Genomic DNA, 56,635 nt, shown 5'->3' with positions numbered 1-56,635 from the left:
TGCGGGTGCCGCAACTGGCCAATACATTTCGCAGAAACGCTGATGCTGGCCGGGCTCACACCGTCCATCGGGACCGACGGCGATGCCCTCGACATGCCCTGGCCGAAACCACCAGCGGGCTCTACAACACCATGAGCGTGCGCGAGGGTTCCCCGTTCCGCACCGGGCGATCCACACCCTGGCCGACCTGGAGAACATCACCTCCGCGGGGGTGCCCTGGTACAACGAGCACAGGCTCAGGCGCCGTCCACCCGCAGAAGCCGACGCCAGCCACTACGCTCACCGACAGGTCGGAATGCACACCGATCACCGGTAACGAGGTGTGCATGAAACCGGGGATGCTTCACGGGTCGATGCGGATGCGGATGCATCGCGTCGTCCGTGGACGCCTCGCACCCCAGCGGGCGAACTTCCACGGCGATCCGCTCCTGCCCGTGGAGGCCGAGGGGGTAGGCGAGGACTTCGTTCAGGTAAGGAACCCGTCCCACTTGGGCTCATACGACCACACCCCGGGATCGTCGGGCACCTTGGTGGCCGCCTTGGCCAACTTCGGCTTGACGGGGGCTGCACGGGGAGATCCACGCTTTCCATACTCACGTAGACCGCCGTTGCCGGGCAATGTCATCGCCGAGGTCATCGCAGGGGTCGTCGCCGGACGACAATGAGGCAATGCAGCTGCCCATCATGCCGCCGGTCTCACCGATGCTGGCCAAGTCGGTTTCCGAGATACCTCCCGACGCCTCGTATGAGCCGAAGTGGGACGGGTTCCGATCCATCTGCTTCCGGGATGGCGACGAGGTTCAGCTGGGCAGCCGCAACGAGCGACCTCTCACTCGCTACTTCCCCGAGCTGGTGTCGGCAGCGGCGGCCGAGTTGCCGGACCGCTGCGTGATCGACGGGGAGATCGTCATCACGGGCGAACACGGCTTGGACTTCGAGACGCTGCAGCTGCGCCTTCACCCCGCCCCTTCGCGGGTGCGCATGCTCGCCGAGCAGACGCCGGCCTCGTTCATCGCCTTCGATCTGCTCGCCCTCGATGACGAGGACTACACCGGGCGACCGTTCACCGAGCGCAGGGCCGCGCTCGTCGAGGCGTTGTCGGGTTCTGGCCCCACCTTCCACGTCACCCCGGCGACCACCGACTTGGCGATTGCCACGCGATGGTTCGACGAGTTCGAGGGCGCCGGCCTCGACGGCGTGATCGCGAAGCCCCTGATGGTCACCTATCAGCCGGACAAGCGCGTCATGTACAAGATCAAGCACCAACGGACCGCCGACTGCGTCGTCGCCGGCTACCGCGTGCACAAGTCCGGCGACGATGCGATCGGCTCGCTTCTGCTCGGGCTGTACCGCGACGATGGCGCCCTCGCGTCGGTCGGCGTGATCGGCGCCTTCCCGATGGCGAAACGGCGCCAGTTGTTCGCCGAATTGCAGCCGTTGGTAACCACTTTCGACGAGCATCCGTGGAACTGGACGGCGCATGCAGCGGAAAGAAGCACGCCCCGGAAGAACGAGGGCTCGCGCTGGAACGCAGGCAAGGACCTCTCCTTCGTGCCGCTGCGCCCCGAACGCGTGGTCGAGGCCCGCTACGACCACATGGAGGGCGAAAGGTTCCGTCACACCGCCCAATTCAACCGGTGGCGACCCGACCGCGACCCACGCACGTGCACCTACGCCCAGCTCGAGCAGCCGCTGACCTTCAACCTTCGTGACATCGTCCCGGGACTCGGCCGGCGCTGACTCAGGCTTCTGCTCTGCCGGGTAGTCACTGCAGCCGATCCAGTGCCAGGTAGAGGAGAGTCGTATGAAGCGCTGGAAAGACGGACCTCTCCACCCCGCGTCGAGGACCAGCCCCCGCCACGTCCAAACCACTAGGCGTGAGCAAGTCCCTCTCAGAGGGACCGCCAGGTCGCGTCGGCCGCGTAGAGGTGAACCAGCCCCGACGCCACGGCGAACCGCGGACCGTGCAGTCCGTCGATGTTCGCCCGCCCCACCACCACGGACGTGGAGCGCAAGGCCTCCGCGACGGTGCGCAGCAGTTCATCGTCGAGCGCCCCTCCCCCGGCCAGCACCAGCGCTGGCGGGGTGTCCTCGAAGGCCCGCATGCACCGGACGATGTTGGCCGCGACCGTCTCCTGCTTGATCGCGAGCCGCAGACTGCGCCATTCCTCGGCGGCCAGCTTGTTCGAGAACGGCACGAGCCCGGCGCTTCCGCGGGTGCACAACCGACCGATCGCGTCGGCGGGAGCCGGGCTGTCCAGGAACAGTCGGCGGCCGTCCTCCTCGTGCGCGACGTGCGGACCCTCCACCCGTAGGGCGGGCGTCCGCTTGACGCGCTCCGCCAGTGCGCGGGGGATGCCGAGCACCCTGGCCACCGCCGTCGTGATCGCCTCTCCCGCACCGGCTGCGGTCACCGCCCGGTCCACCCCGATCAGGTCGATGGTGCCTCCGCCGATGTCACAGACGACGGTGCCCGGCGGCAGCCCCGGCGTCGTGCGGGCACCGACCGCCGCGGCGTCGGGCTCGGTGGCGATGGTGCGGGTCGGGCGGCCGGTCAGGTCCTGCAGGGTCGTCGCCGCATCGGCGACGAGGTCCGCGGCCAGCAACGCGACGACGGTGCCGCGAGCATCGGCGACGCCGCGCCGCAGCCACGCCCCGTTGTCGATTGACGACAGGTCGGTGAAGAACGCGTCGTCTACGGCGATGCCGTCCTGAGCCGTTCGAACCGACTGCAGACGTACCTCCACGACGGTGCCCGGCGGTGCGAGCCGCAGCACGCTGTGCGCCTGGGCGGGCGAATACCGCACCACGCGTCCGTCGACCCTGCAGTCGACGTAGTCGTCGTCGACCGAAGGCGGATCGGGTGGCCCGGTGCGGCGGGTCACGGCGATGGCCGGAGAGTCCGCCAACTCGCGCGTGAACTCGGCCACGTGCTGGATCTCGTCGTGCCCCAGTTCGAGGGCGACGCAGAGTGCGATCGGATCGGCCATCGCGCGGTAGGCGCGGCCCTCGGCGACGACCTCCACCGCGATCAACGCCCCCGGTGCGACACCGTCGAGGGCGACCTCGTCGACGACCGGCACGTCGACCGAGATCCGGTTGCGGATCAGCACGGCATCGTCCTGCGCGGCGATCACCCCGACGACGTCCCAACCGCGCTCCACTGCCGCCGCGATCTCCACGGCCGCCACTTCGAAGTCGGTCGTCGCGTCGACGGAAACCACTGCCGGGCCGTCGATTACGTCGCCGTGCAGGCTGCTCAGCGGGCGGTGCCTGCCCACCCCGAAGCCGGTCCCCGCCGGTGTGCTGGCGTCGACCGCACGCAGGCTTCGCACCGGCGAGGATGGCGAGGACGGCGGTGGCAGCGGTGCGGTCGCGGTGTCCACCGGCCGCAGCGCAGCCAGGAGCAGTTCGTCGGCCGCGACGCCCGCCTCGACTTCGAGCTTGTGCAACAACGCCGCCGCGCCCTGCAACGACTCCGTGGAACCCTTGCGTCCACGCGTCGGCCCCTCACCGTGAGCGACCTGTTCCACCGCCTCCGCACCGACGCGCGCCAGGACGATCTCCGTGGTGTGGTTGCCGACGTCCACCCCGGCTACCACGACCGTCACCGCAACAGACCCCGCCTGGAGTAGACGACGCCGGCCTGACGCACCAGTTCGGCACAGCGGGAGGCCCCCCGGGTCTCGAGCGATACGCGCAATGCCTCCAACTCCTGGGCCGTGGAGCGGTGTGGACGCAGCGCCTCGTACAGCTGCATCACTTCCTCGTCGTCGATCGTCGCGAGTTCCGCTGCGCGCAAGAAGTTCTCGGCCAGTTGCGGGTTGCCGCCCTCTTCGGCGACGACGGCCTGGTGAGCCAGCGTCGCCGGATTCATCCGAAGATCGGACAGGCTCAGATTGCCGTCGACGGCGGCCTCGACCGTGAACTTCTCGTCGGACATCAGCGCTGCACCTTCACCGTCATGGGCGCCTGACCCGGTTCGCACGCCTCGCGCTCGAGGGCGACCAGCGCGACGGCGCGGGCGTGGTAGCGGGCGGAGATCGACTCGTCGGTGCCGCCGGTGAAGATGGGCACGGGGGCCATCCCCTTGGCGTGCCTGGCGGCGTTCCTGCCCAGCTCGCGGTACATAGAAGCGGTCAACAGGGGCGCGACGCTGAACAGCTCCAAGTTCGCCAGCGGCGCCAGATCGCGGCGGTGGATGAGGGCGGTCCCCTTGCCCTGCAACCCGATTCCGATCCCCGACCCCGACAGGCGGGCGGCGGTCAGACCGATCAGGCCGACGTCGATTGTTGAACGGATCCGCACCAGGCGCGGCACGCAGCCCTCCTCCTCGAGTCCGGCCGAGATCTGCCGCAGCACTTCGCCGATCGTGAGGCCGCACAGCGACAGCCAGACCGTCCGGCCCAGCGCAGGCGAGAGCCCGATGCACACTTCGCGGGGATCGCCGCCTTGGCGCGCGGTCTCGACGTCGGCGAACCCGACGTGGTCGCGATGCTCGGCCTGGTCGGCTGTCAGTTCAGCAGCCGTCCGCGCCTGCCGGATGGCGTCGATCTCTGCGCGACGCTCCGCCGTCAGTGCGTAGCCGCTGCCCGGGCCCGCGTAGTCGTTCGGGTCGGTGATCTTGGACAGCACCCGCATGTCCGCGTCGAAGATCGCCGACGTCTGAAGTTGGTCTCCGCGCAGGCGTTCCCGGGTCAGGTGCATGATGGCTTCGGCTTCCTCGTCGTAGCCGGTGCGCTTGAGCGAGGCGATCACGTCGAAGACGGTCAGCTGTTTGGCCTCGATCGCCGAGGCCGCCTCGGCGACGGCCTTCGGGTCGCCGGGCGTCAGGTCGCGAGATCCGTTGGCCACCACCACGGCATCGACCCGGTCGTCGTCGAAGTCGGCGAGCCCGAGATCGCGGTACACCGCTTGCACGGCCGTCGCGGCGCGGCGCCGGACCCGCGCCAGGTGCTCCACGGGGACCGTCCGCAGACCGCCGTCGACACCCCAGTCCCGTTGCAGCACGAGGAAGTCATCCATGTCGTCGGAGTTGAAGTTCGACAGCGCAAAGGCATTGTCGTAGCGCGGAATCGAGCCGAAACCCGAGAAGATGAAGTCCGCTCCGGCCAGCAGCACGGGCAGGGTGTGCGCGCTGCGACGGATGTCGGATTCGGAGATCAGGTTGTCGTTGCCGGCGCAGGATTCGAGATCGCGCAGCATGACCATCAGATTCTCGGCGAGCAGTTCCTTCATGCCGTCGGGCACCGAGGCGACCACGCCGACGCCGTCGATGCCACCGTTCTGCACGCCCTGGGATCCCAGCGCCCGCGCCAGCGAGACGCACCGCGACTCCAGGTACAGGATGGAGCACTTCTCGGCAGCCCCCATCAGTACCTCCGCACCGCCCCCGCTGGTCACTCGCATCTTGAGACCCCTGGACGCGTACGCGGAGGTCAGGATCGCCTTGGAGAACGGGGTGTCGTCACCGTCGACGAACACCTGCTCGGTGCCGTAGAGGGAGATCGTCTCGGCGTAACTGGTCAGCCCGCGCAGACCCAGCCGCAGTTCCAACGCCTCTTCGATGGAGCACTGGGCCATGGCCCCGGGGATGCCGACCTGGCTGCCGATCAGCAGTGCGACGGCGTTGGAAGGCGCATCGCCCAGCACCGGCACCGTCGTCTCGACCTCACGGAATCCGTAGGCGACGGCACTGGCCGCATCGGCCGCGATCAACAGCGGGTCGTCGAGCTGGTTGGTCACGTGCGCCTGATTGCTCGGCGTCCTCCTGGCCCGCATCCTGGTCATCGCCATCTGCATCTCGACGGGTGAGAGCGCCGCGACTACGCGCGCCAGTTTGGCGGGCGTGATGCCACCGATCAGGCGCACCACCTCCGCGCGGGGCACGTTGAAGTCGACGGTCATGCGAGCCAGGACCTGGTCATCCAGCGCCATGGCTTCCTCGGCGACGTCGAGATCCAGTCCGTAGCGTGCGATGAACTCGTCGATCACGTCGAAGTCGTCGGCCACCTTGCCGTCGAGTTCGACGACGACCTTGCCGTCCGGGCCGTCCCGCACCACGAGCGACGGCTCGGGATCGAAGGGGCTATGCATGGCGACCAATCCGAGATCCGGGTTGGCGACGCTGAAGCCGTCGAGGTTCACCGCTTTCGCGTCGAGGATTCGCATCCGCCCCTGGTCGAGATCCCCGTCACGCGCGTGGACGTCATCCATCGGGATCCATTGGCCGGTTCCTCCTCGTGCTGGAGTCCTCATCCTCTCATCGTCGCGCGCGGAGGCAACACCAATTTGGAACCATTGACACAAATGGTCGGCCCATTTACGGTGACCTGGACGGCCAGGCCATCCGAGTAGAGGGGCGGCATGCACGACTACGGCACGTTCTCGTTCGAGTCCAAGGCGCAGGTACTGGAACAGGCGAAGAAGTACTGGAACCCGAACAAGACGCAGTTCTGGACGGACGCAGGCGTCGACCTCGTCGTCGATCGCAGGGACGGATACTTCCTGTGGGACATGGGCGGTCGGCGACTGATCGACATGCACCTCAACGGCGGCACCTACAACCTCGGCCACCGCAATCCCGAGATCATGGCTGCCCTGATCGACGGCATGCAGTACTTCGACATCGGCAACCACCACTTCCCGTCGGTCGCCCGCACCGCCTTGGCGCAGCGGTTGGTCGACTCGGCGGCCGCGTCGATCACCAAGGTGGCCTTCGGATCCGGCGGCGGTGAGGCGATCGACATCGCGCTCAAGAGCGCCAGGCACGCCACCCAGCGTCGCAAGATCGTCTCGATCATCAAGGCGTACCACGGCCACACCGGCCTGGCCGTCGCCACCGGTGATGACCGGTTCTCCAAGCTGTTCCTCTCCGACCGGCCCGACGAGTTCGTGCAGGTGCCGTTCGGCGACGTCGACGCCATGGAACGGGCGCTGTCCGGCGGCGACGTCGCCGCCGTGATCATGGAGACCATCCCGGCCACCTACGGATTCCCGCTTCCCCCAACGGGTTACCTCGAAGCGGTCAAGGAACTCACCGAACGCTACGACGCGCTCTACATCGCCGACGAGGTGCAGACGGGCTTGATGCGCACCGGCGAGATGTGGGGCATCACCAAGCACGGCATCGAGCCCGACATCATGGTCGCGGGCAAGGGCCTGTCGGGCGGCATGTACCCGATCACCGCGGCCATGCTCGGCGACCGGGCCGCGCAATGGCTCGACGAGGACGGCTTCGCCCACATCTCGACCTTCGGCGGTGCTGAGCTCGGCTGCGTGGCCGCCATCAAGACGTTGGAGATCACCAGCCGCCCGGAGGTCCGATCCTCGGTGCACGCGATCACCGAGGTCTTCGCCGAGGGGCTCGCCCGGATCAAGGCCGACCACTCGGACTGGTTCGTCGGCATCCGGCAGAACGGCGTGGTGATCGGCCTCGAGTTCAACCACCCCGAGGGCGCCAAGTTCGTGATGCGCGAGCTCTACGAGAACGGCGTCTGGGCCATCTTCTCCACGCTGGATCCCCGTGTCCTGCAGTTCAAACCGGGATTGCTCCTGAGTCGCGAGCTGTGTGACGACGTGTTGGAACGCTTGAACGTGGCGGTTGGCAAGGCGGCCGCGGCAGCGCAGCGGAGGTGACGATGGGGGATTCAGAAGGCACCTTCGTCGCGGACGACGTCGAGGTCGCCAAGAGCGCTCTCGCGGAATACGACCTGCCTCCCGATTCGACGCTGCGTCTGCTGAATCTCTCCGAGAACGCCACCTACGCAGTGCAGGACGCCATGACCGGCGGGCAGTCGATCCTGCGCGTGCACCGCAAGGGCTACCACCGCCCACACGAGATCGAGTCTGAACTCGACTGGCTCGATGCTCTGCGGCGCGGCCGCGAGGTCACCGTTCCCACCGTGCTTCCGGCACGTGACGGGCGGCGCGTGGTGACGGTCGACCAACGTGGAACCCCGCGCCACGTCGTGCACTTCGAGATGGTCGCAGGCACCGAGCCCGACGAGGCGACACTGACCGTCGAGGACTTCCACACACTGGGCCGGATCACGGCGTCCCTGCACGACCACTCGCGGGAATGGGTCCGCCCGCCTGGCTTCGGTCGGTTCTCCTGGGACTGGCAACACAGCCTCGGCGACCAGCCCCGCTGGGGCCGCTGGCAGGACGCGACCGGCGTCGGCGCCCCGGAGTCCGTGGTGCTGGATCGGGCCGTGGCACTCCTGGAGCGACGGCTGCACGAGTACGGGTCGGGACCCGAGGTCTTCGGTCTCGTCCACGCCGATCTGCGGCTGGCCAACCTCCTCGTCGATGGGGACGACATCACCGTCATCGACTTCGACGACTGCGGCTTCGGTTGGTACTTCTACGATTTCGGCACGGCGGTGTCCTTCTTCGAAGACGACCCGGCCGTGCCCGAGTGGCAGAATGCCTGGGTCACGGGTTACCGCACGCGTCGGCCGCTGCCCGCGGCCGACGAGGCGATGTTGCCGTCGTTCGTGCTCCTGCGCAGGCTGCTGTTGCTGGCGTGGATGGGCTCCCACAGCCATTCCAAGGAATCGCAGGCGATGTCGATTACGTACGCCAAGGGCAGCTGCGAACTCGCGGAACGCTATCTGAGCTTCGACGGCCGACGGCTGGCCTGAGTCCCCGACTGAAAGGCATCACGACATGTTCAACTCACTGCAGGGCCGCTCCGCCGTCGTGACCGGCGGAAGCAAGGGCATCGGCCGGGGCATCGCCGAGACGTTCGCAGCCGCGGGGGTCGACGTCGTCATCACCGGCCGCAACCAGGCCGACGTCGACACTGCCGTCGCCGAACTGGCGGGCAAGCCCGGCACCGTGACCGGAGTGGCCGCCGACGTGACGAGCCCCGACGACTGCCGGCGCGTGGTCGCCGAGGCGGTGAAAAGGCATGGTGCGCTTGACATCGTGTGCGCCAACGCGGGCATCTTCCCGTCGGGCCGGCTAGAGGATCTCACGCCCGAGGACATCGAGGAGGTGATCGGCGTGAACTTCAAGGGCACGGTGTACATCGTCCAGGCCGCACTATCGGCGCTGACCGACAGCGGTCACGGCCGGGTCGTCATCACGTCGTCGATCACGGGGCCGATCACCGGCTATCCAGGGTGGTCGCATTACGGCGCCAGCAAGGCCGCGCAACTCGGGTTCATGCGCACCGCAGCAATGGAGTTGGCGCCCAAGAACATCACGATCAACGCCGTGCTGCCCGGCAACATCATCACCGAGGGTCTGATCGACATGGGCCAGGAGTACATGGACCAGATGGTCGCAGCCGTACCCGCCGGGCGACTCGGCACCGTGGCGGACATCGGCAACGCCGCACTCTTCTTCGCCACCGACGAGGCCGGTTACATCACGGGCCAGTCCCTCGTCGTGGACGGTGGCCAGATTCTGCCCGAGTCCCAGGCGGCGATCGCCGAGCAGTAGTCCGGGCGCCACGAGGATTGGTTCAACCACATCGCGGAGAGGAGCGATGCGTTGCCGAAGACAACGGAGGAACTGCGGCGGCGGATCGTCGCCGACATCAACGCAGGTGTGCCGGGTGCCAAGCTCGGCAGCGAACGCGATCTCGCCGAGCGCTACTCCACCAGCCGCTCCAGCCTGCGTCAGATGCTCGCGGCGTTGGAGGAGGCCGGCCTGGTTCATCGAGCCATCGGCCGCGCGGGCGGCATCTTCATCAGCCACGCCCAGGTGCAGCGCAGCCTGTCCGACGTCGTCGGAGTACCCGCCTTCCTCGCCAACCAGGGATACGTCGCCGGGACCCGCGTGCTGTCGACGAAGATCACCCCGCCGGACCGCATCACGCAGAAGGCCTTGAAGATCGGCGCCGGAGACTTCGTCGTCGAGATCCAGCGCGTCCGCCTCGCGGACGGGTCGCCGATCTCCCTGGAGCTGGCGCAGTTTCCCGCCGAGGCATTCCCGGGACTGCTCGAGAAGCAGCTCGGCGGATCGATCTACGAAATCCTCGAGAACGACTACTGCCTCGTCACGTCCCGGGCGGACGAGCGGATCGAAGCCGTCAACGCCACGCCGGACGAAGCCTCGCTGTTGGCCATCAAGCCGCGCTCGGCGCTGCTGCTCATCACCCGCATCGCCTACGACCAGCAAGACGCGCCGTACGAATTCTCCCGCGACCTGTTCCGCGGTGATCGCACGCGGTTGGCCGTCACCGTTGCGGGGCGGGGCATCGGGGTGCAGTCGCCGGCGGCCATCGCGACGGTGGCCCTGCAGAGCCAGGACGTACGGGCCAAGGCGAGCTGACGCCTGCAGAATCTGATTACGCGCATATTTGGCGACCGCGGCTATTACCGTTCAATCCGAATCATTCCGGGGGACGAGAGGTCAGGTCAACCATGGACGTCTTCGGCGATTTCGACGTGCCGTTCGACCGGTCGAATGATCCCAAGCGCGAGCCAGGGCCGATCAGCCTACGGCGCTACCAGTACACGCCGGCCTTTGCCGGCATCGCGACGTTCCTCGGTGTTCCGCTGTGCCTGAATCAGGAGGACCTTCGTGCGGGCAAGGTCGACGTAGCCGTCGTCGGTGCACCCGTGGACATGTCTCTCGGACACCGAGGTGCCGCCTATGGACCTCGAGCGCTGAGGGCCGATGAGAGACTTCTGCCGAACATGCCGGAGATGTTGACCAACGCCACCACCCGGACGAAGCCATTTGAAACGTTGACGGTGGTGGACTATGGAGATGCCGCGGTCGACGGGATGAGCATCGAAAAGTCGATGGAGCCGATTCGCACGCTGGTCCGCGAGATCGCCGAGGTTGGTGCCATCCCGATCGTGCTTGGCGGGGACCATTCGATCCTCTGGCCAGACGCCGCGGCGCTCGCCGACGTGTATGGAGCCGGCAAGATCGGGGTGATCCATTTCGATGCTCACCCTGACTGTGCTGACGGAACTCTCGGGCACCTGGTGTCGCACGGGACTCCGGTTCGTCGGCTGATCGAGGACGAACACGTTCCTGCCAGGAACTTCATCCAGATCGGCTTGCGCAGTGCCGTTTCGCCCGACGATGAACTCTTCGCATGGATGCGCGACAACGGATTGCGGACGCACTACATGGCAGAGATCGACCGACGTGGATTCAACGCGGTCCTGGAGGACGCCATCGCCGAAGCGCTCGACGGACCGGAGTACCTGTTCCTGTCGCTGGACATCGACGTCCTCGATCCGGCCTTCGCCCCAGGCACCGGTACACCAGAACCGCCGGGTTTGACCAACCGCGAGTTGCTTCCCGCCCTGCGCAGGATCTGTCACGAAACTCCGGTCGTCGGAATGGAGGTGGTGGAAGTAGCCCCTCACCTCGATCCGGGATACACCACGACGATGAACGCCCGCCGGGCGATCTTCGAGTGCCTCACCGGCTTCGCGATGCGCCGTGCCGGAATACCCGGTCCGGACTACGTCCACCCGGATGTCGCTGGAAGACCTTGACCTCAAGTGTGGTTGATGTTTGACCATGGGTTGCACCTACCAAGGAGGAACCCATGCGACCCATTCGCACCGATCTGTGGGAAGCGCGCGTCGACCGCCCCTACCCCGGCCTGACCACCCACGCCTACCTCTGGACGGGTGGACCCGAAGGCAACGTGCTGTTCTACGGGACGCAGACCGACGCCGACTTTGACGCCATCGAAGGTCTGGGAGGCGTTGCCCACCAATATCTCTCGCACCGCGACGAGGCAGGGCCCATGCTGAGTCGCATCCAGGATCGCTTCGGCGCGCGACTGCATGCCCCCGCCGCCGAATTGCTCGAGATCGGTCAGCACGCGCATGTCCACGTACCGCTGGCGAGCAGGCACGTCGATACCAACGGCATCGAGGTGATCCCCACGCCGGGCCACTCCCCCGGCAGCACCAGCTATCTTGTGCCCGGCGCCAACGGGCAGTGCTACCTGTTCACCGGCGACACGATAATGCTTGGCGCCGATGGCGATTGGGTGGCAGGCCACATCCCGCCAATCAGCGAGGCCGGTCCCCTCGCGGACAGCCTGCGTCTCCTGGGCACGCTGCGACCCGACCTGGTGATCTCCAGCGCCTTTCCAGGCGAAACCGCCGTCCACGTGCCCGGCGGCGGCCATTGGGCAGAGTGTGTGCAGCAGGCATGCTCGCGATTGGCCGAGGTCGCCTAGATTACGGCCATGAGACCCGCAGGCCGGTTCGCGCCAAGTCCTTCGGCCGACCTGCACATCGGCAACGTACGCACGGCTTTACTGGCGTGGCTCTTCGCCAAGTCGACGGACCGCCGCTTCCTGATCCGCGTCGAGGACCTCGACGACCGCACGTTCGACGACGTGGCCGAACGTCAACTCCGCGACCTGGCCGCGGTTGGCCTCGAGTGGGACGAGCCACCGGAGTATCAGACGGCCCACGAGTCGCGTTACGACGCGGTGATCGACGACCTTGTCAGTCGCGGGCTCACCTACGAATGTCATTGCAGCAGAAAGGACATCCAGCAGGCGCCACGGGCACCTCATGCCCCCGAGGGCGCATACCCCGGTACGTGTCGCGACCTCACCGACGCCGAGCGCGCCGCCCGACGAACCTCGGGCCGAGCTCCCGCGTTGCGGCTGAGATCGGACGTCGACGAGTTCACCGTCACCGACGCGCTGCAGGGCAGCTACACCGGCGTCGTCGACGACCTGGTGCTGCGCCGCGGCGACGGTGTGCCCGCCTACAACCTCGCGGTCGTCGTCGACGATGCGGCGAACGGCGTCGACCAGGTGGTCCGAGGCGACGACCTGCTGTCGTCGTCGCCGCGGCAGGCCTATCTGGGATCGTTGCTGGGATACCCGCAACCGGTCTATGCGCACGTTCCGCTCGTCCTCAACGCGCAGGGCGAGCGCCTGGCCAAACGCGATGGCGCCGTCACCCTCGACCAGATCGGGGTGCCGCGAGCGCTGGAGCAGATCGCCGCGTCGCTGGGCTTCCGGACCGCTTCTCTTTACGGGATGCTCGCCGAGTTCGATCCGGTGCTGCTGCCGCAAGAACCCTGGGTTTATCAGCCGGGGTGAGCAGAACCCTTCGATCTTGTCGGTGCTTGCTAGGTTCCGGCCCTGACTTATTCTTACGGCGGGGCCTACTCGCGCTGGTGGTGCCCTTGTCCGCGAGCGTGCGTGTCTGCGGCCGACACGCCGGTCGACGATCGTAGTTCGCGCACGCTCGCGGTCTACGCGAGCAGCAGTTCGACTGCCCTGGAGGCACTTTGGACGGCGCTCTCCATGGTGGCCGACCAGTCGGTGGCGGTCCAGTCACCTGCCAGCACGAGGGAGGGCACCGAAGTGCGTTGTGGAGGACGGAGGGAATCCATGCCGACGACCTGGGAGAAGGTGGCCTTCGGCATCTTGACCACCTGCGCCTCGACCACTCTGGCGTCGGCGGCGGCCGGGTAGTAACGACGAAGCAGCGCCATCTGTTCGGTGACGATGTCGTCACCCGTCATGTGAATCTGCGCGTAAGCGCCGCTCGTGGTCAGGCAGTAGAGCCATCCGCGGTCGGTGCTTCTGCCATGCATGATCTGCCGGTCGAAGACCTCGTCGATGACGCCCGTCCCGCCGATCAGCCCCTCGAAGGCCGACTCGGTGCCGAGCGGACGATCCAGGTACAGATTGGTGCTGACGATTGGCGTATAGCCCAATTTGTCGGCTGCAGAATAGATTTCGCCGTGCTCCGGCAGCTCGTCGAGTAGTCCGCCGATGTTGGAGTTGGGCACGGCGCATACGACGGCATCGGCAGGCACAGTCGTCCCGTCGTTGAGAAGCACGCCGGTGACCGCGCCGTCGCAGATCTGAATCCGTTGTGCCACTGCCCGGTACCGCACTCGGACACCGCGTTCGGAGAAGACTCTGATCGCCCCCGAGACGAAGAGGGTGTCGAGGTCGACGGTGGGGTAGCCGATCGTGACGGGCGTCCGGTGTTTCATGCCCATCCGGACTCCGGTGGCCATCACACTGGCGAACACCTTGGCAGACCCCTGCGTCACCGGCTCGGCCGCGATGCCCAGGGCGAGCCAGTCCCACAATGCTTCTCGCGCGTGGGCGGGCATGTCGACTCGTTCAAGCCACTGCTCGGTGGTGAGGTCGGCCAGATCGGCGGGCTGGTAAAGGGCTTGCCAGCCCAGCCGCAGGGTCGCGCGGGCAGCCCGGAGCCGATCGACCAGGCTGGCGTCGGGATGGACGCCGAACAGCGTCCGCAGTGCGCCAAGTCCGGTCGTCTGAACGGACACGTTGCGGCCGTCGGGCCAGCGAAGCGTCGAAGTCTTCGGAAACGCGACGAACTGACGCGTACCGACGCTGGTGAGATAACGGAAGAGGTGCTCGTAGCCGCTGGCGATGACGTGCTGCCCGTTGTCCGGCAGATCGTCGACCTGCTCGGCCCGCATCGCGTGGGTACGCCCGCCGAGTTGACCTCGCCGCTCGAGGAGGGTGACGTCCTTGCCCGCCTCGGCCAGCCACACCGCGGAGGCCAGGCCGGCCAACCCGCCGCCGATGACCACGTATCGTCGCCCGTCGTCGCCCATTCGCCCAACCTACGCTCCGCGGAGGCCCTCACCCGATATCGCCGAACGTGGATTACCGCCACGCTGATCGGCGGAAAAGCCTGGCGGTAATCCCGTTTCGCGGCCAAGCTGAGGGGATGTCACAGCCAAGAACGGTCGAAGCCGACGTCGTCGTGGTGGGTGCGGGCCTCTCGGGGATGATCGCCGCCCGAAAGCTGCTCGAAGCCGGACTGGTGCCGCTGATCCTGGAGGCGGACGAGCGCGTCGGCGGACGCATTCTCACCGAGGAGGTGTTGGCGGGGGTGACGGTCGACATCGGGGCACAGTGGATCGGCGACACGCACGAGCGGATGTTCCGACTGGCCGCCGAGCTCGGGGTGGAGACTTTTCCCCAGTATGACGAGGGCGAGACGTCGTACGACCTCGACGGCTCCGGCGTCGCGCGCGAGAACGCGTTTCAGGCTCGCTTCGAGAGCGAGCTGGCGGAACTCGAGAGTGTGCTGCGGCGTCTGGACGAGCTGGCCGCGGACGTGCCCGTCGAAGCGCCGTGGCTGGCTCCCCGGGCTGACGAATGGGATGTCATCAGCGCGGGCACTTGGTATGACGCGCAGGGACTTTCGCCCATCGCCCGGACGCTCCTCGAGATCTGCACCGTCGGCATCCTCGCGGTTCCGACCGTTGAGGTGTCGTTCCTGCACCTGTTGTTCACCATCCAGACCTGCGGAGTGACGTCCGAGATCTTCGCGGAGTCCGAGGGCGGTGCCCAGACCACGCGCTTCGTCGGCGGCGCCAGCGAGATCCCGCGCCGACTCGCTGCCCTGATCACCGACCACATCGTGCTCGAGGCCCCGGTGCAGCTCATCGAACACACCGCGGACAGCGTCGCGGTGCACTGCCGAGGCGGTCTGGTGGCTCGCGGCCGCAGAGTCATCGTTGCCATCTCACCCACCCTCGCCGGACGCATCATGTACGACCCGCCACTGTCCGGCATTCGGGATCAGCTCACGCAGCGGTTGCCCAACGGCTCGGCCATGAAGGCGTTCTTCGTCTACGGCGAACCCTTCTGGCGCGCCGACGGTTTCAACGGTCAACTCATCTCCGACGTCGGCCCGGCCCGGATGTCCAACGACTCGTGCATTCCCGGCGACGATCACGGCGTGATCCTGATGTTCCTGGAAGGCGATCAGGCGCGCACGTTCGGGCGGCTTCCCGAGGACGAGCGCCGGACGGCTCTGACGGCAGAGCTGGTGCGCCACTTCGGCGCCAAAGCCGCGAAACCCGAGTTCTACGTCGACGGGGAGTGGTCGGATCGGCAGTGGACCCGCGGCTGTTACAACGCCAACCACGGCCCTCACGTGTGGACCACCTACGGTCCTGCACTGGCGGCGCCGATCGGCGTGATCCATTGGGCGTCAACTGATACGGCCACCCACTGGAGTGCGTACATGGAGGGTGCCGTCGAGGCGGGCGAGCGGGCGGCGCAGGCGATCATCGCCGAATTATCCTGATCTCCTCGCGATTTCGGCGCGCTTCCGTTCGGTATGCGACAGTTTCCGCGCCGAAATCGCGAAGGGAGGGACCGCTCTTCGCCGGGTGAGCGGCCCGTCGATGCGCGCTCCGCGGCCGCCAGCAGCTCGTCCCGGAACTGCGGGTGTGCGATCGCCGCAAGCGCCTCTCCGCGCCCGTGGACGGTCTCGCCTTCTAGTTCGGCGACGCCGTACTCCGTGACGATCACGTCGACCTGGTGCCGCGGCGTGGTGATCACCGCGCCGGGGCCGAACCACGCCACGATCCGCGACTGAAGTTCGCCGTCCTTGGAGAACGTCGAGGGCAGACAGATCAGCGAGCGGTCGGACAGTTCGAGCGCGGCGCCTGCCACGAAGTCCTCGGCACCTCCGATACCGCTGAACTGGTCGCCGGCGATCGTGTCGGCGACGACCTGGCCGTGGATGTCGATCGCGAGCGCGCCGTTGATCGAGATCATGTCGTTGTTGGCGCCTATCACCTCCGGCGAGTTGACGACCTCCACCGGCAGGAACGCGACGTCGGTGTTGCCGTCCAACCAGCCATAGAGTTCCGTCGACCCGAATGCGAACGTCGTCACGCTCACGCCGTCGTACTGACCCTTGAAGCCGTTGATGATCTTGCCGGCGTCATGCAGCTTCATGCAGCCGTCGGTGAACATCTCACTGTGCAACCCGTAGTCGCCGCCGTCGCCCTCGGCCAGGAGCACCGCAATCTGGTTGGGGATGGAACCGATGCCCGTCTGCAGCGTCGCGCCCGACGGGATCAAGCCGGCGGCGTGGCGGGCGATCGCCTGGTCGACGTCGGTGGGCGCCGCGTCGCCTCCCGGCAGCGCGAGCGGTGCGTCGGTCGAGTGCACCAGGACGTCGATCTGGTCCACGTGCAGCGCGTGGCGATAGTCAGCACCATGTCCGAATGTTCTTGGGTACGAGTCCGATACCTCGACGACGAGCAGCCGACCGGGGTCGGCGCCCGCGCGGCGCAACTCGCTAACCGTGCCACCCGCATGCAGAGACAGGGAGCACCAGCCGTCGGCGTCGGGCGGGGTCGCGACAGTCGTCATCACCCGCGGCGCCTGTCGTTCGAGCAGCGGCCCGAAGAAGCCCGACAGGTAGTGGACGCCGGGCCGCGAGAAGAGTTCGGTGCCGACCGCGAGCAGTGCGCCGTACACCCGCAGCTCCGCCCAGTCCTCGCGCTCGCCGAGCGCACGCAGGAACGCCGGCGGTTGGCCGGGGCCGAGCGGCATGCCTAGCGCGTCTTCGGGTTCGAGACGGGCGGCGGCCTGCTCGGCGGTGAGCTCCTGTGGCATGGGCGCGACCCTATCCCGCCACGCGATTTCGGCGCGCTAACTGTCGCCCAGCGAACGTTAGCGCGCCGAAATCGCTACAGGGTGACGGGTAGTGAGGCCATCCCGCGCAGCGTCAGGTTCGGCTTGTACACGGGCTCGCCGGCCAGCGTCGCGTTCGGGAAGCGTGCGGTCACCGCCGAGAGGGCGACCCTCGCCTCCAACCGGGCAAGGGGTGCACCCAGACAGAAGTGCACGCCATGGCCGAACGCCAGGTGCCGGATCGCGTTGCGCGGCAGCCAGAAGCAGCATCATGGTGTCCCCCTTTGGCACGACGACGTCACCGATCGTCATCTCCTCGGCGGCCGTGCGTCCGGCCAGCTGCACCGGCGGGTCGTACCGCAGCGTCTCCTCGATGATCGTCGACGCACGCTCGGGATCACCGCCGAGGGCGGCCCAGTACTGCGGCTGGCGCAGCATCGCCAGGATCGCATTTGCGATCAGGTTGACGGTGGTCTCGTGCCCCGCGATCAGCAACAGGTTGCAGGTGGCGACGATCTCCTCGGTGGTCAACTGATCGCCGTCTTCCTCGGCCGCGATCAGGGCTGAGATCAGGTCCTCGCGGGGGGCGGCCCGCCGCTCCTCGACGAGTCCCGCGAGATACCCGCGCAGCCAACGCCCCGCCTCCATGCGCGCGCGGAAGCTGTCGGGAACGTCACCGGTGATCGTGATGAACGGGTCGAGTCCCTGCGCGAGCAGTGCCGAGGCCCTGCTGAACTCCGGCTCGTCCTCGATCGGCACGCCGAGCATCCGGCAGATCACGGCGACGGGCAGTGGATACGCGAGGTCGGCGATGACGTCGAACTGACCGGCCTCTGCCACCTCGTCGAGTAGCGAATCGACCATGGCGGTGATGTCGGCCTCGAGCGCCTTGACCCGCCTGGGTGCGAACGCCTGCTGTGCCAGCTTCCGCAGCCGGGTGTGGTCGTGCGGGTCGAGGAACAGGAACCCGGGCTGTCCGAACGGCCGCGGCTCGGCCCCCTTCGCGATCTCGCGCTGGGCGACGTTGGACTTCAACCGATCACTCGCCGACGACGGATGCCGCAGCACGTCTCCGCAATCCTAGGACGACGAGAAGACGACGAGGTTGGCCTCGGGCAACAGCATCGGCCCGCGTTCCAGGATCTGCCGGTAGACGGGATAGGGTTCGGCGCGGTTCGACGGGTCGAGCAGCTGCACCAACAACCCTTGCGATTCCGCTGTGGTGGTCATGCACTTATTGTGCACGCGTTGAAGAAGATGTCACTGAAGACTGTCTAAGAGCTGTAGTAACGCCCAAGCACGTGCTCACGGAGTTCGTCGAATTCGCCCGCAATGATGGCGGCCCGGATCTCATCCACCAGACGGATCACGAACCGCTCGTTGTGAATCGTGCACAGCGTCGAGGACAACATCTCCTTCGCCTTGAAGAGGTGGTGGATGTAGGCGCGCGTGTAGTTGGCGCACGTGTAGCAGTCGCATTCGGCGTCGATGGGCGTGAAGTCGCGCCTGTAGCGCGCACCGGTGATGTTGTAGCGGCCCGTCGCCGAATACACCGCGGCGTTGCGGGCCACCCGTGAGGGCGATACGCAGTCGAACGTGTCCGCACCGGCGGCGACGGCGGCGAACAGGTCGTCGGGCTCGCTGATGCCGAGCAGGTGGCGGGGCTTGTCGTCGGGCAGCTCGTCGGTGCACCAGCCGACGATGGTCGCCAGATTCTGTTTCTCGAGCGCACCGCCGATGCCGTAGCCGTCGAAGCCGCGGCCGTGGGCGTCCACGATCTCGGTCAGCCCGCGAGACGCCTGCCGTCGGAGGTCCTCATACTGTGCGCCCTGCACGACGCCGAACAGCGCCTGCGGTGGCTTGTCGGCCCGTTCCACGCTGAGCCGACGGTGTTCGGCGAGGCATCGCACCGCCCAGTCGTGGGTGCGCCGCACCGAACTCTCCTGGTAGCCACGGGTGTTCATGAGGGTGGTGAGCTCGTCGAACGCGAAGATGACGTCCGCACCGAGCTGATGCTGGATACCGATCGCCACCTCGGGAGTGAAGCGGTGGGTGGAGCCGTCCGTGTGCGACCGGAATGTCACGCCGTCGTCGTCGACGTGGGCCAACCGCTCCTTGCCTTCGGCGATCACGTCGTCGGCCTGGACGCGCCCGGCGTCCATCGACAACACCTTCTTGAATCCGACGCCGAGGGAGAGCACCTGAAAGCCGCCGCTGTCGGTGAACGTCGGGCCGGGCCAGTTCATGAAGGCACCGAGCCCGCCCGCCCCGTCGACGACGTCGGGTCCGGGTTGCAGGTACAGGTGATAGGCGTTGGCCAGAACTGCCTGCGCACCAACGTCCTTCATGGACTCGGGCAGCACGGCCTTGACGGTCGCCGCCGTGCCGACCGCAATGAACGCGGGTGTGTGGATGTCGCCGTGTGGGGTGTGGATGACGCCGGCTCGCCCGGATCGTCCCGGCAGTTCAGCCTCGACCTCGAAGAATTCCTGGGACGGGGTGCTCACCGCTGTAGATTCTCACATCATGCGTGCGCTGCTGACCGGCGGCACGTTCAGAGGAAGCCCGCGATCGCCGCGGCGAGCTCTTCGCCTGCGTCCTCTTGAAGGAAGTGCCCGGCGTCGTGGATCACGGGGTGCTCGATCCCCTGCGCACCCCGCATCTGACTGATGAAGATCGGCCTCATCGCACCCGTGATCGGATCACCGTCACTGAAGGCCACCAACATCGGGGTCGTACTGTCGCACAACGTCTTCCACGCGGCGCGGTTGGCTGCGCTCGCGGGGTCGTCCGGCGATGTCGGCACCAGACCCGGCATCGCGCGCGGGCCCGCACAGTACGAATCGTCGGGGAACGGTGCGTCGTATGCGGCGCGCACCGCGTCACTCATCGGTCGCTTGCAGCCAGACTGGACGAACCGCCCGACCTCGATCTCGGGCATCCCCTGGATCGCCTTGCGGAACTTCCACCAGATGTCGGGCATCGGCAGGTCACCCGTCGGCAGACCCGTGTTGGCGACGACGATCCGCGCGAACCGGTCGGGATGCTCGGCCGCGAGGCGCAACCCGATCAGACCGCCCCAGTCCTGACCGACGAGGGTGACGCGCCGCAAGTCGAGTTCGTCGAAGGCGACGGCGCGCATCCACTCGACGTGTCGCGCGTAGGTATGGTCACCGATGCCCGTGGGCTTGTCCGAGCGGCCGAAGCCGACCAGATCGGGACAGATCACGCGGTGACCGGCAGCGGCCAGGATGGGGATCATCCGCCGGTACAGGTACGACCAGGTCGGTTCGCCGTGAAGCAGCAACACCGGATCGGCCTCGGCGGGACCGTCTTCCACCCACCCGACCCGAAGGTGTCCGCCGTCCCCGTCGTCGACGTCGCAATAGCGGGGCGAGTACGGAAAATCCGGCAAGTCAGCAAATCGATCTTCCGGGGTGCGCAAGGACTCCATGATCGTGAATCTACCGCCGGGCGCTTGCTCAGTTCGCGCGATCGTCCCCCTCCCCAAAACTGCGGGTGCCGGCCACGCGATTGCCAGCAGATCCGGAGGAAGTATTTCGCGAAATCCCATGTCCGCTGGTAGGCGGCACCCCATACTGCCTTGGACGATCCGCTGATCTTGACGGGTCGCACGGACAGAAGGAGAACAGTGGTGAAGCAGAGTTTGCTGGTTGCCGTAGGTGGCACCGCGATCGTCGTCGCCGGTCTGGCGGGCTGTTCGTCGGGAGACAAGTCTTCGTCGGGATCATCCCCGTCGAGTGCCGCGGCGAGCACGGGCACCACCGTGACCATCGACGGTCAGCCCAAGGACGTCGGCGGCTCCGTCGTGTGCGCGACCGTCGGCGGGAACGTGAACGTCGCCATCGGCGAGGCCATGACCGGAATCGCCGCCGTCATCAGCGATGGCGACTCGCCCACCGTCACCTCCGTCGCCCTCGGCAACGTCAACGGCATCACCCTCGCGGTCGGCGGCGGCCAGGGCGACGCCACGGCCACGAAGGACGGCAAGTCCTACAAGATCACCGGTAACGCCGTGGGTGTCGACATGGCCAACCCGATGCAGCCGGCCAAGAAGCCCTTCGAACTGGATTTCACCTGCCCGTAGTTCGCGGCGCACCAGTCAAGGGTATCGAGCGGACGGCGGCGTTCCGCAAGGGACGCCGCCGTTGGCCACTGAGGTGTCGTTTGATCGACCGACACCCGGGGACGATGCAACCAGCAAACTTCGTCGCCGTCGGACGTGGGCTATCGATTCCGCCTTGGAACACCCCCGCGGCGTAACGACCGAGTTGCCAGCACGCTGTTCGGGGGTTGGCCGTGGCAAAGCATCGGATGCCGAAGAAGCTCTGGACGCGCGGGGCAGGCATTGCCGCGGCGGCCTAGTGTCGCCACATGAGCGGGGCGTGCCTCAGGAGGGCGACCGACGGAGACGTCGACGGGATCAACCGACTGATCCTGGCGGCCTTCGGCAAGTACGTCGACAGGATCGGTAGACCGCCTTCACCGATGACCGCCGACTACGCCGAACTGCTTCAGACGTCACGGGTTTGGGTCGTCGAGGACGGACGCGAGGTGGTCGGCTTCCTCGTCACACAGGCCGAAGCCGATCATCTGCTGGTCGACAGCATCGCCGTCGCGCCCACCGCGCAGGGCGGCGGCCACGGGGGTGCCCTCCTCGAACGGGCCGAACGAGACGCACGCGAACTGGGCCTGCCCGAGATCCGACTGTGCACCAACGAGGCGATGATGGAGAACCTCGAGTTCTATCCCCGGCGCGGCTTTCACGAGACGGGCCGCGGCGTTCAGGACGGGTATCACCGGGTGTTCTTCACCAAGGTGCTGAGCGCCGGCGCCTCCGACCCTCCCGCGGGACGCGCAGAACCCCGGCCACGTTGATAACAGAGCATCTGCTCTGCTACTTTTCCGATGTGCCCCGCCCCCGAGTCCACGACCGCGACACGGTTCTGAATGCCGCGGAGTCGCTCGCGGTTCAGACGGGTCCGGCGGGCGTCACCACCCGCGCGGTCGCAGCCGCGGCGGGTGTCTCGAACGGGGCTATCTACCACAGCTTTCGATCACGGGGCGATCTCGTCGCGCAGACGTGGCTGCGCGCCGCCCGCGCCTTCCTCGACGTACAGGGTGACCTGGTGGACTCCGCGCTCGCCGAATCGGACGCCGACCCGATCGAAGCCGTCGTCGCGGCGGCTGACGCCCCCGCAGTCTTCTACGCACGTCATCCGCAGTCATCGCGACTGCTGTTGCGCGTCAACCGAGATCAGCTACTCGGCGACGACCTGCCCGATGACGTCGCCGCCGATCTGGCCGCACTGGATCGGGCGCTGATCCGATTGATGATGCGCTTGTCGCTGCATCTGTGGGACCGCAAGGACACTGCCGCCGTCGCCGCGATCACGCTGTGCATCGTCGACCTTCCTACGGCGATCATGTTGTCCCGCAACAGAATCGGCAATGCATGGGCACGGGATCACCTGGAGTCGGCGGTACGTGCCGTGCTCGCCGACGGCCCCCCGCCTCGAATGTCGACGATCATCAAGGAGTGAGCCCATGTCCATCACCGTGACCTACACCGACCAGATCGCCGTACTCAACCTGGGGGACGACGAGAACCGCTTCTCACTCGCCTTCCTCGACGAGATCAACGGCCACCTCGACGACATCGCATCCTCCGGAGCCGGCGGACTCGTCACCACCGGCACCGGGAAGTTCTACTCCAACGGCCTGGACCTCGATTGGCTCGTGGCGCACGGTGATCAGATGCAGTCCTACGTAGGTCGCGTCCACGCACTGTTCGCTCGGGTCCTGACGCTCTCCATGCCGACCGCGGCCGGGCTCAACGGTCACGCCTTCGGCGCGGGAGCCATGCTCGCGATGGCCCACGACTATCGCGTCATGCGTGTCGACCGAGGCTTCTTCTGCTTCCCCGAAGTCGACATCCGCATTCCGTTCACCCCAGGCATGGCCGCACTCATCCAGGCCAAGCTCACCCCTGCGACTGCCGTCGCGTCCATGACCACCGGACGCCGCTTCGGCGGGGCCGACGCGCTGCGGCTCGCCATCGTCGACGCCACCGCAGCCGAGGATGCCGTCACCGATTCGGCGGTCGGAATGCTCGCGCCCCTCGGTGGCAAGGACGCAAACACGCTCGGCGCCATCAAGAACACGATGTACGGCCCTGCGATCGCCGCACTAACCACGGGCCGCGAGTGACCACGGTGGCCAATCGCATCCAGTCGCTTCTCGGGGTGAGGTATCCCGTCGTGCAGGCGCCGATGACCTACATTGCGCGAGCCGAACTCGCGGCCGCGGTATCCAATGGCGGCGGTCTCGGCATGATCGAGACTCTGACCGAGCAGGGTCGCACCGACCTGCACCGGGTCCGCGAACTCACGGACCGACCCGTCGCCGCGAACCTGATGATCCAAGGCTGGAAGAAGGACCCGTCGATCGTCGACGTCTTGGCCGCCGCCGAGGTGCGCCACGTCTTCACCTCCGCGGGTGATCCAGCGTTGTTCACCGACCGCCTGCACGACGCGGGGATGACGGTCGTCCACGTGGTCGGTTCGCTCAAGGGAGCCATGAAGGCCGTGGACGCCGGTGTCGACGCCCTGGTGGTCGAGGGTGTCGAAGGCGGCGGGTTCAAGTCGGCACTCGGCGCATCGACGATGGTGCTGTTGCCGTTGATCGCCGAGCGGGCCGACCTCCCGATCCTCGCCGCGGGCGGGATCTGCGACGCGCGGTCGGCGGCGGCGGCATTGGTGCTTGGTGCCGAGGGCATCCAGATGGGTACGCGAACGCTCGCCAGCCGGGAGGCCGGCGTACACGCGAACTTCAAGGACGCCATCGTGGCCGCGTCCGACGACGGCACGGTGATGTTGGACCTTCCCGGTAATCCCACGATGCGGGTGCTGCGGACGGGGTTGGCGGCGAAGCTGGCCACGGAGGACCCCGCCGCGCCGCTCCTGAAGGGGATCACCGAGCTCTACTTCGATGGCGACATGGACGCCAGCGTGGCCAACACCGGTCAGGTGTCGTCGCGGATCACCGAACTGCTGCCGGTGTCGGAGATCCTGCGGCGCACGTGGTCGGAGATCGGAATGGCCTTGGACGCAGGCAGATCGAGGGCGACCTGACGTGCGTCAAATCGCGGGGTAGTCGCGCCGCAGCAAGTCGTAGAACGCGAACGCGGGCACACCGAGTGCGGCGGACAGTTCAGAGGCGTACTCGCGGGCGATGGCCAGGCCGTCGGCCTTCTCGTCGAACGTGCCCGTGAGGTCCACCGCGATACGGCAGCCGAAGGTGTCGGTCACCGCTCCGCAGTCGACCTTGGCCTCGACCACACCGCTGGGCAAGGGAAGAGCGTCTACCGTCGCCCGGACGTCCTCGGCCCGGGCTCCCATATCGACGTAGACCGACACGAATGCATCCATTTAAACCAATCATCCCGGCGCACACGGTGATCCGCCAACTGCTCAATCTCTTGGTTGCCTCGTGTTCACGTGTTGGTCACGCGTTCACAGCATCGTCGGTCGCCCGAAGCTCGTATGGACACCGGGCGAGTAGAGCGCGCGAAGCCGTTTGCCCGTCGGCACGACGCCGCTGGCCGCCACCAGTTCGTCCTCCAGCACGAGGACGTCCGCCCCGCGGAAGGGGAACGGTACGTGCTGATTGGGCACCCACCACGTCCGTCTGCCCTTGCGGGTGTGCGCCCCCCACCGGGCGGTCAGCCAGATCTCCAAGGGCGTGGGTTCGACGGCAGCACCGACCTCGATGCTCACCCGGCTCCGCAGGCCGCGCCGGGGCAGGCGTCGCACACTGTCGTAGGTGATGCGTGAGCCGTCCCGCGTCAACCGCATCTTCGCCCACGTGTACGGCGTTCCCAGCGCGATACGGGTCGCGGGCACGACGGCCAGCCTCGCCGTCTCCAGCGAGCGGAAGAGGACGCCGTGACGACCCACGTCGTCGGTCGAATAGAGCCGGACGTTGGTCTCGAGGAAGTGCCCGAGGTAGGGAATCGCGCGCGGAACGCCCAGCGCCAACTCGCTCATGGCGAAGGGAATCAGGCCGACGTACGTCTGCCCGTCGGCGAACACGTCGGGCCGGGTTCCCTCCGGGTACATGTGTGCCACGGCACCGGGGTCCACCGGCCAGTGCACGAAGGTCAGGTCGGACCAATACTGCCGCGTGAACACGGGCCGCGGCAGATTCGGTGCAGTGACGAGAAAACCGTCTGGCAACGCACCGGGCATGTCGTCATGGTGTCACGCCGGATGACCGCCGTGAACTAGTGCGTCAGGCCCCGCCCCTACCCGGGTTCCGGGGAAGCAAGTTCGTGTCGGTTGCGACAACGTTACACATCACGGGAACGCGCCAATGCAAGAGATGAAACGGCCGAAGCGGGTCCGTTTCAGTGCCCGCGCGCGTGGGAAACAACAAGCGGTGACGATTACAGCACCCTTCTCTGGCGAAGTCGCCGTCGTGGCGCCCGGTGTGTACCACCCACAATACGATTCACGGCTGCTGATCGATGCGCTGGAGCAGAACGTCGCGGTCGAGGGGCGGACCGTGCTCGACCTGTGCACGGGGACTGGAGTGGTGGCGATTGCGGCGGCCCGGCTCGGCGCCCGCTGTGTCACGGCGTGGGACATCTGCCCACAGGCCGTGCAGTGCAGTCGGACGAACGTCGAAGCCGCCGGCGTGTCGGTCGACGTCGTGCACGGTTCGTGGGCTCTGGCCATGGGGCGCGGTCGGTTCGACGTCGTCTTGGCCAATCCGCCGTACGTCCCCGCCAGTTCGGAGCACCCGGCAGTCGAAGGCCCGGCGCGGGCCTGGGATGCGGGTTCTGACGGCCGCCTCGTCGTCGACCCCCTTTGCGCCGCAGCACCCGACCTGCTGAACGACGGGGGAACCCTGCTGTTCGTCCAGTCCGAATTGACCGGCGTCGAACAGTCGCTGACCGCGCTGTCGTCGGCTGGTCTTCGAGCGAGCGTGGTCGCTCGCCAACGGATTCCATTTGGGCCGGTTCTCGCGTCACGCGCGGATTGGCTGGAGCGCACCGGCCGGTCGCCGGTCGGGTGCCGCGAGGAAGAACTGACGGTGATCCGTGCCGACGAGCGATGAACCGACGACGGCTGCCGGAGACGCCCGCATCGTGCGGGTGACGGCGGCCGGCCCGATGATGGTGCAGGGTCCGGTACGGATAGAGACAGCTGATGGCGGGGTCGTCGAGTCCGACCGGTTCATGGTGGCAATCTGCACGTGCCGACGAAGCAAGACCTATCCCCTGTGCGACACCAGTCACCGCAAGCGCCGTCGCACCGACGGACGGTCAGACCCATCGTCGACGTCAAATACTTGAGACCTGCCCCACATCTCTGTGTCACAACGATTACCCATCGGCACGACGGGTACGCCACAGGTCAGGTGCAGCCGGCGCCGAGAAGTCAATCAACGCCGAAGGGGTTAACCACTCGTGACGACAACCAACAAGAACACCCTGATCGCACAGCTTCGTGCCGTGCTCGATCTGACCAATACCGAGATCCAGGTCGCCGAGACCCGTGTCACGCAGGCCCGGACCGACGCAGTGCGCAGGGAACTCTCCGAGAACGCGGCCAACGGCCGTGACCGCGCCGAGTCGATCGAAGCCGCGATCCGCAACCTCGGCGGCACACCCGACGTGATCGGCCCGTTCTTCGGTCGCGCCGCCGCCGCCGTCAAGGCGCTGACCGAACAGGCCCAGCCGTTCGACGAGGCACTGCTCGGCGACCTCGCACTCGAGCATCAACTCCTCGATCGCGCACGGTATGTGAAGGCCCTTGCGGTCGCCGCAAAGGAGTCAGACGTCGAGGCGCTGGCCACGCGCCTGATGACCGCGCATGCGGCGACGGTCGACTGGCTGACCACCGTTCTCGCCGAGGACGCGCTCGGCGGCCCGGCCGCCCTGCGGCGCACCCCTCTCCAGGCGGCGGCCGGTACCGCAATCCAGCTGATCAACGTGCCCGTGAACTGGTCCGTCCGGAGCCTGAACAAGGCGGTCGAGACCGTGCGCGCCACTCCCATTGCCTTCAGCGAGATGGTCAACCGTGGTCGGCGGGTCAGTGACGTCGCGGCGAAGACCGTCTCGGCGTCGCGAGATGCCGCGCTGGAGACCGCGGAGAAGGTCATCCGTGACGGCGGAGCCGGGCACGCCGCGGACCTGCTGCACAACGTGCGGTCCGCCACCGGTGTCCTGGACCAGGGCGAGCTGCCCATCGACGGCTTCGACGAACTCAACGTGACGGAGGCCGTGAACGCGATCAAGGCTCTGACCGGTCCGGCCGACGTTCGCACGATCCTCGCCTACGAGGAGGCGCACAAGGGGCGTCAGGGCGTCATCTCCGCCGCACAGACCCGCGTCGCGCACATTGCGCAGGAAGTGGTCGGGATCAGCTAGACCGGATCACCTACGCACGCAACCGAATACCCCGTGGCCCGTTGGCCGCGGGGTATTCGGTTCAGACGGCTCGACGTCACCAATGCCGGCGAAGAAGCCGACGCAGAAGAAACCGGCATCGAAGAAGATCGCCAAGATGCGCAACGCCCAGAAGACGCCGTCGCCCGCCGATCACGATGCTGCGGCCGCCCAAGGGTGCACCGAACGTGTTGATCGTGCTGCTCGACGACGTCGGATAAGGCGCGTCGTCAGCATTCGGCGGACCGTGCCACACCCCAACCGCGGAGCGACTGGCCGCGGGCGGCCTGAAGCTCAACCGATTCCATACGACCGCGCTGTGCGCGCCCACCCGGCAGGCACTGCTGACCGGGCGCAACCATCATTCCGTCGGCATGGGGGCGATCACCGAGATGGCCACCGCGGCTCCTGGCAACTCAAGCATCCGACCGAGGGACAAGGCACCGGTCGCCGAAACCCTCAAACTCAACGGCTATTCGACCGCCCAGTTCGGCAAGTGCCACCAGGTGCCGTTCTGGGAGATCTCCCCCGTCGGCCCGTTCACCCAGTGGCCGACCGGCTCCGGTTTCGAACACTTCTACGGGTTCATCGGCGGCGAGGCCAACCAGTACTACCCCGGACTGTACGACGGCACCACAGCCGTCGAGCCGCCGAAGACTCCCGAGCAGGGCTACACGCTCACCGAGGATCTGGCGGACCGGGCCATCACCTGGGTGCGCCAGCAGAAGGCACTGATGCCCGACAAGCCGTTCTTCATGTACTTCGCCCCCGGCGCCACCCACGCACCGCACCACGTGCCGAAGGAGTGGTCAGACAAGTACCAGGGCAAGTTCGACGACGGTTGGGATGTTTTGCGCGAGAATACCGTTGCGCGGCAACGCAAGATCGGCGTGATCCCCAAGGATGCCGAGCTGACCGCCCGGCACGACGAGATTCCCGCCTGGCACGACATGTCCGACGAACTCAAGCCGGTGTTGGCGCGCCAGATGGAGCTCTACGCTGGGTTCCTCGAACAGACCGACCTCGAGGTCGGCAGGGTGATCGATGCGATCGACGACCTCGGCATCCTCGGTGACACGTTGGTCTACCACGGCAGAGGACCGGTTCAACATCGCGATGGCGCATCAATGAGAGTCGTTGCCACGTCCCACACCGCACGTCGTCTCGTCCTGCCCGCGCTCGCCCTCGCGGCGACGTGCGTGTCCGGTCCGGGCGCAATCGCACAGCTTCGACCCGAAAGCTAGCTGCGCAGCCCGGACGCGTCGCGGTACTCCACGACCAATTGATCGGTGGCGCGTCGCTCGAGGGCGCAGTCGGCGCCGCGTGAGGTGCCCGGAACGCGGAACGCCAGGCGAGAATGGCTACGCCACAAGCGATACCGACGTCGGCGACGTTGAAGACGGGCCACTCCCCGATTGCCAAGAAGTCCACCACATAGCCCTGCAACGGCGCAGGAGCACGGAACACGCGCTCACCGAGGTTTCCCAGCGCACCCCCAGAACGAGACCAATGCCGACGGCCATGAAGCGGGAGTCGGAGCGTCGACCACACCAGGACAGCACGCCGATGACCGCCACGACGATGCCGGTGAACACCCACGTGTAATCCTCACCGATCGACAGCGCGGCGCCCGCGTTGCGTTCGACCGCCAACGTCACGTTGTCGCCCAGGACGGAGATCGTCCGATCAGCCGGGATGAGACTGACGGCGAGCGCCTTGGTCAGCAGATCGACCGCGAACACCGTTGCCGCGGTGGCGAACTGCGCGACCAGCGGAACGACGCGCACGGTCGCCTATTTGCCGGATCAGCCCGCGGGTGGCGGCGGAGGCGGCGGCAGAATGAGTCCGGGAGGCGGCGTCGGACCGTCCGCCGGGTCGGGCAGGAATTGGACCAGTCCCGGCGGGATGACCGTGCCGGGCGGTGGCGCGGTACCCGGCAGCGGCTCGCCGAGCTGCTGCTGTGGCGCCTGGCCCAGCCCGCCGTAGGTCCTTCCGGCCCGCTGCATGTCAATCCAGCGGCCGAACCACTCCCGCCTGGTGACGTCTGCGTTCTCGTCGCCGGGGGCGACGTCGAACTGTTGCCCCTGGCCTGGTGCCGAGGGCACGTCGTTCAGCTGAATCCCGTACGCGTTGTTGAACACGTTGAGGTTCGGGGGCGCCCCATAGCCTCCCCCTGGCGCAGCGGGCGCCGGGTTCACACCAAGAATGGTGTCGCGGTCCAAGCCGGCGACCGGGGGCGCACCCAAGGTCCCCGGGACGGGCGCCGCGTTGCTCTGCGCCAGTACGTCGAGCCCGTTCGGACCGAGTGGGCCCAATCCGGGCACCGTCGGGCCCGGAGGTGGAGGATTCCCGGGTACCAGCGCGGGATCGGGGGGAGGGTCGTCGGCAGCGGCGGTCGCCGGGAAGGCGACCGCCGCGCCGAGGGCGAGCAAGCCACACGCTGCGGTGGCGATGCGGTGTCGGTCAATCATTGCAAGGTGCCCCGTATTTCCGTGTGGTTGCCCGGTTGTACTGCTTGTACTGCGGACCGACGTCAGACCGACTTGGTGATGCCGTAGTAGGCGACGATGTCATCGGTGTCGGTCGTCGAGCTCGTCAGCGTCGAGTAGGACCGCAGGAACGACTGACCGACGCAACCGTCTACCTTGATGTGGGTGTCCTTCAGGGTCACGCGCACCGGGGCGGCCTTGAACGACTTCTTGTTGACCGTGACGGTCGAGACCGTGCCCGGCTTCGGGTGGATCTCGATGGTGCCGGACAGCGGGAAGCTGACACCCGTGGGGACTATCCCGCCGGTGAGCGACGAGCCCGACGTACTGATGCCGGCCTGCCCGATGAGTCGAACCTGGCCGAGTTCGATCCCGCAACCGATCTGGTAACCCGCCTCGAGCGTGCCACCGGAGAGCGTGGTCTTGCCCGTGCCGGTCACCGTCCCGGTGAACGTGCCGCCCACCAGGTATTCGCGCGACGACAGTGCGGTAGTCAGCGGCGCCACCGGAAGCTGGGTCTCGTTGGAGGCCACGACGGTCAGCGTCCAACCGTCGGGGGTGGTCACGAGACCGGGTTCGGCCGAGCCGACGATCCCGTTGTCCGGCGGCGGACCGGCGTCGCCGACCGGTACGACGGCGGGGTCGGGTGGAGGCGGGTCGGCCAGTGCGACGGGCGCGACGCCCATCGAGGACAGCGCGCAAGCCGTAGCCAGCAGGGCGAAACGATTCAACATTGCAAAGCCTTTCAAGTTTGGAGTGGGCGGCTGGCTGCTAGACGGACTTGGTGACGCCGAGATAGGTGATGATGTCGTCGGTGTTGTCGGTCGAGCTCGTCAGCGTGGCGTAGGAGCGGATGAACGACTGTCCTGCGCACTGGTCGGTCTTGACGCGCACACCGGTCAGGGTGATGCGAGTCGTCGTTCCCTTGAAGGACTTCTTGTCGAGCGCCACCGTCGTGACGGTGCCTGGCTTCAGGTACACCTTGCCCTGGAGACTGACGCCGAAGCCTGCGGTCACGTTGCCGGTGAACGGGATTCCGATGCCGGGCGTGATGCTCGCGCCTGGGTTGATCTCGACCTCGTCCGAGATGATGCCGCAGCCGATCTGCTCGCCAGCTTCCATCGAGCCGCCGGTCAGCTTCGTCTTGCCCCCGCCGGTGATCGTTCCGGTGAACGTGCCCGAGATCAGATACTCGCGCGAGGAGATGGCGGTGGTCAGCGGAGCCACCGGAAGCTGCGTCTCGTTGCTTCCGACGACTGTCAGCTTCCAGCCGTCCGGGGTGTCCAGGACTCCAGGAGCCGCGGAGGGAACCGCACCGGTGTCAGGCGGAGGGACGGGCGCGCCCACCGGCTGAACTGCCGGGTCGGGAGGCGGCGGGTCGGCCAGCGCCACGGGCGCCGTCCCGACCGGGATTGCAATGCAAACAGCTGCCAGCGTCGCAAAACGGTTCAACATGAGTGAATCGGCGCCTCTCGTGGTCCAAATCTCAAGCAGATAACGGATCTGTCGCGACGAAGCATCCGATGGCAGGGTTGCCGTCAGCTGAACGGACGGCCAACACCTCGCGCCTCATTACCGTCCAATGAGCGAGGCGTGAGAATTCCCTAAGTTATTGGCGTGCAGAACCGTTGGCGTTCCCGGCAACCTCGCAGCTCGACGAGCTCCGATGGACGGTCCTTGGATGCCACGCATTAGTCTTCCGTTCATCATTTGGACAACTGGCTGGCCGACGGTGGCTTCTGATTGGTGCCGACGGTCGGTCGTGGACGAGCAGTCCACCGCTAACTCATGAGGTGCCGAAGTCGCCAGGTTCGACTGCGAGACCGACTAACTTGGAGGAAATCTTGAGGTCATCCCGCGTTCTGGGCCGAGCGCTCGCCACACCAATGATCGCCTGCGGTATCAGCCTGGCGTTTATTCCGATGGCCTTGGCCGACGAAGACGTGCCAACCGATCCTGCCGTTCAGGTCAACGCCGTCCCGATGTCCGACAGCGCCCAGCCAGCCGCGATCGTGGCGTGTGGGAACTTCGCCCAGGCGCTGGATGGTGCGTCGACCTATTACGGCGAGTTCTCCGACTCGTTCGAGGGCTCGGACTACAACGACCCGGCCGTGCAGAGCAGCAACGAGGTCGGTCGGACCGCCTTGCGCCAGGCCGCCGGCGTGGCGATGGACGCCGCGAATACGCCCGGGCTGGAACCGAGCGTCGCCGATCCGATGCGGGCGTGGTCGGCGGACGCCACCAAGCTCCTGCTCAAGATGGCCCTTCGCATCTCCGGCGAAAGCCTGAACACGACGGCCACCGAGATGAACAACGACGCCACCAACGCTCAGCAGGCCTGCGCGGCGGCCGGCACGCATGCCTGACGCGTGGTGAAGCGTTGGGCCGCAGGAGCTTTCGCGCTTGGCATGGCAATGACGGCAGTGATGGCGTTGACGGGTTGCTCGGGGAAGGACACCGAGCCGTCGCCACCTCCGGAGTTGGTTCCCGCCAACGCGCTCGACGGAGTTCTATTGAGCGCCAGCGAGATCGAGTCCGTCATGGGAACCAGCGGGATGACGGCCCACCCACGCGTCGAGACGATGGGCGATCACCGCAATCTTCTTCCCAACCTCAACTGCCTGGGGATCTGGCAGGTCAACGAAGCCGGGGTCTACGGCGCCGACGGCTGGATCGCGCTTCGCCAAGAGCTGTTGCGCTCACCGGACACGGACAACTGGCACACCCTCGTCGTGCAATCCGTCGTCAACTATCCCTCGACCGAAGCGGCCCGCGACTTCTTCACGCAGTCCTCGGACCGTTGGTCCAAATGCACGAATCACAACGTCAACATCACCCTCAACGACAAGCCACTGCCCAAGTGGCGCAGCGGTGACCTGACCAAGACCGACACCCAGCTGGCGATACCGTTCACCCGGGGCAGTGCCAACGGCGTCGACTCCTGCCAGCGCGTGTTGGCGGTCGACAACAACGTCATCATCGACGTCCAAGCATGCACGCGGGACGTCTCGACGGTGACGAAGGCGGCCGCGGTGGCCGACGCGATCGAGTCCAAGCTGCCGCGGTAGCGCTAGCCGATGCCGACACCGAAGTTGAAGCCGCCGTCGTCCCCGTTCGGACAGACGACGTCGACGTAGACGGTGACGAACGTGCCGTCGGTGGGCGCCATGTTGCCGGGATTGTTGACCCCCGTGACCCAGCATTGCGACAGCGGTTTGGTGTCGAACCCATTGACCCAGTTGATCTGGACGTTGTAACCCTGGGCCTGCAGGTCGTCGATTATCGCGCTGGCCGCGCGGCCGTTGCCGGACGATGACGGGTCGGCTGCGGCCAGTGGCACGCAGCCGAGCACTGCGATCGCCCATGGAGCGGCGACCAATGCGACGTACCGCGACATGCCCCGACGCTACGCCAACCGAGGTACGCAGCGATACGTGCTGGTCATCTGCGCGCCGACTTCCCGGAACGCCTGCCGACGTCGAACGTATCGTTGCGCCCAGGTCTCTCGGTCATCTCGAGCACAGAGGTACCCCCCCGACACGGAAGGCAAGCAATGGCGAACCGCCAAACCACCACCCACACAGAACTTTTCGACCTGACCGGCAAGTACGCGTTGGTCACCGGCGGAACCAGGGGCATCGGCACGATGGTGGCCCGCGGCCTGCTGCAGGCAGGCGCCCGCGTGGTCATCAGCTCACGCAAGGCCGATGCGTGCGCTCAGGCACGGGAGCAGTTGGCCGAGTTCGGCGACGTCCGGGCCATTCCCGCCGACCTGTCCAGGCACGACGAATGCCTGCGCCTCGCCGACCTCGTCACCGCCGACTCCGATGGACTCCACGTCCTGGTCAACAACGCGGGTGCGACGTGGGGCGAGCCGCTGGAGACGTTCCCGGACTCCGCGTGGGACAAGGTGATCGACCTCAACCTCAAGTCGCCGTTCTGGCTCGTTCAGGCGCTGCTGCCCGCGCTTCGCGAGGCGGGCACGGCCGACGACCCCGCCCGGGTCATCAATATCGGCAGCATCGACGCCATCCACGTCAGCCAACTGCCCGTGTACTCGTACGCCAGCAGCAAGGCGGCGCTGCATCAGTTGACCCGCATGCTTGCGCGTGAACTGGGGCCCCAACACATCACCGTGAACGCGGTGGCGCCCGGACCGTTCCCGTCGAAGATGATGGCGGCGACACTCGATGCCTTCGGTGACGCGATCGCGGCTTCCGCACCGCTGCGCCGCATCGGACGTGACGACGACATGGCCGGAATCGCCGTGTTCCTCGCCAGCCGGGCGGGCTCTTATCTGACGGGAACGGTCATCCCGGTCGACGGCGGCATCGCGACGACCGCGTCGGGGACCTAGGCCCGCGGGCTCAGGCCTGGCTCGCCGCCTCTTCGGTGACGCGTGGCTTCTGCTGCCAGGGCCATCGTCCAGTGATCTCGAGTTCGAGGGAGAAGCTGAGGAACGTCCGGATCGCGACGATGCCCGCAAGGATGGCGACGCTCCGCGCGTTCGGGGTGACCGCCACGGTGCGGATGATGTCGGCGGCGACCAGGAATTCGAGGCCGAGCAGAATCGACCGACCGAGCTGCTCGCGGAGGATTCGGTACGTGTCAGTCGACTTTCGCAACAGTCGACCAACGGCGGTCCCGCCGGCCACGATGGTACCGATCGCGATGATCGCCACGCCCACGCCGTCGATGACCGTGCCGACGAGCTCAACGCTCTCGATGAAGCCCACGACAGGAGGCTAGCCGTCAAGACGTCCCGGTGGCCGGATTCGGCATCAAGACTCCCAGCGAGAGTGCCAGCATGGGACCGGTGAGCACCACCGAGCAGCGTGATGGCGTCGATCTGACCAACCTCGATCAGCCGCTGACGCCGGAAGCCGGTGCCACGAAGCGTAATCTGATCGACTATCTCGACGCGGTCGCCGATCGCATGCTGCCCGGGCTCGCCGGGCGGCCACTCACAGTGCTGCGGGTGCTGCGTGGCCGGGCGCCGTTCATGCAGAAGAACGTCCCGAAGTACACGCCGGACTGGGTGCGCACCGTGTCCATTTGGGCGGAGGCCTCCAAACGCGACGTGCACTACGCACTCTGCGACGATCGGCGAACCCTGCTGTGGCTCGCCAACCAGCGCGCCGTCGAGTACCACCCGACGCTTGGCCTGGCCGAGAACATCTACCGACCAACACATTTGATCCTCGACCTGGATCCGCCCGGCATCGACGACTTCGCGGCGGTGGTGGCGGTCGCACATCTGGTTCGCCGTGCACTGGCGGACACCGGCTTGGCGGGGGCGGTGAAGACCAGTGGCGCCAAGGGAATTCACGTCTTCGTCCCCATCGACGACGCCGCACCGGTCGACGACGTCGCCGCGGCGACCCGCGCACTGGCTGCGCGAGCCGAGGCCTTGGACCCGGATCTGGCGACCACGGCCTTCATCACCGACGACCGCGACGGCAAGGTCTTCGTCGACTCGACGCGGGCCGGTGGTGCGACTGTCGCCGCCGCATACAGTCCGCGACTGCGGCCGGGCACACCGGTGTCCTTCCCACTCGACTGGTCCGATCTCGATCGGGTGGTCCCTGCGGACTTCACGGTGCACACAGGCCTCGACGCCCTCGACGGTCGCGATCCGTGGGCAGACTCGATGCCCGCGCCCCAGCGGCTACCGTCCGACTTGATCGAACAGGGCCGCGCCATTCCCGTCGCGCGGGTCGCCGCGATGCACGAGGGCAAGCGCCGCGCCCGCGCCAGGCGTCAGTCGGCGACGTAGTACAGCCGCTTGTTGACGAACTCGTCCATGCCGAGCGGACCGAGCTCGCGTCCGAAGCCACTGCGCTTGACGCCACCGAACGGGACCTCGGCGTTCTCGTTCGCGGGTGCGTTGACGTTGGACATGCCCGACTCGAGACGCTGAGCGATCTTCTCGGCGCGCTGCGTGTCGGTGCTGAACACCGCACCACCCAGTCCGTAGTCGGAGTCGTTGGCCAGTGTCAGCGCCTCCTCGTCGCTTCCGACCGAGTACACCACCGCCACGGGGCCGAACAGCTCTTCGCGGTAGGCCCGCATCTCCGGGGTGATGCCGGTCAGCACCGCGGGCGAGTAATACGCCGCGGGCCCGTTCCCGAGCACACCGCCGGCATGCAGCGTCGCGCCCTTGGAGACGGCGTCCTGAACCTGCTCGTTCAGTATCTCGGCAGCCTTGCGTGATGACAGCGGAGCAAAGGTGCCCTCCTGCGCCTCGGCCGGATCGCCCGCCTTGAGATCCTTTGCCCGCTCGACGAGCCGCTCGACGAAACCGTCGAATATGTCGCTGGTGACGATCATCCGCTTGTTCGAGTTGCAGGCTTGGCCGGTGTTGCCAATCCGGGTGTCCCACGCCAGATCCGCTGATGCCTTGACGTCGTCGGTGTCCAACACCACGTACGCGTCGGACCCACCGAGTTCGAGTACGCACTTCTTCAGGTTCCGACCCGCGATCGATGCCACCACCGACCCGGCCCGCTCCGAGCCGGTCAGCGAGACGCCGACGATGCGACGGTCGCTGATGATCTCTTCGATCTGCCCGTACGACGCGAAGATATTGAGGTAGACACCCGCCGGCACACCCGCTTCGTCCATGAGCTCCTGGACGGCGAGCGCTGACTTCGGCACCGACTCGGCATGCTTGAGAATGATGGTGTTGCCCAGCACCAGGTTTGGGGCCGCGAATCGTGCGATCTGGTAGAACGGGTAATTCCACGGCATGATCCCCAGCAACGGTCCGATGGGCAGCTTCTGCACGTAGGCCTTACCCTCGGCGAACGTCTTGATCTCCTGATCGGCCGCCAGACCCGGACCCTCCGTCGCGAAGTAGCCGAAGATGTCGCCGCAGAAGTCGGCTTCGCCCTCGGCCTCGGGCAGCGGCTTGCCCATCTCCTCGGTGGCGATGGCGCCGAGCCGCGCAGCGTGCTCCTTGAAGAGTTCCCCCACTCGGGCGACGATCCGCGCCCGTTCGGAGATCGGCACGTCGCGCCACGACCGGTACGCCTCCGCGGAGGCGGCGAGCGCCGCCTCGACCTCGGCGTCGGAGGCGAAGTCGAACGTCTGCCCGACGTCGCCGGTTGCCGGATTGACTACCTGATATCCGGGCTGGGTCGAAACTGTCGCGGTCATGGTGGGACCTCCCTTAGACGTGAATAACCCCCAATCTAGTCACGGAGGGAATGCGGTGCCTTCAGTTCGGGGCCACACATGCGTCGAAGCAGTCGCGAAGGCCGTTGCCGTCCAGAGCGCCGTGGGCGCCGATGGCGACGATCCGAGTTTGCGGGCTTCGGTCTCCCCATTCGGACTCCTGCACCAGATCCACACGTTTCCCGACCACCTGCAGAACTGAACGATGCAGCGGGGTGTCGCGGCTATGAATCACGCCCTTACAGCGGTAGACGTTGCCAGGCAGCCTCTTTGCCGCCTCACGCAACGCACCGAGTGACAGCTTTTCGCACGTCTCATAGCTCCACGTACTGAAGGCCCGCCGGTGGTCGCGATGGCCCGAGTCCTCATCCACCGGTACTGGGACATTCGTGGCAATGAACCTTCCCTCAGCCAGCAGGATCTCCAGTGGCACGCTCCCGCGCCGCCGACCTTCGCCACGTTCGACGAACTGAAACGCCTTTACACGATCACGTCCTCGTCGCGAATCTCGTCGAAGTCGATCACCACGTGCCGGGGCCCGCGGAATACCTGGCTGATGCGGTAGGGCGGCGGATCGACGACGAGCTGCGGATTGACCACCCGGTGGATGAATGCGTTGACCGCGGTGTTCACCTCCAGGCGCGCAAGCGGGCCGCCGAAGCAGACGTGGATGCCACGACCCCAGCCGACGTGCTCGTTGTCCTCGCGCTCCGGATCGAATCGGTTGGGATCGGTGAACCTTCGCGGGTCGCGGTTGCCCGCGCCGTAAAGCAGGAAGATCGGCGCACCCCGCGGGATCGTCGTTCCGCCGATCTCGATGTCCGCCAGGGCAGTTCGGCTGGGGAAGAACTGGACCGACGACTGCAGGCGCAGCACCTCCTCGATGGCCCCGGGAACCAGATCCGGATTACGGCGCAGCAAGTCGAAGGACCCGGGGTTGCGGAGCAGGGTGAGCACGCAGTGCGAGATGAGGTTGACCGTGGAGTCGTGGCCGGCGATGAACAGCAGGATCGTGTTGTTCACGATCTCGCTCGGGGACATCCGTCCGTCCGGTCCGTCGTCGTGCACCATCTGCGAGATCATTCCGGGCCGTGGAGCTTTCTCCGCACTCTCGACCAGGTCGATGATGTACTTCTTGAGCGCTATGCCGCTCGCCTGCCCCTTCTCCTTGCGGAGCTGCCCCTCTTCGGTGGCGATCTCGGGGCCGACGTCGAACAGTCCCGCCATCACATCGCAGACCCAGGCGTGGAACAGCGGCTCGTCCTCCAGCGGGATGCCCAAAATGCGACAGATCACGTCGACCGGCAACGGGTACGCGTAGTCGTCCACGACGTCCATCCGGGTCTTGCCCGTGACCTTGTCGAGCAGGTCGTTGACGATCTGCTTACAGGACGCTTCCATGCTCGGGATCAGGTCCGGCGTGTGCGGGGGGCCGAAGTGCCGCATGGAAAGCCGGCGCGCCCGGTCGTGGTCGGGCGGATCATCGGTGATGAAGCTCGGGTCCTGGTTGTACGCGTCCATCAGGTCGCCGACCGATGCGTCCTCGGTCTGGAGCATCACCGTGCGGTTGGGTCGGTTGCGCAGATCCGAGCTCACCCGCGGGTCGTGCGCCAAGGCGATGATCTCCTCGTATCCGGTGACGGCGTAGATGCCGTTGGTCACCCGGACCACCGGCGTCTTGCGCAACTCGTCGAAGTACGGATACGGGTTCGCGCGGTTCTCGAGCTTCATCGCCGCTGAATAGGCTTCCTCCGGGGTCACGGCGCCTTCCTTCGCATTGCTGTTGGCATTAACGTCTCCTGCTCCTGCCGCCCCGTCAGCCAAGACGCGGGCGGAACTCGGCTTCCCGCTCGTTGGGATCGTGACCCGTCAGGACGACGTCGGCAGCGGTGGCCGCGCCCCGCTCCGGGAACTGCGCGGGAACGACCCGCATGTCGCCGGGCAGATCGAACCCCGCGGGATGCGGGGGAAACGGACCCGACCGCGAGATCTGCGCCTCGTAGTGCGGCAGCCACTTGCCGTGGTCGAACGTGACGGCGCCGACGATCCGACCGCGCAGACCGTAGACGGCAGCGAATCGGCGCTCCTTCACCGAGCCCTGGGTGAAGACGATCTCGTTGCCGAAGGACGGCACACCGACGGACTTGATGTTGACGCCGAACTGGCCGGACCAGAAGGCGGGAATGAGCAGATGGGCGCGGCGGTCCATCGGATCGCAGACCATGTTGTGTGCGGCGACCTCGGCCCCGAGGACGGCGTTGTCCCAGTGCTCCATGGCGAGGAACTGGTACCCGTACAGCACGTGCGGGGCGCGCGCGACATCGCCCGCCACGAAGATGTCGTCGGTGACGACGCCGTTGATGTCGAAGGCATGGCACCCGGCGTCGCAGCCGACCCCCCAGGGGCCGACCGCTAGTCGGGCGCCGTCGAGCCATTCGGTGTTGCGGACCGAGCCAAGCGACGCGAGCACCACGTCGACGTCGAGGGTGTCCCCGTCGGAGAGGCGAGCGCGTCGAACATGGCCGCTCTCATCGCCTTCGAGCCCCAGGACTGAGACGCCGAGGCGGAGGTCCACGCCGGCCTCACGCTGCATCTCGGCGGCGATGTCGCCGATGACGACACCGAGCGCGCCGGACAGCGGGGCGGGACCGCGCTCGGCGACGGTGACCTCCAGACCGAGTTCGCGGCAGACCGAAGCAACTTCGGAGCCGATGAAACCGGCGCCGATGACCAGAACCCGCCGCGGCGCCGCGGCCAGCGCCGCGGCAATCCGCGCGGCGTCGCCCCTGGTTCGCAGCGCGTACACACCCTCGAGCGCGGCTTCGATCGGGTTTGGCCAGTGACGTGACCGAACGCCGGTGGCGATCAGCAGGCGGTCATACGGCACCTCGCTGCCGTCACCCAGCAGGACGAGCTTGTTCACCCGGTCCAGACCGGTGGCGGCTACTCCGAACCGCCAGTCCGCGTCGACCTCGCGCAGGCGCGGTAGCTTGGTGTGGTCGGCAGGAACCCACCCCTTCAGCACCTGTTTGGACAGCGGCGGACGGTCGTATGGCTCGTCCTTCTCATCACCGATGATGGTCAGCTGGCCGGTGAAGCCCTCATCGCGGAGCGCCTCAGCGCCGCGAAGCCCCGCCAGTGATGCTCCGACGATGGCGATGCGGCCGTTCGCCTTGACGTCCATGGCGACGGTCACGATGCGCCATGTCCCTCGAGCTTGTCGACGATGATGGCCTGCACCGGGCACGATGCTGCGGCCCGCAACACGTTCAGCCGCTGCGAATCATCGGGGTTGGGGTCGTACGTCAGAGCCTCTTCACCGCTGAGTTTGAGCACCTCCGGCGCCAGCGGCACGCATTGGGCGTAGCCCAGACAGCGATTCAGATCGATGACGATGCGCATGGCCACCCCTAGTGTGAATGGTGAGTCAGAAGATACGAGCCTGGGTCAGTGAGGGCCATCGACACACCGGCGCCGAAACCAACAGAGCGATTTTCTCATCTGTCAATAGTCACGCGATGCCGAATCGCGTTATCTACCAAGCATTCACTCTCAGCGACGACCAATGCCGATGGGGCCTACGGGACCTACGACGGGACCGACGCCACCGACGCCAACCGGGCCAACGGGCCCGACGACGGGACCGACGCCACCGACGCCGACCGGACCAGCGGGGCCGAGGATGGGATTCGGATCGAGGTACACGTCAACGTCCCCCGTGGCGAGACATTGATTCGTGTCGTAGTTCCAGTACATGCTGTCGTCGCAGAACTGGCACTGGTTGGTGTCGTAGTTCATGTAAAAGCTGTAGTCGCAGTCATCTTCGGCGTGACTGACCGCGGGTGATACGAGTCCAGCCAGCGACAGGGCCGCGACCGGGAGGGCAATCGCGGCGATTGCGCCACAACGCCTTACCGAAAAACTCTTGGTGGCTCTCATACCGCTAGTCGTCATTCAGCTCAGCCTTCCCTGTCGAACTCGGTGCCTTCCCAGTTGGGCAGATTGTGGATCAACTCCATGGGTTCGAACGGCACTTTGGCGAAATCCACCCTGGGTCGTCCGGCGCCTTCACCGCACTCAGACGCGGTCAGCTCAGCTCGGAGCTGCAATGCACAGTCGACGACCTGGCGGCATCGCGAGCCCGACTGGTACTCGCAGCGGACTCGGAGAGGCGTCGAATTCAACGCGACCTGCACGACGGCCTCCAACAGCGCCTGGTGATGTTGCGAATCCGGCTCGGCACGGCCGCGGAAACTGCCGATCATCGCGCTATGGGTGAAAGTGGCACCGCACCAACGCTTGCGGCGCTCGGGGACGAGGTCGAGGGCATCGACGATCTCCGCATGGTCACCCGCACGATCTACCCGTCGCTGCTGACCGATGCCGGCGTGGCGGAGGCGCTCAACTCCGCAGCGATGCGGGCGCCGCTACCGGTCTCGGTGGACGCCGTCGGCCTGCGAAGGTATCCCGCGGAAGTCGAGAGCGCCGTCTACTTCTGTTGCCTGGAAGCGTTGCAGAACGCGGTCAAACACGCTGAGTGCGCACAGAACGTCATCATTCGCATCTACGATGACGGCCGGCTCCGCTTCGAGGTGACCGACGACGGCGACGGGTTTCTGTTGGAGGGCTCCGACGGAGCGGGGTTGACGAACATGCGCGACCGGATCGAGGCGGTCGGTGGTGTGTTCGGCGTCGAGTCCGAGATCGCGGTCGGCACGACGGTGTACGGGGCCATCCCACTCGGCGCCGACGCGTGATTCGTCGGGTGATCAGCCATACACGTGTCCCGAGGTACGGCAGACACGAACTCCCCAACGAGCGGACACCCTTGCCTCGCAATCACTGCGGGTCCATGCTGGTCGTCACGACACCGCACGGCCGACGGGGAGACGATCCAGATGAGCAGACCTGTCCGATCCTGGCTTTCCACGGGAGTCGCGGCGATGGCCGTGGCGGTAACTCTGGGAACGCTCGTCACCATTCACGACGCCGGCGCCGCCAACGCAGACGTCTGCGCGTCGGCGGGCCGACGCGTCTCCGTCAGCGGGTGCGCCAACCTCGCGGACGTAATAGCGCCTTACGTGCCGCCTCCCGACTACTACGCCCCGATGCCGGAGGACTACGTGCCACCTCCGCCACCGCCTCCACCGCCTCCCGTCAGTGGCTGCATCGGCGTGAACGGACGCCGCATCAGCGTGAGCGGCTGCAACTGACGATGACGGACACGCCCACACCGTGATCGCAATCGACATGCTGGTCCGGGTCGGCCTGGCGACGCTTCTGGGCGTGGCGATCGGCGTAGAACGCCAATGGCGAGCGCGGATGGCCGGCCTTCAGACCATGGCTCTGGTCAGCATGGGAGCGGCGCTCTTCCTGATCCTGGGCGCTTACTCCTTTGAAGGCCAGGGTGATCCGACGCGGGTCGCTGCCCAAATCGTCTCCGGCATCGGCTTTCTCGGCGCCGGGGTGATCATGAAACAGGGTTCGTCGGTCACCGGTTTGAACACGGCCGCGACGCTGTGGGCCGCCGCCGCGGTGGGTGCGCTCGCGGGTGCCTGGATGTGGCGCGAGGCCGTCACCGGTGCAGTGGTCATCATCGCCACCAACGGCTTCCTGTTTCCGTTGGCAACGCGGATGGACCATGCCCACCTGTGGGGTGGCCGCGAGAACCCCGCTGCCGACTACCTCGTCGAGGTGGTGTGCGGCGCGGATGCCGAGGCCGAAGTGCGGGCGGTCATCGTCGGCGCGTCCAGTCGGCCGGGCTTCCAACTCAATTCGCTGCGCTCGTCTGCCAACTTGACACCCGGTGAAGTCGACGTGCGGGCCGAGCTGTCCACCGCGACTCGCGACGACGCCCAAGTCGAGAAGGCGCTCGGCGCAGTGAACCTGGACCCGAGGGTCACCTCGTTCCGCTGGTCGGCCGAAAGTCCGAAATCGCGACGATGAGGTCTCCATCACCGACCACGCCCCGCCCACACGAAGGAGACGCAGGCATTCGTCGAACGTCGCAGCGATCCCAACGACGGCCGCACCGCCAACCTCTTCGTCACCGCGCTGGCCAAGCAGAACATCGACATCGTCCGGTCCCGGCGCGCGGCACTGCTCGCCAGCGCACTAGGCGACGATCACCTCGGGGTCAACGCCGCCAGGGACCTGCTGGATCGACTCAGACACACGCCGAGAGAAGGAAGTTCGTGACCAGTCCCGCGGCGGCAGGGGCCTGAGAGACTGGAGCGATGGTCGAGACCCTCCACGACACCGATTACCGCGGCTTCGCGAGCGACAACTACGCGGGCGTGCACCCCGAGGTGCTGGATGCACTGGCCGCGGTGAACGGCGGGCACCAGGTCGCCTATGGCGAAGACGTCTACACGCAACGGCTGCAGCAGCTCGTCCGAAACCAGTTCGGCGAGTCCGCCGAGGTCTTCCCGGTGTTCAACGGCACGGGCGCGAACGTCGTCGCGCTCACCTCGGTACTGCCCCGCTGGGGAGCAGTCGTCGCTGCGGCCACCGCGCACATCCACACCGACGAGGGCGGCGCACCGGAACGGGTCAGCGGCCTGAAGCTCCTGCCCGTCCCGACGCCCGACGGCAAGCTGACGCCCGAGCTGATCGCGACGGAAGCGTGGGGCTGGGGAGACGAGCACCGCGCCCAGCCGCTGGCCGTGAGCATCACCCAGACGACCGAACTAGGCACGCTCTACACGCCGGACGAGGTGCGAGCGATCGCCGACTTCGCGCACGAGCACGGCATGGCGGTGCATGTGGACGGCGCCCGCATCTGGAACGCGGCGGCCGCTCTCGGCGTGCCGTTCCGCGAGTTCACGACCAACGCCGGCGTCGACGTCCTCAGCTTCGGTGGCACGAAGAACGGACTGATGGGCGCGGAGGCGATCGTCGTCATCGACCCGGTGCGTGTCGATGGGATGCCGTACCTCCGCAAGCTGAGCATGCAGCTCGCCAGCAAGATGCGCTTCACCAGCGCGCAGTTGCTGGCGCTGTTCGACGACGACCTCGGCCTGCGCTCGGCTGCGCACGCGAACGCCATGGCGGCGCGACTGCGCAGCGCGCTCGACGACGGTGTCGTTCGCGGGCTGTCCTTCAGCCAGCGGACGCAGGCGAACGCCGTGTTCGCCGTGCTGCCCAACGACGCGGCCGACCGCATCCGCGAGCGCGTGCGCTTCTACGACTGGGATCGCACGGCCGGCCAGGTGCGGTGGATGTGCTCGTGGGACACCAGCGAGACCGACGTCGACGGCTTCGTCACCGCGATCCGCGAGGAGCTCGGTCGCTAGGTTGGTCGTTGGGCGGACGAGCGAGAGGACTGACATGGCCGAGAAGACGGTGTTGTGCTTCGGCGATTCCTTGACGTGGGGCTGGGTGCCCGCAGAGGAAACCGCACCCACGACGCGGTTCCCGTGCGACGTCCGCTGGACCGGCGTGCTCGCCGAGGCCCTGGGCCACGATTACGCCGTGATCGAGGAAGGCCTCAGCGCCCGCACCACGAACGTCGACGACCCCACCGACCCGCGACTGAACGGCGCTGCGCACCTGCCGATCGCGCTGGCCAGCCACCTGCCACTCGGCCTGGTCGTCCTCATGCTGGGCACCAACGACACCAAGGCGTACTTCCACCGAAGTCCCTTCGACATCGCGACGGGGATGTCGGTACTCGCGGCGCAGGTCCTCGGTTCAGCTGGCGGAGTGGGCACCATCTACCCGGCGCCGAGGGTGCTCGTCGTCGCGCCGCCCCCACTGGCGCCGATGCCCGACCCGTGGTTTCAGATGACCTTCGACGGCGGGCAGGAGAAATCGGAGAGGCTCCCGGGCGCGTATCGCGCGCTGTGCGCGTACATGAAGATTCCGTTCTTCGACGCGGGTTCGGTGATCAGCACCGACGGCAGCGACGGCGTCCACTTCACCGAACGGAACAACCGCGATCTGGGGCTCGCGCTGGCCGACGAGGTGCGTCGGGTCCTAGGCTGAGGGCTAGCGCAAAAACCGCCCTTACCTGCGTGAACAGGAGGGCGGTCGTGGCGGTGGCGGAGGGATTTGAACCCTCTCCCATCGCCGACGAGATCGCCAGTCTCCCGGTGTCACCCCGGCGGTCGGGCGACTCAACCCGCGTGCAGCGCCACGACCTCCTCAGGCCGTTCTAAATGTCTCGCAGGGCGTGTTCTGGAAGCATGGCGCCTAAGGCGCATATACCTGCGTCAGGCGCGGAGCGCCCATTGATCGTCGGCAACCGAACGCGAGGGAGAAAATGAGTGCAGTGTTGATGACGGGGTTCCCGGGTTTGCTCGGGTCGGCCCTACTCCCCGGGATCCTCGCCAAGCGGGAAGGGGCCACCGCCATCTGCATCGTGCAGGCGAGGCACATGAATACCGCGAAGGCCAAGCTGGCCGAGATTCAGGCAGCCCATCCCCACACCGTGGACCGGGTCCAACTCGTCGAGGGCGACATCACGGTGCAGGGCCTTGGGCTTTCCGATTCCGTCCCGGTGGACGACGTCAACGAGGTCTGGCACCTGGCGGCCGTGTACGACCTTTCCGTACCTGAGGACATCGCCAAGCTGGTCAACATCGTCGGCACCGACAACGTCCTGCAGTTCTGCCGGGAGCGGTCGAACTTCCGTCGACTGCAGTACGTGAGCACCTGCTACGTCTCCGGCGCCTACGACGGCGAGTTCACCGAGGAGATGCTTGAGGAGGGTCAGGAGTTCCAAAACCATTACGAATCAACCAAATACGAGGCCGAGCGACTAGTGCGCGCGGCGATCGTGGAGGGGCTGCCAGCGACCATCTACCGCCCCGGCATCGTTGTGGGGGACTCGCGCACTGGTGAGACCCAGAAGTACGACGGGCCCTACTTCGTTGCCGCCTACATGAAGCGCCTGCCTGGCGCGACGTTCCTGCCGAGCGTCGACAAGACCGTCATGGCATCGCTGGTTCCGCGGGACTACGTCATTGCAGCGATGGACGCACTGAGCGTCCTCGACCGTTCCGAGGGCAAGACGTACCAGTTGACCGACCCCGATCCGCCGTCGGCCCGGGAGGTAGCCGAGATCTTCGGCAAGCACCTCGGTAGGAGGCTGGTCTGGCTGCCCATCCCGGTATCGGTCGTGCGCGGACTGCTCGACACGGTCCCCGGGATGGAACTGCTCACCGGTCTCCCTGCGGAGACCCTGGACTACTTCGCGTTCCCCACCACTTACGGCACGGCGCAAGCCGTGGCCGACCTCGAAGGCACTGGGGTCTCATGCCCCCGTTTCCGCGATTACGCCGACAAGCTGCTCGACTTCATGGCGGCCCACCCGGAGTTCGACTCCAAAGCAATGGTCTGAGAGAGATCCCATGACTGAGCACAGGCAATCGCTGGTCGTCAATATCAGCCTGAGCGGCCCCGGGCGGGACTACGACCAGTCCGTGGAGTTCCTGGGAGGGGCCTTCCGAATCGTCCGAGTGGGCACCGGCGGCAGCGTCAAGCGGGCCATCGACGAACTGCGCAAGTGGTCCGGCCGGGCCGCGGCCATCGGGGTCAGCGGAGTCCACGACGCTCAGGTGGCCGGAACCCTGAAGGGCAATCCTGGCAGCCTTCGGGAGGCCGCGGACGCGTCCACCGGGGCGGTTGTCACCGCTGGCCACCGGTTGCGCAACGTGTTGCAGGAGTGGACCATTCGGCACCTGGACGGCGAGATGCCCGGCTACTTCGCCAATGCGCGAGTGGTCGTGCTCGGCGGACGAAACCACTACCGCTCCACTCGAGTGCTTTCGGAGAGCACGCAGAACCTGCGCTTTGCCGACCCGACGGTGGAGTACGGCCTTGCCGACATTCACAGTCCGTTCGCGGTGTTCGAGCGCTTCGTGTCCGCCTCGGGCTGGCTTCTGGAGAGAATCCCCTCCTCGATGGTGTCGGCGGCCACCGCCCCGGGCCGGAAGATAATCGAGTCCAAGGTCCGCCAGGCCCTGCAGGACTGCGACGTTGTGGTGGCCACCTTCGAGGAACTCGCCCAGTTCGAGTTGGACGACCTGAAGGGCAAGACCCTCATCTCGACGTCCATCGACGAGGAGCGGCTGAACAGCCTGCGGGAGCGTGGAATAGACCTCATTCTCGACGATGTGCCGCAGCCGTTCGAAGGGGTGGTGGTCAATGAGGCGACGCTTGAGGCGCTGATGCTGGTGGCGGGCCAAGCCGAGGAGTCACGACTCACCGACGACGACCTGCTCGACATGATCCAGTCGGCTGAGCTGCAGCCGAGGATCCTCTACCCGAGCGGCTTCAAGCGGAGGTCCCGGTTCGCTTTCGTGATCCACCCGCTGTCCCAGGAGTACTTCCGCAATGTGAAGCCGCTCGATGCCGTCGCCGACGTGGCGCCGGGGATGTTCATGGATGGCGTGGAGAAGCTGATGGCGCACGCGCCGCCGTTCGTCTACAGCCATGTCACCGGTATCACGTCGCCGACGGGCGCTGAGGTCGAAGGCTGGCTCATCACCGTCGGCGGCACCCCCAAGGAACTGATGGCGCACGATCCGGAGTTCACCTACTCGCGGCTCCTCGCGGCGGCCGACATGGCACAGAAGATGGGCGCCCAGATCATGGGCCTCGGCGCGTTCACCAAGGTCGTCGGCGACGCCGGTGTCACGGTGGCCAAGCGCGCACCGCTTCCTATCACCACGGGCAACTCCTATAGCGCCTCGGGTGCGCTGTGGGCCGCCCATGACGCGGTCCGCCGAATCGGCATCGCAGAAGTGGACAAGAAGGGACATATCAAGGGCAAGGCGATGGTGGTCGGCGCGACCGGCGCCATCGGCTCGGTGTGTGCGCGACTGTTGGCGATGGCCGCCGACGAGCTGTGGCTGGTCTCCATCGAACCGGCCAAGCTGTTGGCGCTGAAGGCTGATATCGAGCGGGAGAACCCGCGGGCGAAGATCCACGTGAGTGCCAGCGCCGACGAGCACATCGCCGACATGGATGTCATTGTCACGGCCACCTCGGGGGCTGGCAAGAAGGTGCTCGACATCATGAAGGTGAAGCCGGGTGCGGTCATCACCGACGTCGCGCGGCCGTTGGACCTTTCGGCAGAGGATGTTGCCAAGCGGCCCGATGTGCTGGTCATCGAGTCCGGGGAGATCGAACTGCCCGGCGATCCGCAGATGAAGGGAATCGGCCTGCCGAAGGGCGTTGCCTACGCCTGCCTGGCCGAGACCATCGTCCTGGCGCTCGAGGGCCGCTACGAGACGTTCACCGTCGGGCGCAACATCGAATGGGAGAAGGTCAAGGAGATCTATCGGCTCGGGCTGAAGCACGGCATGAAGCTCGCCGCGATCTCCGGTATCAACGGGGTCTATACCGACGAGGACCTCGCCAAGATCCGGGAGTTGGCGCTGGCCAAACGGGAGGAAATGGCAGCGGCGGAGTCCTGATCGCGACTGTGGCGCGGAGGGGGTGGTCTGGCGCGGCCGGGCCACCTTCGGCTGCCTGCAGGACGCGGGGGTTGCGAATATCCTCTTCACAAGGTCGAGGGGCCATTGCGGACAAAAGGATCGTCATCGTCGGTCAGTCTGCACAGGCAGGTAGTCCCCAACCTGAGGCGGATTCCGATTCTTCCCCCGAATTGCCGACTAGCGTTGTCCCGCCAGGCTTAACTAACCGTGGGATCGAACGACGGACTTCGAGCGTGGTGGGCGAAGCTGCACACGTGGGCCAAGGTTGCGACCGTGGTGGTCCCCGCGCTGGGCTTCCTGATACTCGTGGTGACAGCGGGCGGCGGCGCAGGGCGCGATTGGGAGTCGTACAACTAGGTTGTCCGCTACGCCCTCGGGGTCGCTGACCAGCTTGGCGAAGGTCCACTGCGAGGTGTTGAAGAATGGCAGCTTGAGCTTTGACTTGAGGACCACCGCCGGGTCGATCTTCTGGCTCCGGGCCTTCTTGTGCTCGGCCAGAACCTCGTCTTTTGTCGGCTCCAGGATGCAGTCCAGGCGGCGCAGGATCGTGAACGGCATGATGACGTCGCCGTACTGGTTGGGCTGGTAGGGCCCCCGCAGCAGGTCGGCGATCTTCCGGATAAAGTTGGGGTCGGTCTTGGCTATGGTCGGGTGGCCTCCTCGCGTTCAGTCGGAACGGTGGAAGTTACCGGCCAGGCGGCTCGGAGTGCTTGTTTGCAACGCGGTGCGTGGCTACATGATCGCCACCGGGGACGCAATGGGCGCCAAAGCAGGTACAGCGCTCCGCGCTTGTCCGGTGTCCGAAGACAACCGTCGGTAATAATGCTTAACTGTCGAACCTTCAGCGGATAGGCTCGTGTCGATGGGACAGCCCCCTCCACCGTCGCAACCTAGCCCGATTTGGCCGCTGATCCAGGCGATAGCAGGAGCTTCCTGCGACGGACTCGCCACGCCGGTCTGCGTCATGGCCGATCCCGAGAGGCCGCCCTGGCAGCTAGAAGCGCCGAACGAACTCGGCTTTACCCTGCGAGATGCACGTTCCCAGGTCGAGTTGATCAGTACGGTCAATTCACTTCTGGAGACGCAGCCCGCCGTCGTCATCCCCCCCTGGGGCCGTCAACCTGGCGAGCTGATGGATCGGCAAGAGACTGTCGCACTTAGTTGCACTGCACGACCTGAGTCACATGACCTGACTTTGGTACTTCCGGCGTCATCCTTGGTATCGAATCGTGGCGACCTCGATGCCGTCGCTTCAGCTCTTGATTTGAAGTGTGCCCATTCTGTGCCCAAACGGGGGCCCACGGCCTCACAGCTGGCGTGAAATGAACAGCCAACCAGCGCAAACAGGTCGACAAGCTTGGCGGTGGCGGAGGGATTTGAACCCTCGGACGGGGGTTACCCGTCACACGCTTTCGAGGCGTGCTCCTTAGGCCGCTCGGACACGCCACCGTCGGGCAGCTTACCGGGAACCTGGCACGACCCCTAATCGCCGCCGAACGTGACGCCATGGCGAGATTTCGGCCGGATTCTCGCCGTGGGCGCACGTTCGGCGATGATGCTAGCCGCGCCGCCGAGGGCCGCGCTCAGCGCTGCCGCGCGAAGAACGCCTCCAACGGCGCCGCACACTCGTCGGCCAGCACGCCGCCCCGCACCTCGGGCCGATGCGTGAGCCGTCGGTCGCGCACCACGTCCCACAGCGAGCCGACCGCACCCGTCTTCGGCTCCCACGCCCCGAACACCACCCGGGCGACGCGCGCCATCACCAGCGCCCCGGCGCACATAGTGCACGGCTCGACGGTGACTGCCAGCGTCGTCCCCTCGAGTCGCCAGCCGTCGCCGAGCACCCGGGCCGCCGCGCGCAGGGCCAGGATCTCCGCGTGCGCCGTCGGGTCGCCGAGTTCTTCACGGGCATTGGCGGCACGCGCCAGCTCGGTACCGTTAGGGCCGAACACCACGGCACCGATGGGCACGTCGCGGGGGCCGACGGCGGAGGCCGCGTCGAGCGCCGCCCTGATCAGATCAGCGTCGGTCAGTGGCTCCTCGCGCAAGCGCTCGTCGGCGGTCAACGATCGAGTTTGTCGAGCAGCGAATACATCTCGTCGCCGAAGCCCATCTCCTGGGCGATCCGCGAGAGTTGCTCGTCGGCATAGTCGTCTTCGGAGAGGATGATGCTCAAAACGCCTTCGGACAGGCCGATGTCGGAGAGCACGCCGAGATCGCCCTCCTCGAACGGATCCTCGTCCTGCAGGTCGTCGGGGTCGATGTCGGCGTCGAGCTTCTCGAGCACCTGCCTGGCGATGTCGTAGTCCACGGCCGCCGTCGCATCCGACAGGAACAGGCGCGCACCCGCGGGGGCGGGGCGCACGATCACGAAGAACTCGTCGTCCACGTCGAGCAGTCCGAACACTGCCCCCGCGCTTCGCAGTTCCCTCAGCTCGGTCTCCGCGGCCGCCAAGCTCGTCAACGCGCTGCTGCGCAACGACGAACACCGCCACTTGCCGTCCTCGCGAACGACTGCGACACCGAATCCGTCCGGGAGGTCTGCGGCCTGGTTCTGCGCCTGCGCTCGCTGTGCTCCCATGAAAGTCACGGTAGTCCCAGATCACACGCTTTGACCAGCGTCACGATCACGTCTGACGCTCGCGCGGTTCGCCGATATGTCAACCTTGCAGGGTGGCAACACCGATGTGCGTACTGGGCCTTGGACTGATCGGCGGGTCGGTGATGCGGGCCGCCAAGGCCGCCGGGCGGGAGGTCTTCGGCTACAACCGGTCGGTGGACGGCGTACAGGCTGCCCGCTTCGACGGGTTCGACGCCACGGCGAGCCTCACCGAGGTGCTGGAGCGGGCCGCGGCGGCGAACGCGCTGATCGTCCTCGCCGTTCCGATGCCCGCACTGCCGAGCATGCTCGACCGCGTCCGCACGACGGCGCCGCACTGCCCGCTCACCGATGTGACGAGCGTCAAAGTCGCTGTCCTGCAAGCCGTTCGGGACCACGGCCTCCTCGACTACTTCGTCGGAGGCCACCCGATGACCGGCACCGCGCACTCCGGCTGGGCTGCGGGCGACGAGAAGCTGTTCGTCGGCGCGCCCTGGGTGCTCAGCGTCGATGACCACGTCGACCCGGCGGTGTGGGCCGAGGTCATGCATCTGGCTCTGGACTGCGGGAGCGTCGTCGTGCCCGCGCGCTCCGACGAGCACGATGCGGCGGCCGCAGCCATCTCACATCTTCCGCACCTGATCGCAGAGGCCCTCGCCGTCACGGCAGCCGACGTACCGCTGGCGTTCTCCCTGGCCGCGGGCTCGTTCCGGGACGGCACCCGGGTCGCGGCCACCGCCCCCGATCTGGTGCGAGCCATGTGCGAGGCGAACTCCGGCCCGTTGGGCTCCGTGCTGGACCGCGCCATCGACCTGCTGACTGGCGCCCGCGACGGCCTGGCCACGACCGATTCCGTCGCCGACCTCGTCGAGTCGGGGCACGCGGCCCGGATGCGGTACGACAGCTTCGACCGACCGCAGATCCTCGCGATCGCCGTCGGCGAGGACGGCTGGCGTCAGGAACTCGCCGCCGCGGGCCGTGCGGGCGGGGTGCTCAGATCCGCGCTGCGAGTCCGGGATAGTCGAGGATGAACCCGTCGTCGTCGACCGTGATCGTGGTCTCGGCGACGGGCGACTTCAGCTTGACCCCGGCACCAGGGTTGGGCGCTTCGCTCGCGTAGTCGATGGTCGCGGTCTCCACGGTCAGTTCCGGAAGACGCACGTAGACCACGGACAACGAGATCGATGCGCCGTGCTGGTACAGCCCGGCGCGGCGGATCGGCAGCGCATTGAAGAACGGGCTGTAGATCACGTCGACGTCCAGGGCGCCGCCGTAGGGCAAGCGCATGGCCTGGTTCTGCTTGTCCTGCACCAGCCACATGTTCTCTTCGTCACGGGCGATGTTCAGCTGGCGCTCCCGTTGGGCCAGCGTGACCGTCAGCGACAGCCGTTTGGTGGCACCACTGTCATCGGTGACCAGGTCGTAGGACGCGCTGAACGCCGCGTGTGACGCCGTCGCGGCGGCCACGATCCGGCCGTACGCCTTGATCCGGTTGCCCGACAACTGCACTCGCACCGACTCCATTCGAGGAACGTCGTGTGCTCGCCACGTCAAAATTGCCGACCAGTTGTCTTGCGACTCAGAGCGGACTACATCACTCATCCCCCTACCGTAGGCGACGGCCCCCGTGCTTCGTAGCCGCCTTGGGAAAGCCCGCCAGATCGTAATGTCGAACCGGATTCGAGCGCGACCTCGTCGCCGAGGAGCGGCTGCGGCATCTTGCGGAATCTGTCGGTACCCGGCTCCGAGAGCCACACCGCGAACGCCAGCGCGGCATCCAGAATGAGCGCCAGCGCGGTGACGACGAGCGCGCCCACCAGCGCGAGATAGAACTCGCGCACCTTGATGCCGTCGATGAGGTAGCGGCCGAGACCGCCGAGACTGGCGTACGCCGCCACGGTGGCCGTCGCAACGATCTGCAGCGTCGCCGTACGCAGTCCGCCGAGGATCAGGGGCATGGCATTGGGTACCTCGACGCGCAGCAGAACCTGCGACTCCGTCATGCCCATCGACCTTGCGGCGTCGACCACCGCTCGGTCCACGTTCGCGATGCCCGAATAGGTGCCGGCGAGCATCGGCGGGATGCCGAGGAGCATCAGCGCCACCGTCGGAGGGATGAGGCCGAGGCCCCACAGCAGCACGCCGAGCAGCAGCACGCCCAGGGTCGGGAGGGCCCGCAGCGCGTTCACTCCACCGACGACCAGGAACGTCCCTCGGCCGGTATGTCCGATGATCATGCCGATCGGGATCGCGACGAGTGCCGAGAAGACGACCGCGACGGCCGTGTACTGCAGGTGCTCGAGAATGCGCGCCGTCAGCCCCGCCGGCCCGGCCCAGTTGGCCGCGGTGAAGATGTACGCCAACGCCTGCTGCAGGAAGTTCATCGGGCGCCCGCCTTCGCTCGGCGGCCGGTCCTCACCCATGGCGTCGCCAGCTTGCCCGCGATCATGATCAGGGTGTCCACGACGATCGCGAGTACGAAGATCGCGATGATGCCCGCGACGATCTGATCGCTCTTGTCGGCCTGATAGCCCTCGGTGAACCAGGTGCCCAACCCGCCGATGCCGATCACCGAGCCGACCGACACCATCGAGATGTTGGTGACGGCGACGACGCGCAGGCTTGCGACGAGCACCGGTATCGCCAGCGGCAGTTCGACTTTCAGAATCCTGGTCAACGGCTTGTAGCCGACGGCCGTGGCCGCGTCGAGTACGGCGGGCGGTACGGCGTCGAGCGCCTCGGGTACGGCGCGGACGAGCAGGGCCACCGTGTACAGCGTCAGGGCGACGATGACGTTGGCCTGATCCAGGATGCGGGTCGGGATGATCAACGGCAGCACCACGAACAGCGCCAGGGACGGAATGGTGAACACGATGCTCGCCACCACCGTGGTGAACCTTCGCAACACCGTCGTGCGCTGGACAAGTGCGCCAAGGGGCACGGCGATCAGGAGGCCTAGCACCAACGGCACCAACGACAGCCACAGGTGGATCAGCGTCAGGTCCCAGGCGTCGCCGAGGTGGGTGAGGAGGTACTGCACTAGGTCGTCTTCCGCTTGGCCTTGATCGCCGCGATCACGTCATCGGCCTTGAGTCCGCCGATGACATGCCTGCGGTCGTCCACGGCGACCCCGAGTCCGGCGGGCGAGGACAGCGCGGCATCGAGGGCCAACCGCATCGTCCCGTTCGGCAGGAACAGCGAGCCACCCGCCATGGTGCTGTCGTACAGCGACTTTCCCTGGCGGTGCAGGCCCACGCCATTGGCGTCGATCCACGCAAATGGCGAGCCGTCGCGCTTCGTGACCAGCGCCCAGTCACCTGGACCAAGGTCCAGTGAGTCGATGCCGGCTTCCTCGACCGTTCTGATGTCGTGCAGAGGCAGCCCCTTGCCGGGGGAGAACTGCAGGCCGCGGTAGCCGCGGTCGGCGCCGATGAAGCCGGCCACGAAGTCGTTGGCTGGGTTGGACAACAGGCGCCGCGGCTCGTCGTACTGCTGGAGAGCTCCGCCGCGGCCGAAGACCGCGACCTTCTCGCCGAGCTTCAGAGCTTCGTCGATGTCGTGGGTGACGAAGACGATGGTCTTGCGCAGTTCGCTTTGCAGCCGCAGGATCTCGACCTGAAGTTCCTCACGGACCACCGGGTCTACGGCGCTGAACGGCTCGTCCATCAGCAGGATCGGCGGATCTGCCGCCAGCGCGCGGGCCACGCCGACGCGCTGCTGCTGACCCCCGGACAGCTGCGCGGGATACCGGTTGGCCAGCTTCGGGTCCAGCCCGACGCGCTCCAACACGCCGAGGGCGGCCTTGCGGGCGGCGCGACGGGACTCACCCATGAGCACGGGCACGGTCGCGACGTTGTCGACGACCTTCAGGTGCGGCATCAGTCCCGCGCTCTGGATGACGTAACCCATGCCCAGACGCAGCTTGACCGCGTCGACCTTGGTGACGTCCTTGCCGTCGACGGTGAGCACGCCCGACGTGGGCTCGATCATTCGGTTGATCATTCGCATCGACGTCGTCTTGCCGCAGCCGGACGGGCCGACGAAAACCGTGAGCGTGCCCTCGGGCACCTCGAGACTCAGGTCATCGACGGCGACGGTGCCGTCCGGGTACTTCTTGGTGACGCCGTCGAAGTTGATCATCTGCGCCCCATCCCTCTAACCGGCTACCGGCTTGTCGAACCCGTTGTCCTGTACCCACTTGCGGGCCGCCTCATCGGGGTCGACGCCGCCGTTGCCCGACGTCGCCGTGTTCATCTCGATGAGAGCCTCGGTGGTGAGCTTGGCCGACACGGCGTCGAGCACGGTCTTGAGTTGGTCCGACATCTTCTGCGACGCCACCAGCGGGACGACGTTGGCGGCCAGGAAGTTGTTCTTCGGATCCTCGAGGACGACCAGGTCGTTCTGCGGGATGGCCTGCGACGTGCTGAAGATGTCCGCCGCCGTCACCGTGCCGTCGACGAGGGCCCGTACCGTCGCCGGCCCGCCGCCGTCGCTGATCGAGACGAAGTTGGCGGGCGGGATGTCCAGGCCGTACTTGGCCTTGAGACCGGGCAATCCCTCGGCCCTGCTCTGGAACTCCGACGGCCCGCCGAACTTCACCTCGGCCGAGTGCTGCGCGAGATCGCCGATGGTCTTGAGGTTCCACTTCTCGGCGGTGGCCCTGGTGACCGCGACGGTGTCCTGATCGTTGGCGGGAGACGGCGTCAATATCGAAAGGTCGCCTGGCAGAGCGCGGTACAGCGCCAACTCGACCGACTCGGGATCGGTGGCCTTGGTCTCCGAGTCGAAATACTGCAGGAGGTTGCCGGTGTACTCCGGGATCAGGTCGATCGAGTGATCCTTGACCGCGGGCACGTAGGTCTCCCGACTGCCGATGCCGAACTGCCGGCGGACGTCGAACCCGTTGGCCTCCAACGCTTGCGCGTAGATCTCGGCGATGATCTTCGATTCGGTGAAGTCCGCCGACCCGACGGCGATCGACTTCAGGTCACCCGATACCTCACCACCGCCCAGCGGGTTCGAACTGCCGCATGCAGCCGTTACCAGGGCTAGGACCGCTGCCAGTAC

55 protein-coding genes, 1 tRNA gene and 6 pseudogenes are annotated in these 56,635 nt (G+C 66.8%); 30 read left to right on the top strand and 32 right to left on the bottom strand.

Features of this window, described 5'->3' with window-relative positions:
- Nucleotides 1-475 precede the first annotated feature (475 nt).
- A pseudogene (locus tag VET27_RS26000) lies at nt 476-591 on the bottom strand (ATP-dependent DNA ligase); the annotation flags it as partial.
- Between the two features lie 78 nt (nt 592-669).
- Between VET27_RS26000 and VET27_RS25995 the strand changes: the two are divergent.
- The gene (locus tag VET27_RS25995) at nt 670-1,740 is read left to right on the top strand and encodes an ATP-dependent DNA ligase (RefSeq protein WP_526522843.1); all 1,071 of its coding nucleotides are present in this window, start codon (nt 670-672) and stop codon (nt 1,738-1,740) included.
- A gap of 152 nt (nt 1,741-1,892) precedes the next feature.
- Here VET27_RS25995 and VET27_RS25990 read toward each other — a convergent pair whose 3' ends face one another.
- From VET27_RS25990 to VET27_RS25980, 3 genes are read right to left on the bottom strand one after another with little or no spacing between them, the layout of a single operon-like run.
- Nucleotides 1,893-3,602: a diol dehydratase reactivase ATPase-like domain-containing protein gene (locus tag VET27_RS25990; protein ID WP_526522870.1), complete on the bottom strand. Its 1,710-nt coding sequence runs from the start codon at nt 3,600-3,602 to the stop codon at nt 1,893-1,895.
- A 5-nt stretch (nt 3,603-3,607) separates the two neighbouring features.
- On the bottom strand, nt 3,608-3,943 hold the full coding sequence (locus VET27_RS25985; RefSeq protein ID WP_526522841.1) for a diol dehydratase small subunit: 336 nt from the start codon (nt 3,941-3,943) through the stop codon (nt 3,608-3,610).
- Entirely contained in the window at nt 3,943-6,171 is a 2,229-nt protein-coding gene (locus VET27_RS25980) for a propanediol/glycerol family dehydratase large subunit (protein ID WP_526522868.1), read from the bottom strand. The genes VET27_RS25985 and VET27_RS25980 overlap by 1 nt, the downstream gene beginning before the upstream one ends.
- A 195-nt stretch (nt 6,172-6,366) precedes the next feature.
- Here VET27_RS25980 and VET27_RS25975 point away from each other — a divergent pair, with 195 nt between their 5' ends.
- The 7 genes from VET27_RS25975 to gluQRS all read left to right on the top strand — a co-directional run bounded on the left by VET27_RS25975 (nt 6,367) and on the right by gluQRS (nt 13,051).
- Nucleotides 6,367-7,638 carry a class-III pyridoxal-phosphate-dependent aminotransferase gene (locus VET27_RS25975; RefSeq protein WP_526522839.1) on the top strand — a complete coding sequence of 424 codons (1,272 nt, stop codon included), beginning with the start codon at nt 6,367-6,369 and terminating at the stop codon, nt 7,636-7,638.
- A 2-nt stretch (nt 7,639-7,640) separates the two neighbouring features.
- Nucleotides 7,641-8,645, top strand: coding sequence for a phosphotransferase enzyme family protein (locus tag VET27_RS25970; protein ID WP_526522837.1), 1,005 nt, complete (start codon nt 7,641-7,643; stop codon nt 8,643-8,645).
- Nucleotides 8,646-8,670: 25 nt separating this feature from the next.
- The gene (gene fabG, locus VET27_RS25965) at nt 8,671-9,450 is read left to right on the top strand and encodes a 3-oxoacyl-ACP reductase FabG (protein ID WP_526522835.1); all 780 of its coding nucleotides are present in this window, start codon (nt 8,671-8,673) and stop codon (nt 9,448-9,450) included.
- 51 nt (nt 9,451-9,501) lie between these two features.
- Nucleotides 9,502-10,284: a GntR family transcriptional regulator gene (locus VET27_RS25960; protein ID WP_526522833.1), complete on the top strand. Its 783-nt coding sequence runs from the start codon at nt 9,502-9,504 to the stop codon at nt 10,282-10,284.
- Between the two features lie 92 nt (nt 10,285-10,376).
- Entirely contained in the window at nt 10,377-11,471 is a 1,095-nt protein-coding gene (locus tag VET27_RS25955; RefSeq protein WP_526522831.1) for an agmatinase family protein, read from the top strand.
- A 53-nt stretch (nt 11,472-11,524) separates the two neighbouring features.
- Nucleotides 11,525-12,169, top strand: coding sequence for an MBL fold metallo-hydrolase (locus VET27_RS25950; protein ID WP_526522829.1), 645 nt, complete (start codon nt 11,525-11,527; stop codon nt 12,167-12,169).
- Between the two features lie 9 nt (nt 12,170-12,178).
- A complete protein-coding gene (gluQRS, locus tag VET27_RS25945; protein ID WP_526522827.1) occupies nt 12,179-13,051 on the top strand; it encodes a tRNA glutamyl-Q(34) synthetase GluQRS in 873 nt (290 codons plus the stop codon).
- Between the two features lie 155 nt (nt 13,052-13,206).
- On the opposite strand, the gene hpnE is transcribed toward gluQRS, so the two are convergent.
- Nucleotides 13,207-14,556: a hydroxysqualene dehydroxylase HpnE gene (hpnE, locus tag VET27_RS25940; RefSeq protein WP_526522826.1), complete on the bottom strand. Its 1,350-nt coding sequence runs from the start codon at nt 14,554-14,556 to the stop codon at nt 13,207-13,209.
- Nucleotides 14,557-14,672: 116 nt separating this feature from the next.
- Here hpnE and VET27_RS25935 point away from each other — a divergent pair, with 116 nt between their 5' ends.
- A complete protein-coding gene (locus tag VET27_RS25935; protein ID WP_526522824.1) occupies nt 14,673-16,043 on the top strand; it encodes a flavin monoamine oxidase family protein in 1,371 nt (456 codons plus the stop codon).
- An 83-nt stretch (nt 16,044-16,126) separates the two neighbouring features.
- Here VET27_RS25935 and VET27_RS25930 read toward each other — a convergent pair.
- From VET27_RS25930 to VET27_RS25915, 4 genes and pseudogenes are all read right to left on the bottom strand, one after another.
- Nucleotides 16,127-17,368, bottom strand: a pseudogene (locus tag VET27_RS25930) (acetyl-CoA hydrolase/transferase family protein); the annotation flags it as partial.
- Between the two features lie 74 nt (nt 17,369-17,442).
- Nucleotides 17,443-18,616, bottom strand: a pseudogene (locus tag VET27_RS25925) (cytochrome P450).
- 44 nt (nt 18,617-18,660) lie between these two features.
- Nucleotides 18,661-19,893 (bottom strand): tRNA guanosine(34) transglycosylase Tgt, encoded by a 1,233-nt coding sequence (gene tgt / locus VET27_RS25920; protein ID WP_526522822.1) that lies wholly within the window; start codon nt 19,891-19,893, stop codon nt 18,661-18,663.
- Nucleotides 19,894-19,940: 47 nt separating this feature from the next.
- Nucleotides 19,941-20,840 (bottom strand): alpha/beta fold hydrolase, encoded by a 900-nt coding sequence (locus tag VET27_RS25915; protein ID WP_526522820.1) that lies wholly within the window; start codon nt 20,838-20,840, stop codon nt 19,941-19,943.
- Between the two features lie 201 nt (nt 20,841-21,041).
- Here VET27_RS25915 and VET27_RS25910 point away from each other — a divergent pair, with 201 nt between their 5' ends.
- From VET27_RS25910 to VET27_RS25890, 5 genes are all read left to right on the top strand, one after another.
- Nucleotides 21,042-21,494, top strand: coding sequence for a lipoprotein LpqH (locus VET27_RS25910; protein ID WP_526522818.1), 453 nt, complete (start codon nt 21,042-21,044; stop codon nt 21,492-21,494).
- Nucleotides 21,495-21,781: 287 nt separating this feature from the next.
- The gene (locus VET27_RS25905; RefSeq protein ID WP_526522816.1) at nt 21,782-22,285 is read left to right on the top strand and encodes a GNAT family N-acetyltransferase; all 504 of its coding nucleotides are present in this window, start codon (nt 21,782-21,784) and stop codon (nt 22,283-22,285) included.
- A 32-nt stretch (nt 22,286-22,317) separates the two neighbouring features.
- The gene (locus VET27_RS25900) at nt 22,318-22,950 is read left to right on the top strand and encodes a TetR/AcrR family transcriptional regulator (protein ID WP_526522814.1); all 633 of its coding nucleotides are present in this window, start codon (nt 22,318-22,320) and stop codon (nt 22,948-22,950) included.
- 4 nt (nt 22,951-22,954) lie between these two features.
- Nucleotides 22,955-23,617 (top strand): enoyl-CoA hydratase-related protein, encoded by a 663-nt coding sequence (locus VET27_RS25895; RefSeq protein ID WP_526522812.1) that lies wholly within the window; start codon nt 22,955-22,957, stop codon nt 23,615-23,617.
- A 5-nt stretch (nt 23,618-23,622) separates the two neighbouring features.
- Nucleotides 23,623-24,540, top strand: coding sequence for an NAD(P)H-dependent flavin oxidoreductase (locus tag VET27_RS25890; RefSeq protein WP_526522866.1), 918 nt, complete (start codon nt 23,623-23,625; stop codon nt 24,538-24,540).
- 6 nt (nt 24,541-24,546) lie between these two features.
- Here the strand turns inward: VET27_RS25890 and VET27_RS25885 are convergent, their stop codons facing one another.
- Nucleotides 24,547-24,837, bottom strand: a complete 291-nt coding sequence (locus VET27_RS25885; protein WP_526522811.1) for a hypothetical protein — start codon at nt 24,835-24,837, stop codon at nt 24,547-24,549.
- An 84-nt stretch (nt 24,838-24,921) separates the two neighbouring features.
- Nucleotides 24,922-25,656: a YqjF family protein gene (locus VET27_RS25880; RefSeq protein ID WP_526522809.1), complete on the bottom strand. Its 735-nt coding sequence runs from the start codon at nt 25,654-25,656 to the stop codon at nt 24,922-24,924.
- 196 nt (nt 25,657-25,852) lie between these two features.
- Between VET27_RS25880 and VET27_RS25875 the strand changes: the two genes are divergently transcribed.
- The 4 genes and pseudogenes from VET27_RS25875 to VET27_RS25860 form a co-directional block, all read left to right on the top strand.
- Nucleotides 25,853-26,527 carry a HemK2/MTQ2 family protein methyltransferase gene (locus VET27_RS25875; RefSeq protein WP_526522864.1) on the top strand — a complete coding sequence of 225 codons (675 nt, stop codon included), beginning with the start codon at nt 25,853-25,855 and terminating at the stop codon, nt 26,525-26,527.
- Between the two features lie 55 nt (nt 26,528-26,582).
- Nucleotides 26,583-26,765 carry a CDGSH iron-sulfur domain-containing protein gene (locus VET27_RS25870; protein WP_526522862.1) on the top strand — a complete coding sequence of 61 codons (183 nt, stop codon included), beginning with the start codon at nt 26,583-26,585 and terminating at the stop codon, nt 26,763-26,765.
- Nucleotides 26,766-26,879: 114 nt separating this feature from the next.
- On the top strand, nt 26,880-27,842 hold the full coding sequence (locus VET27_RS25865) for a ferritin family protein (RefSeq protein WP_526522807.1): 963 nt from the start codon (nt 26,880-26,882) through the stop codon (nt 27,840-27,842).
- A 164-nt stretch (nt 27,843-28,006) separates the two neighbouring features.
- A pseudogene (locus VET27_RS25860) lies at nt 28,007-28,951 on the top strand (sulfatase-like hydrolase/transferase); the annotation flags it as partial.
- A gap of 307 nt (nt 28,952-29,258) precedes the next feature.
- Here the strand turns inward: VET27_RS25860 and VET27_RS25855 are convergent.
- The 4 genes and pseudogenes from VET27_RS25855 to VET27_RS25840 form a co-directional block, all read right to left on the bottom strand.
- Nucleotides 29,259-29,602, bottom strand: a pseudogene (locus VET27_RS25855) (signal peptidase II); the annotation flags it as partial.
- Nucleotides 29,603-29,665: 63 nt separating this feature from the next.
- Nucleotides 29,666-30,331, bottom strand: coding sequence for a hypothetical protein (locus VET27_RS25850; protein WP_526522805.1), 666 nt, complete (start codon nt 30,329-30,331; stop codon nt 29,666-29,668).
- A gap of 62 nt (nt 30,332-30,393) precedes the next feature.
- The gene (locus tag VET27_RS25845; protein ID WP_526522803.1) at nt 30,394-31,083 is read right to left on the bottom strand and encodes an MspA family porin; all 690 of its coding nucleotides are present in this window, start codon (nt 31,081-31,083) and stop codon (nt 30,394-30,396) included.
- A 37-nt stretch (nt 31,084-31,120) separates the two neighbouring features.
- Nucleotides 31,121-31,804 (bottom strand): MspA family porin, encoded by a 684-nt coding sequence (locus VET27_RS25840; protein ID WP_526522801.1) that lies wholly within the window; start codon nt 31,802-31,804, stop codon nt 31,121-31,123.
- 389 nt (nt 31,805-32,193) lie between these two features.
- On the opposite strand from VET27_RS25840, the gene VET27_RS25835 reads away from it, so the two are divergent.
- Both VET27_RS25835 and VET27_RS25830 read left to right on the top strand, forming a co-directional pair.
- Complete coding sequence (locus tag VET27_RS25835) at nt 32,194-32,715, top strand: Rv2240c family protein (protein ID WP_526522799.1); 522 nt, start codon at nt 32,194-32,196, stop codon at nt 32,713-32,715.
- A gap of 42 nt (nt 32,716-32,757) precedes the next feature.
- Entirely contained in the window at nt 32,758-33,417 is a 660-nt protein-coding gene (locus tag VET27_RS25830) for a sensor domain-containing protein (RefSeq protein WP_526522798.1), read from the top strand.
- Nucleotides 33,418-33,419: 2 nt separating this feature from the next.
- On the opposite strand, the gene VET27_RS25825 is transcribed toward VET27_RS25830, so the two are convergent.
- Nucleotides 33,420-33,746, bottom strand: a complete 327-nt coding sequence (locus VET27_RS25825; protein WP_526522796.1) for a hypothetical protein — start codon at nt 33,744-33,746, stop codon at nt 33,420-33,422.
- A 156-nt stretch (nt 33,747-33,902) separates the two neighbouring features.
- Here VET27_RS25825 and VET27_RS25820 point away from each other — a divergent pair, with 156 nt between their 5' ends.
- Entirely contained in the window at nt 33,903-34,706 is an 804-nt protein-coding gene (locus VET27_RS25820; protein WP_526522794.1) for an SDR family oxidoreductase, read from the top strand.
- A 10-nt stretch (nt 34,707-34,716) separates the two neighbouring features.
- Here the strand turns inward: VET27_RS25820 and VET27_RS25815 are convergent, their stop codons facing one another.
- Nucleotides 34,717-35,085 (bottom strand): DUF1622 domain-containing protein, encoded by a 369-nt coding sequence (locus VET27_RS25815; protein ID WP_526522792.1) that lies wholly within the window; start codon nt 35,083-35,085, stop codon nt 34,717-34,719.
- A gap of 80 nt (nt 35,086-35,165) precedes the next feature.
- Here VET27_RS25815 and VET27_RS25810 point away from each other — a divergent pair, with 80 nt between their 5' ends.
- The gene (locus tag VET27_RS25810) at nt 35,166-36,125 is read left to right on the top strand and encodes a DNA polymerase domain-containing protein (protein ID WP_526522790.1); all 960 of its coding nucleotides are present in this window, start codon (nt 35,166-35,168) and stop codon (nt 36,123-36,125) included.
- Here the strand turns inward: VET27_RS25810 and VET27_RS25805 are convergent.
- The 6 genes from VET27_RS25805 to VET27_RS25780 form a co-directional block, all read right to left on the bottom strand.
- Nucleotides 36,110-37,507 carry an NAD-dependent succinate-semialdehyde dehydrogenase gene (locus VET27_RS25805; RefSeq protein ID WP_526522788.1) on the bottom strand — a complete coding sequence of 466 codons (1,398 nt, stop codon included), beginning with the start codon at nt 37,505-37,507 and terminating at the stop codon, nt 36,110-36,112. The genes VET27_RS25810 and VET27_RS25805 overlap by 16 nt on opposite strands.
- A 61-nt stretch (nt 37,508-37,568) precedes the next feature.
- A complete protein-coding gene (locus VET27_RS25800) occupies nt 37,569-37,958 on the bottom strand; it encodes a GTP-binding protein (RefSeq protein WP_526522786.1) in 390 nt (129 codons plus the stop codon).
- A gap of 47 nt (nt 37,959-38,005) precedes the next feature.
- The gene (locus VET27_RS25795) at nt 38,006-39,286 is read right to left on the bottom strand and encodes a cytochrome P450 (RefSeq protein ID WP_526522784.1); all 1,281 of its coding nucleotides are present in this window, start codon (nt 39,284-39,286) and stop codon (nt 38,006-38,008) included.
- 55 nt (nt 39,287-39,341) lie between these two features.
- Nucleotides 39,342-40,709 carry an NAD(P)/FAD-dependent oxidoreductase gene (locus VET27_RS25790; RefSeq protein ID WP_526522860.1) on the bottom strand — a complete coding sequence of 456 codons (1,368 nt, stop codon included), beginning with the start codon at nt 40,707-40,709 and terminating at the stop codon, nt 39,342-39,344.
- An 8-nt stretch (nt 40,710-40,717) separates the two neighbouring features.
- Nucleotides 40,718-40,927, bottom strand: a complete 210-nt coding sequence (locus VET27_RS25785) for a ferredoxin (protein WP_526522780.1) — start codon at nt 40,925-40,927, stop codon at nt 40,718-40,720.
- Nucleotides 40,928-41,077: 150 nt separating this feature from the next.
- The gene (locus tag VET27_RS25780; protein ID WP_526522776.1) at nt 41,078-41,323 is read right to left on the bottom strand and encodes a hypothetical protein; all 246 of its coding nucleotides are present in this window, start codon (nt 41,321-41,323) and stop codon (nt 41,078-41,080) included.
- Between the two features lie 206 nt (nt 41,324-41,529).
- Between VET27_RS25780 and VET27_RS25775 the strand changes: the two genes are divergently transcribed.
- The 7 genes from VET27_RS25775 to VET27_RS25745 all read left to right on the top strand — a co-directional run bounded on the left by VET27_RS25775 (nt 41,530) and on the right by VET27_RS25745 (nt 48,948).
- Nucleotides 41,530-42,282, top strand: a complete 753-nt coding sequence (locus tag VET27_RS25775) for a sensor histidine kinase (RefSeq protein WP_526522773.1) — start codon at nt 41,530-41,532, stop codon at nt 42,280-42,282.
- A 141-nt stretch (nt 42,283-42,423) separates the two neighbouring features.
- The gene (locus VET27_RS25770; protein ID WP_526522771.1) at nt 42,424-42,738 is read left to right on the top strand and encodes a hypothetical protein; all 315 of its coding nucleotides are present in this window, start codon (nt 42,424-42,426) and stop codon (nt 42,736-42,738) included.
- A gap of 37 nt (nt 42,739-42,775) precedes the next feature.
- A complete protein-coding gene (locus VET27_RS25765; protein ID WP_526522859.1) occupies nt 42,776-43,471 on the top strand; it encodes an MgtC/SapB family protein in 696 nt (231 codons plus the stop codon).
- A gap of 290 nt (nt 43,472-43,761) precedes the next feature.
- Entirely contained in the window at nt 43,762-44,820 is a 1,059-nt protein-coding gene (locus VET27_RS25760) for a threonine aldolase family protein (protein ID WP_526522768.1), read from the top strand.
- 34 nt (nt 44,821-44,854) lie between these two features.
- Nucleotides 44,855-45,511 carry an SGNH/GDSL hydrolase family protein gene (locus tag VET27_RS25755; protein ID WP_526522766.1) on the top strand — a complete coding sequence of 219 codons (657 nt, stop codon included), beginning with the start codon at nt 44,855-44,857 and terminating at the stop codon, nt 45,509-45,511.
- 277 nt (nt 45,512-45,788) lie between these two features.
- On the top strand, nt 45,789-46,868 hold the full coding sequence (locus VET27_RS25750) for an SDR family oxidoreductase (protein ID WP_526522764.1): 1,080 nt from the start codon (nt 45,789-45,791) through the stop codon (nt 46,866-46,868).
- A 10-nt stretch (nt 46,869-46,878) separates the two neighbouring features.
- The gene (locus tag VET27_RS25745; RefSeq protein WP_526522761.1) at nt 46,879-48,948 is read left to right on the top strand and encodes a DUF8754 domain-containing protein; all 2,070 of its coding nucleotides are present in this window, start codon (nt 46,879-46,881) and stop codon (nt 48,946-48,948) included.
- Nucleotides 48,949-49,320: 372 nt separating this feature from the next.
- Here VET27_RS25745 and VET27_RS25740 read toward each other — a convergent pair.
- From VET27_RS25740 to VET27_RS25725, 4 genes and pseudogenes are all read right to left on the bottom strand, one after another.
- A pseudogene (locus VET27_RS25740) lies at nt 49,321-49,614 on the bottom strand (type I restriction-modification system subunit M N-terminal domain-containing protein); the annotation flags it as partial.
- A gap of 713 nt (nt 49,615-50,327) precedes the next feature.
- Nucleotides 50,328-50,418, bottom strand: a tRNA-Ser gene (locus VET27_RS25735).
- 134 nt (nt 50,419-50,552) lie between these two features.
- On the bottom strand, nt 50,553-51,017 hold the full coding sequence (locus VET27_RS25730; RefSeq protein ID WP_526522857.1) for a nucleoside deaminase: 465 nt from the start codon (nt 51,015-51,017) through the stop codon (nt 50,553-50,555).
- A gap of 14 nt (nt 51,018-51,031) precedes the next feature.
- Nucleotides 51,032-51,550 (bottom strand): tRNA adenosine deaminase-associated protein, encoded by a 519-nt coding sequence (locus VET27_RS25725; protein ID WP_526522758.1) that lies wholly within the window; start codon nt 51,548-51,550, stop codon nt 51,032-51,034.
- Between the two features lie 104 nt (nt 51,551-51,654).
- Here VET27_RS25725 and VET27_RS25720 point away from each other — a divergent pair, with 104 nt between their 5' ends.
- Nucleotides 51,655-52,599 (top strand): prephenate dehydrogenase, encoded by a 945-nt coding sequence (locus tag VET27_RS25720; RefSeq protein ID WP_526522855.1) that lies wholly within the window; start codon nt 51,655-51,657, stop codon nt 52,597-52,599.
- Here VET27_RS25720 and VET27_RS25715 read toward each other — a convergent pair.
- The 5 genes from VET27_RS25715 to VET27_RS25695 are packed head-to-tail and all read right to left on the bottom strand — an operon-like array spanning nt 52,562 to nt 56,632.
- Nucleotides 52,562-53,170 carry a putative glycolipid-binding domain-containing protein gene (locus tag VET27_RS25715; protein ID WP_526522755.1) on the bottom strand — a complete coding sequence of 203 codons (609 nt, stop codon included), beginning with the start codon at nt 53,168-53,170 and terminating at the stop codon, nt 52,562-52,564. The two genes, VET27_RS25720 and VET27_RS25715, sit on opposite strands and share 38 nt — an antisense overlap.
- Nucleotides 53,167-53,952, bottom strand: coding sequence for an ABC transporter permease (locus VET27_RS25710; protein ID WP_526522750.1), 786 nt, complete (start codon nt 53,950-53,952; stop codon nt 53,167-53,169). The genes VET27_RS25715 and VET27_RS25710 overlap by 4 nt, the downstream gene beginning before the upstream one ends.
- Nucleotides 53,949-54,608, bottom strand: coding sequence for an ABC transporter permease (locus VET27_RS25705; protein WP_526522748.1), 660 nt, complete (start codon nt 54,606-54,608; stop codon nt 53,949-53,951). The genes VET27_RS25710 and VET27_RS25705 overlap by 4 nt, the downstream gene beginning before the upstream one ends.
- The gene (locus tag VET27_RS25700; RefSeq protein ID WP_526522746.1) at nt 54,608-55,708 is read right to left on the bottom strand and encodes an ABC transporter ATP-binding protein; all 1,101 of its coding nucleotides are present in this window, start codon (nt 55,706-55,708) and stop codon (nt 54,608-54,610) included. Before VET27_RS25700 ends, VET27_RS25705 begins: the two co-directional genes overlap by 1 nt.
- A 15-nt stretch (nt 55,709-55,723) precedes the next feature.
- Nucleotides 55,724-56,632, bottom strand: coding sequence for an ABC transporter substrate-binding protein (locus tag VET27_RS25695; protein ID WP_526522853.1), 909 nt, complete (start codon nt 56,630-56,632; stop codon nt 55,724-55,726).
- Nucleotides 56,633-56,635: the final 3 nt, after the last annotated feature.

The sequence above is a fragment of the Mycobacterium sp. genome (assembly GCF_035633495.1).
Lineage (GTDB): Bacteria > Actinomycetota > Actinomycetes > Mycobacteriales > Mycobacteriaceae > Mycobacterium.
Note: the sequence above shows the minus strand (reverse complement) of the source record. Positions and strands in the feature narration are given on the sequence as shown.

Coding starts and splice junctions, on each gene's coding strand:
- VET27_RS25845 (WP_526522803.1), bottom strand. CDS start 31,083: ATGTTGAATCGTTTCGCCCTGCTGGCTACGGCTTGCGCGCTGTCCTCG.
- VET27_RS25870 (WP_526522862.1), top strand. CDS start 26,583: ATGATGGTGCAGGGTCCGGTACGGATAGAGACAGCTGATGGCGGGGTC.
- VET27_RS25710 (WP_526522750.1), bottom strand. CDS start 53,952: ATGAACTTCCTGCAGCAGGCGTTGGCGTACATCTTCACCGCGGCCAAC.
- VET27_RS25765 (WP_526522859.1), top strand. CDS start 42,776: ATGCTGGTCCGGGTCGGCCTGGCGACGCTTCTGGGCGTGGCGATCGGC.
- VET27_RS25755 (WP_526522766.1), top strand. CDS start 44,855: ATGGCCGAGAAGACGGTGTTGTGCTTCGGCGATTCCTTGACGTGGGGC.
- VET27_RS25760 (WP_526522768.1), top strand. CDS start 43,762: ATGGTCGAGACCCTCCACGACACCGATTACCGCGGCTTCGCGAGCGAC.
- VET27_RS25840 (WP_526522801.1), bottom strand. CDS start 31,804: ATGTTGAACCGTTTTGCGACGCTGGCAGCTGTTTGCATTGCAATCCCG.
- VET27_RS25700 (WP_526522746.1), bottom strand. CDS start 55,708: ATGATCAACTTCGACGGCGTCACCAAGAAGTACCCGGACGGCACCGTC.
- VET27_RS25935 (WP_526522824.1), top strand. CDS start 14,673: ATGTCACAGCCAAGAACGGTCGAAGCCGACGTCGTCGTGGTGGGTGCG.
- VET27_RS25745 (WP_526522761.1), top strand. CDS start 46,879: ATGACTGAGCACAGGCAATCGCTGGTCGTCAATATCAGCCTGAGCGGC.
- VET27_RS25720 (WP_526522855.1), top strand. CDS start 51,655: ATGTGCGTACTGGGCCTTGGACTGATCGGCGGGTCGGTGATGCGGGCC.
- VET27_RS25715 (WP_526522755.1), bottom strand. CDS start 53,170: ATGAGTGATGTAGTCCGCTCTGAGTCGCAAGACAACTGGTCGGCAATT.
- VET27_RS25950 (WP_526522829.1), top strand. CDS start 11,525: ATGCGACCCATTCGCACCGATCTGTGGGAAGCGCGCGTCGACCGCCCC.
- hpnE (WP_526522826.1), bottom strand. CDS start 14,556: ATGGGCGACGACGGGCGACGATACGTGGTCATCGGCGGCGGGTTGGCC.
- VET27_RS25770 (WP_526522771.1), top strand. CDS start 42,424: ATGAGCAGACCTGTCCGATCCTGGCTTTCCACGGGAGTCGCGGCGATG.
- VET27_RS25790 (WP_526522860.1), bottom strand. CDS start 40,709: ATGGACGTCAAGGCGAACGGCCGCATCGCCATCGTCGGAGCATCACTG.
- VET27_RS25850 (WP_526522805.1), bottom strand. CDS start 30,331: ATGATTGACCGACACCGCATCGCCACCGCAGCGTGTGGCTTGCTCGCC.
- VET27_RS25725 (WP_526522758.1), bottom strand. CDS start 51,550: ATGGGAGCACAGCGAGCGCAGGCGCAGAACCAGGCCGCAGACCTCCCG.
- VET27_RS25880 (WP_526522809.1), bottom strand. CDS start 25,656: ATGCCCGGTGCGTTGCCAGACGGTTTTCTCGTCACTGCACCGAATCTG.
- VET27_RS25905 (WP_526522816.1), top strand. CDS start 21,782: ATGAGCGGGGCGTGCCTCAGGAGGGCGACCGACGGAGACGTCGACGGG.
- VET27_RS25915 (WP_526522820.1), bottom strand. CDS start 20,840: ATGGAGTCCTTGCGCACCCCGGAAGATCGATTTGCTGACTTGCCGGAT.
- VET27_RS25830 (WP_526522798.1), top strand. CDS start 32,758: ATGGCAATGACGGCAGTGATGGCGTTGACGGGTTGCTCGGGGAAGGAC.
- VET27_RS25995 (WP_526522843.1), top strand. CDS start 670: ATGCAGCTGCCCATCATGCCGCCGGTCTCACCGATGCTGGCCAAGTCG.
- VET27_RS25785 (WP_526522780.1), bottom strand. CDS start 40,927: ATGCGCATCGTCATCGATCTGAATCGCTGTCTGGGCTACGCCCAATGC.
- VET27_RS25750 (WP_526522764.1), top strand. CDS start 45,789: ATGAGTGCAGTGTTGATGACGGGGTTCCCGGGTTTGCTCGGGTCGGCC.
- VET27_RS25885 (WP_526522811.1), bottom strand. CDS start 24,837: ATGGATGCATTCGTGTCGGTCTACGTCGATATGGGAGCCCGGGCCGAG.
- VET27_RS25805 (WP_526522788.1), bottom strand. CDS start 37,507: ATGACCGCGACAGTTTCGACCCAGCCCGGATATCAGGTAGTCAATCCG.
- VET27_RS25820 (WP_526522794.1), top strand. CDS start 33,903: ATGGCGAACCGCCAAACCACCACCCACACAGAACTTTTCGACCTGACC.
- VET27_RS25980 (WP_526522868.1), bottom strand. CDS start 6,171: ATGCGAATCCTCGACGCGAAAGCGGTGAACCTCGACGGCTTCAGCGTC.
- VET27_RS25780 (WP_526522776.1), bottom strand. CDS start 41,323: ATGAACTACGACACCAACCAGTGCCAGTTCTGCGACGACAGCATGTAC.
- fabG (WP_526522835.1), top strand. CDS start 8,671: ATGTTCAACTCACTGCAGGGCCGCTCCGCCGTCGTGACCGGCGGAAGC.
- VET27_RS25955 (WP_526522831.1), top strand. CDS start 10,377: ATGGACGTCTTCGGCGATTTCGACGTGCCGTTCGACCGGTCGAATGAT.
- gluQRS (WP_526522827.1), top strand. CDS start 12,179: ATGAGACCCGCAGGCCGGTTCGCGCCAAGTCCTTCGGCCGACCTGCAC.
- VET27_RS25975 (WP_526522839.1), top strand. CDS start 6,367: ATGCACGACTACGGCACGTTCTCGTTCGAGTCCAAGGCGCAGGTACTG.
- VET27_RS25985 (WP_526522841.1), bottom strand. CDS start 3,943: ATGTCCGACGAGAAGTTCACGGTCGAGGCCGCCGTCGACGGCAATCTG.
- VET27_RS25825 (WP_526522796.1), bottom strand. CDS start 33,746: ATGTCGCGGTACGTCGCATTGGTCGCCGCTCCATGGGCGATCGCAGTG.
- VET27_RS25895 (WP_526522812.1), top strand. CDS start 22,955: ATGTCCATCACCGTGACCTACACCGACCAGATCGCCGTACTCAACCTG.
- VET27_RS25970 (WP_526522837.1), top strand. CDS start 7,641: ATGGGGGATTCAGAAGGCACCTTCGTCGCGGACGACGTCGAGGTCGCC.